Here is a 56,043-nt window from a genome sequence, read left to right as displayed (position 1 = left end):
AGGGTTCGGTGCAGACGGTACTGCCGCTGAACAATGATCGCGCCCTGAAGTTGACCACCGCGCTGTACTACACGCCCAGCGGTCGCTCGATCCAGGCCCAGGGCATAGTGCCGGACATCCATGTGGAACGGGCCCAACTGACCCGCAGCGCCGAGGAGGCGAGCTACCGCGAGGCGGATCTGCTGGGGCACCTGAACAACATCAACGGCGAAGAGCGCCCGACCCTGCGCAAGCCGACCACCGGCGAGGCTGCCGAGCGTGAAGCCGACTATCAGCTGAACCAGGCCTTGAACCTGCTCAAGGGGCTGAACATCACCCGCGCACGATGAAAGCTCCCACCCCGTCTGTGGCGATGCGAGGCCGCGCAGCAGATCGGGGTGTAGCGCCCCTGCGCTACGCCAGCTCTCGGCAGGCAGAGAGATTGTCGTCGAGCAGGCGCTCGACAACCCGATGTTTGATGGAGGTCTGGATAATCGGGCTGCTGACACTGCTGCTGGCAGCCTGTAGCGAGCCTGATTCGCCAGCTATTGACAGTAGGGAGAGCGCCGAGGCGACCACGCAACTGATTGTGGATGAGGCGGATTCGGCCTATTACGACCAGTTGCGGGCGCGCTGGCTGGAGCTGGAGCATGCAGACCGGGCCGAGGCCGCACAAACGCTGGAACCGGAGCTGGAAATACTGTCGCAGCCGCTGCCTGAACCAGCATCGATCACGCCCGTGATCGATGCTGCGGCCACTCCGGCCATTGCCATCATCATCGACGACGTCGGTCACAGCCTGGCCCAGGGCCGGCGCATCATCGCCCTGCCGACTCCGGTGGCGCTGGCGATACTACCGCATACCCAGGCCGCCCAGCGGTTGGCCGATGAGGCCGGGGTTGCCGGCAAGACGGTGATGCTGCACCAGCCGATGGAAAACGGTGCGGGGCTGTCAATCGGGCCCGGTGGTCTCTACGTCGGCATGCCGCGCGGTGAGCTGGAGCAGATTCTGCACGCCAACCTGAACAGTTTCATGCCGATCCAGGGTATCAACAACCACATGGGCAGCCGTTTGACCGCCGAACGCGATGCCATGGACTGGGTGATGCAGGTGCTCAGGGAGCGTGGACTGTTCTTTATCGACAGCCGCACCACCCGAGATACCCAGGCTGCCTTCGCCGCCGAGGCGGCGGGTGTGCGGCACCTGTCGCGGGACGTGTTTCTCGACAACGAGCGCACGCCGGAGGCGATCGGCGGCGCCTTCAACCAGGCTCTGGCGCTGGCGCGCCGGCAGGGTACGGCGCTGATCATCGGCCATCCCTATGCGCAGACGCTGGATTATCTGGAGCGGCGGCTGGCCGGTGATCTGCTGCGGGACGAGGGAGTAGAGGTGGTCAGTGTGGAGGAGTTGTTGGCCCGTAAGTATCGGCGTTGAAGGTGCCTGCCGGCCCGCTATCGTCCCGAGCGGTGCGGCGATCCGACAGAATTGATACAGGCAGGCTGGTTGGGTGGTTTGTGGGAGCGGCGTCGGATCGCCGCACCGCCCGCCACGATGGGCTTTCGCCAGTTGACTGGCGGCGCAGGCGTAGCGCCCGAACGCGGACCGAGGGCGCTACACCCCATATTGCCCGCCTACAGCCGCACCTCGATACCACGCTCGGCCATATAGGCCTTGGCTTCGGCGATGGTGAATTCGCCGAAGTGGAAGATGCTGGCCGCCAGCACCGCATCGGCGCCGCCGAGCAGTACGCCATCGGCCAGATGCTGCAGGTTGCCGACACCGCCGGAGGCGATCACCGGCACGCCCACCGCGTCACTGATGGCGCGGGTCACGCCCAGGTCGTAACCGCTCTTCACGCCATCCTGGTCCATGCTGGTCAGCAGGATCTCGCCGGCACCGAGCGCTTCCATCTTCCTGGCCCACTCCACCGCGTCCAGCCCGGTGGGCTTGCGCCCGCCATGGGTGAAGATTTCCCAGCGTGGGGCTTCGCCTGCGGCGGAAACGCGCTTGGCATCGATCGCCACCACGATGCACTGCGAGCCGAAGCGATCAGCCGCCTCGCCGACGAACTCGGGGGTGAACACCGCTGCGGAGTTGATCGATACCTTGTCCGCGCCGGCATTCAGCAGGTTGCGAATGTCCTGCACGGTACGTACGCCACCACCGACGGTCAGCGGAATGAACACCTCGCTGGCCATGCGCTCGACGGTGTGCAGGGTGGTGTCACGCCCTTCATGGGTGGCGGTGATATCGAGGAAGGTGATCTCGTCGGCACCCTGCTCGTTGTAGCGGCGGGCGATCTCCACCGGATCACCGGCGTCGCGGATGTTCTCGAACTTCACGCCCTTGACGACGCGGCCATTTTCCACGTCCAGGCAGGGGATGATGCGTTTGGCCAGCGTCATGAGGGGTCTCCGATTCCGTATCTGCATTGATGGCTAGGGTCTGTTGGCGTTTCATTGCAAGCCGCGTTGCCGCGTCAAATCTCGCAAGGCCGGGCGGCGATCCGCTAGGCGTGGGGCGCAGGCAATGGTCATTCCCTTGCCAAGTCCCACAACGACGCATGGCGAGATTTGACGCGCAACCCGAAGGGCCGGGCCTGCAATGAAACGTCAACAGACCCTAGGGTAATCCCGCAGCAGCGTCATTGCGAGCCGAAGGCGTGGCAATCCACTGGCGCAGGAGCCGAGCCGGGTTCATGGGTTGCCGCGCCACCAGGTGGCTCGCAATGACGATAGGGTTTGAATATCAGCTATCAGCCCTGCGCTCGATCGCACAACGCCTGGGCTTCGGCCACATCCAGGGTGCCTTCGTAGATGGCCCGCCCGGTGATGGCGCCGATGATGCCGGGGGCGCGGGCGTCCAGCAGGCTCTGGATATCACCCAGATTGTGGATGCCGCCGGAGGCGATGACCGGAATGCTGGTGGCATTGGCCAGCGCAGCGGTGGCTTCCACATTGCAGCCCTGCATCATGCCGTCCTTGGCGATGTCGGTATAGACGATCGCGGAGACGCCATCGGCCTCGAAGCGCTTGGCCAGGTCGATCACCTGCAGCTCGCTGACCTCGGCCCAGCCGTCGGTGGCGACGAAGCCATCCTTGGCATCCAGACCAACGATCACCTTGCCGGGGAAGGCGCGGCAGGCTTCGCCGACGAATTCCGGCTGCTTCACCGCCTTGGTGCCGATGATCACGTAGCTGACCCCGGCGCGCACGTAATGCTCGATGGTTTCCAGGGAGCGGATGCCGCCACCGATCTGGATCGGCAGGTTCGGGTAGCGTTTGGCGATGGCGGTCACCACCTCGCCATTGATCGGCTTGCCTTCGAAGGCACCGTTCAGGTCAACCAGATGCAGGCGGCGGCAGCCAGCCTCGACCCACTTCGCGGCCATGGCCACCGGATCGTCGGAAAACACCGTGGCGTCGTCCATCAGGCCCTGACGCAGGCGTACACAGGCGCCGTCCTTGAGGTCGATAGCGGGGATGATCAGCATCACTGTTTCCTTCAGAAAGGGAGCGGCAGGCGCATGACCTGCCGTTCGGATTTACCAGCGCCCGTCCCAGGCCAGGAAGTTCTGCAGCAGCTGCAGGCCATTGGTATGGCTTTTTTCCGGGTGAAACTGGGTGGCGAATATATTGTCCTGGGCCAGCGCGGCGGCAAAATCCACGCCATAGTGGCAACGTCCGGCCATCTGCGTGGTCTTGCCCGGGCGGGCGTAGTAGCTGTGCACGAAATAGAAGCGGGCATCCTGTTCGATGCGGTGCCACAGTGGGTGGTCGATGGTCTGCTTGACCTGATTCCAGCCCATGTGCGGTACTTTCAGGCGTTCATCCTGCTCGCGCAGTTCATCGCCGAAGAACTTCACCTCGCCGGGAAACAGGCCCAGACCCTCGACACCACCGTTTTCCTCGCTGCGCTCGAGCAGCATCTGCATGCCGACGCAGATGCCCAGTAGCGGCTTCTCCGTGACCAGCTGGCGTACCACCTGGTCCAGGCCGAGGCGGCGCAGCTCGCCGATGCAGTCGCGGATGGCACCCACGCCTGGCAGCACGACCCGATCGGCATCGAGAAGCTGCTGCGGCTCGCTGGTGACCACTACCTGGCGGGCACCGGCATGCTCCAGTGCCTTGGCAACCGAGTGCAGATTGCCCATGCCGTAGTCGATGACGGCGACTGAGCCCATTTACAGCGAACCCTTGGTCGAGGGGATGCGATCGCCCATGCGCGGGTCGATCTCCACGGCCATGCGCAGGGCGCGGCCGAAGGCCTTGAACACCGTCTCGATCTGGTGGTGGGTATTGATGCCACGCAGGTTGTCGATGTGCAGGGTGACCAGCGCATGGTTGACGAAGCCCTGGAAGAACTCCTGGAACAGGTCGACGTCGAAACGTCCCACCACCGCACGGGTGTAGGGCACATGCATCTGCAGGCCGGGGCGGCCGGAGAAATCCAGGGCCACGCGCGACAGCGCCTCGTCCATGGGCACGTAGGAGTGCCCGTAGCGGCGCAGCCCCTTCTTGTCGCCAACGGCCTTGGCAAAGGCCTGGCCCAGGGTGATACCGACGTCTTCCACGGTGTGGTGGTCGTCGATGTGCAGGTCGCCACGACACTCGATGTGCATGTCGATCAGGCCGTGCCGGGCAACCTGGTCCAGCATGTGCTCGAGGAAGGGAACGCCGATATCGAAGTGGGCCTGGCCGGTACCGTCCAGGTTGATCTCCACTTTGATCTGCGTTTCCGAGGTGTTGCGCTCGACACTTGCCTTGCGCTGCTCCATGGCAATTCTCCACAGTATTTCATTCAAGGGCGGGCATTATACGCGTACGCCATGGGGCTGGGCTATAGAAAGGGGTGCTTTGGCGACGGTTGAAGAGGTGGCAAGCCTGTCGCACAAGCTTTACTCTGAACGCATTCAGACGTCTGTCATGGGAGCTGTGATGAAAAAACTAGCCAAGATCCTCGGCCTGGTGGTGCTGGCCGTAGTCGTCCTGGGTATCGGGGTGCTGTTCTTCCTCACCCGCATGTTCGACCCGAACGATTACAAGGAGCAGATCCAGCAGGCCGCCCGGGACAAGGCCAATGTCGAGCTGACCCTGGGCGGCGATATCGGCTGGTCGCTGTTCCCCTGGCTGGGCATCGAGCTCAAGCAGGTGGGTCTGGCCCCGGTCGAGCATCCGGAAAAGCTGCTGGCCGAGGTTGGCAGCATGGGGCTTGGTGTGGAGGTGCTGCCGCTGCTGCGTAAACAGCTGCGCATGAGCGACGTGATCCTGGATGACATCCGCCTGAACCTGGAAGTCGACGAGAACGGCGTGGCCAACTGGTCGACCATCGGTCCGCAGGGAGAAGCGCAGACGTCCGGTGAGGCCGCCGGGCAGACCCGCGCCGAAGCCGAGGCCGAAGCACAGGAACATGGCCGGTTGGATGTGGCAGTGGAAAGCGTGCGCATCACCAATGCCCGGGTCGAATATGTCGACCGCCGTACGGCGCAGCAACTGGTGCTCGAGGACGTCAATCTCAGCACCGGCGCACTGTTGGAGAACCAGCCCTTCGATGTGTCCTTCCTCGGCCTGCTGATCACCGGCCAGCCGGCCATGCGCGTGCGTATCGATCTGAATACGGTGGCCAGCTTCGATATGGACAAAGAGCTGTACCGGTTGGACGGTTTCGATCTCAAGCTCGACGCCAGTGGCGACCCGTTCAACGGGCGCGCCGTCGGCATGCGGCTGCAGGGCGATAGCGTGATCGATCTGCAGCAGCAACTGGCTGAGCTGAAACAGTTGCGCCTGTCGCTGGCCGACCTGCGAGCCACCGGCGAGCTGAGTGCCAGCCAACTGGACAGTGATCTGCAACTGGCGGGCAATATCAACGTGGCCGAGTTCGATGCCCGGGCGCTGATGCATGCGCTGGGCCAGAACCTGCCGGCCATGGCCCAGGCCAATGCCCTGAGCAAGGTGGCACTGAGTGCCAGCCTGGACGGTGACAATAACAGCCTGATGCTGCGGAACCTGAAACTGCTGGTGGATGGCACCGAGCTGAGCGGCAGCATGGGCCTGGCGGATATCGAGCGTCAGGCGCTGCGGTTCGAGCTGCAGGGCACCAGCCTGAATATCGACAACTACCTGCCACCGCCGGAAGACAAGCCGGCAACCGCGGCGGCAGCGAAGGGCGGCAGCACCTCGCAGACTGCCCCCGAGCCCTGGAGCAACGAGCCGGTATTGCCGATGGAAACCCTGGCAGGACTGAATGTGATCGGCAGCCTGGACCTGCAGCAGGTGCAACTGACCGGCCAGACCATCAGTCCGTTCAAGCTGGCAGCCGAAGCGGTGGATGGCAATGTGCGGCTGCGGCAGTTCGAAGGCGGTGTGTTTGGTGGTCAATTTGCCGCCACGGCGGCGATCGGTGCCGCGCGGGTGCCCGCCACGCTGAGCCTGAACGGCAAGCTCAGTGGCATGGACTCGCTGGCGCTGCAGCGCGCCTATGAGATCCCCGAGCAATTCCGCGGCAGGCTGAATCTGGACATGGACCTCAAGACCCAGGGCAACAGCCTGCGCCATTGGATCAACGGCCTTAACGGTAATGTGCGTTTCGATGTCGCCGAGGGCGCGCTACTGGGAGTGAACCTGGAGCAGAAGCTGTGCCAGGCCATCGCCCTGGCCAATCGCGAAGCGCTGAGCACACCCCACGGTGCCGAGAACACGCCGTTCAACAAGCTGAGCGGCAGCTTCCAGATCGTCAATGGCAACGTCAACAATCGCGATCTGGTCGCCGCGCTGCCGGGGATTGCCGCCAAGGGCAATGGCGATATCAATCTGCCGGAACAGCGCCTGGATTACCGCGTCGGGCTGTTGCTCGAAGGCGACAAGAGCGACATGCCCGATCCGGCCTGCCAGGTGAACAAGCGCTATGTCGGCATCGAGTGGCCGATTCGCTGCGAGGGCTATCTGCATAACGCCGCCAAGAGCTGCGGTGTCGATACCCAGGGCGTCACGCGGATTGCCGGTCAACTGCTGCGCAACGAGGCGGAACGCAAGATCGAGGACAAGGTCGGCGAGAAGCTGGAAGAGAAACTCGGCGACCAGGCACCGGCGGTGCGTGATGCGATCAGGGGGCTGTTCAACCGGTGAGTACTGACTTTTCCTCCGCCGTACTGGCCTGGTACGACCAGTTCGGCCGCAAGGACCTGCCCTGGCAGCAGGACATGAATCCCTATCGGGTCTGGGTCTCGGAGATCATGCTGCAGCAGACCCAGGTGGCGACCGTGATTCCCTATTACCAGCGCTTCATGCAGGCGCTGCCGGATGTGTACGCGCTGGCCGCGGCCGAGCCGGATGAAGTGCTGCACCTGTGGACCGGACTGGGCTACTACAGCCGTGCGCGCAACCTGCACAAGACCGCGCAGATCGTGGTCGGTCAGCACGCCGGGGAATTTCCCGCCAGTATCGAGGGGCTGGAGGCATTGCCGGGCATCGGTCGCTCCACTGCCGGTGCCATCGCCAGCCTGAGCATGGGGCTGCGTGCGGCGATCCTGGATGGCAACGTCAAGCGGGTGCTGGCGCGCTATCACGCGGTCGATGGCTGGCCCGGCGAGAAGGCGGTGCATGATCGTCTGTGGCAGATCGCCGAGCGCTACACGCCGCAGCAGCGCTTCAATCATTACACCCAGGCGATGATGGACCTGGGCGCCACCCTGTGCACCCGTAGCAAGCCCTCATGCCTGCTGTGCCCGGTGCAGGCCGGTTGCGAGGGGCGCAGGCTGGGGCAGCCCACCCTGTACCCTAACTCCAAGCCGCGCAAGGCCCTGCCGGTGCGCCAGTGCGTGATGCCGCTGCTGGTCAATCCGGATGGGGACATCTGGCTGCAGCGCCGCCCCGACAGCGGCCTGTGGGGCGGTCTCTGGTGCCCACCGCAACTGGATGATCAGCATGCACTGACCGACCTGTTGCAGCGCCTGGGCTGGCAGACGCAGGAACAGCAGACGCTGGAGCCGCTGCGGCACACCTTCAGTCACTTCCATCTGGATATCCAGCCGCTGCTGGTGCGGGTGGTTCCGACCCCGGCCGTGGCCGAAGCCGGGCAGGTCTGGTATAACCTGCGCCAACCTTCCCGCCTGGGGCTGGCTGCGCCGGTCAGCAAACTGCTCAAGCGGGTTGAGCATATTTGTGTCGGATGAGAAAGCCTGCTCCCCCGTGGTGACGCGTTGTCACACAGAATACCGTCATTGCGAGCCTCGAAGAGGCGTGGCAATCCACGGGGCTGGTCATCCAGTGGATGACGGGTGCTCCGAGTAATGGATTGCCGCGTCGCTGCGCTTCTCGCAATGACCAGAGAAAAGATGTTTGATGAGAGGAGATTAGCCATGTCGCGCACGGTGTTATGTCGCAAATACAAGCAGGAACTGCCCGGCCTCGATCGGCCGCCTTATCCCGGCCCCAAGGGCGAAGCGATCTTCAATGACGTATCGAAGAAGGCCTGGGATGAGTGGCAGGCCCATCAGACCATGCTGATCAATGAGCGGCGCCTGAACATGATGGATGCCGAGGATCGCAAGTTCATCCAGCAGGAAATGGACAAGTTTCTGGCCGGTGAGGACTACGCCCAGGCCGAAGGTTATGTTCCGCCAGAGTCCTGATTTTGCTGGGGCGGATCCTAAGCAGCTGAAAAAAGTGAAAATATCTGCGGCCGATGCTTGACATGCTCGGCCTTGAATCGTTTAATAGCGCCCCGTTGCCCAGGTAGCTCAGTCGGTAGAGCAGGGGATTGAAAATCCCCGTGTCGGCGGTTCGATTCCGTCCCTGGGCACCATTATTCCAAGCCCGCTGGCTCATGCCCGCGGGCTTTTTTATTGGTTTGTCATCAGTGACCATACGGTCGATGCGATGCCACACCGGGCGCAGCCAGTGGCTTTGGTCGGGCCGAGGCAACGGATTCTTGGTCGAACCCAGCGGCTGTGCTAGCTTTGCCGCATGACAGCAATGCTGCAGATGAAATTGGCGACGGGCCCGGTTCCTGCGTCCGGCTCAACTGGCTGGTGCCGCTGCACCAAAATGGAATAACGACACGTGACACCCCCTGCTCTCGAAGTGCGTAACCTGCACAAGCGCTATGGAGACCTTGAGGTACTCAAGGGTGTTGATCTGGTGGCCCGCGACGGCGACGTGATCTCCATCCTCGGCTCCTCAGGTTCCGGCAAAAGCACCCTGCTGCGTTGTATCAACCTGCTGGAAAACCCGCACGCCGGCCAGATTCTGGTCGCCGGCGAGGAGATCAAGCTCAAGCCGGCTCGCGATGGCGCGCTGGTGGCGGCCGACAATGCCCAGATCAACCGCCTGCGCGCCCGGGTCGGCTTCGTCTTCCAGAGCTTCAATCTGTGGCCGCACATGAGCATCCTCGACAACATCATCGAGGCACCGCGTCGGGTACTGGGCCAGTCCAAGGTCGATGCCATCGCCGCCGCCGAGGTGTTTCTGGAAAAGGTCGGCATCGCCGACAAGCGCCACGCCTTCCCGGCGCAACTGTCCGGCGGCCAGCAGCAGCGCGCCGCGATTGCCCGGACCCTGGCGATGCAGCCGCAGGTGATCCTGTTCGATGAGCCGACCTCGGCTCTGGATCCGGAAATGGTCCACGAAGTTTTGATGGTGATCCGGGCGCTGGCCGACGAAGGACGTACTATGCTGTTGGTGACCCATGAAATGGGTTTCGCCCGTCAAGTGTCCAGTCAGGTCGTGTTTCTGCACAAAGGACAGGTAGAAGAAATCGGCACTCCGGAGCAGGTCTTCGATGACCCGCATTCCGAGCGTTGCAGGCAATTCATGTCCAGCCACAAGAAGGAGCAGTATCGATGAAAAACTACAAGGCAGTTCTGCTGGCGGCACTGGCCGCCGTCTTCCTCGGCGGTCAGGCAGTGGCAGCGGAAAAGCTGCGCATCGGCACCGAGGGCGCCTATCCCCCCTTCAACGAGATCGACAACACCGGCAAGGTAGTAGGCTTCGACCTGGATATCGCCCACGCCCTGTGCGAGAAAATGGGTGCTGAATGCAGTGTGGTCACCTCCGACTGGGACGGTATCATCCCGGCGCTGAACACTCGCCGCTTCGACTTCCTGGTCGCCTCCATGTCGATCACCGAGGAGCGCAAGCGCGCGGTTGATTTCACCAATCCCTACTACACCAACAAGCTGCAGTTCGTCGCGCCGAAGAAAAGCGACTTCAAGGTCGACAATGACTACCTGAAGCGCAAGACCATCGGCGCCCAGCGCGCCACCATCGCCGGTCAGTGGCTGGAAGAGAACCTGGGCGATGTGGTCAGCATCCGCCTGTATGACACCCAGGAGAACGCCTATCTGGACATGGCCTCCGGCCGCATCGATGGCGTGCTGGCCGACGTGTTCGTACAGTACGAATGGCTGCAGAGCGACGCCGGTGCCAACTTCGAGTTCAAGGGCGAGCCGGTATTCGATGACGACAAGATCGGCATCGCCGTACGCAAGGGCGACCCGCTGCGCGAACGGTTGAACGAGGCGCTGCAGTCCATCGTCGATGATGGCACCTACGAGAAGATCAACGCCAAATACTTCCCCTTCAGCATTTACTGATGGCCGACCGGGCCCTGCGGGGCCCGGTTTCGCTGCTCAACAGACCTGACGCTCATGCTCGATTTGCACGGATTTGGTCCAGCCCTGCTTGAAGGGACCTGGATGACCATACGTTTGTCCCTGGCTTCGGTGGCCCTGGGATTACTGCTGGGGCTGCTTGGCGCCAGTGCCAAGATCTCCGGCAGTACCACCCTGCGCGGCATGGGTGGCTTCTACACCTCGGTGGTGCGCGGCGTACCCGAAACCCTCTGGGTACTGATGGCCTACTATGGCACCACCTCGCTGATGAACTGGATCGGCAGTCATTTCGGCAATCCCTACCTGACCCTCAGCCCCTTCGCCGCCGGCACCATCGCCCTGGGCCTGTGCTTCGGTGCCTACGCCACCGAGGTGTTCCGTGGCGCGCTGCTGTCGTTGTCACCGGGGCAGCGTGAGGCCGGGCTGGCACTGGGCATGTCGCGCCTGCGCATCTTCTGGCGCATCACCCTGCCGCAGCTGTGGCGTGTGGCCCTGCCGGGACTGGGCAACCTGTACCTGATCATGCTCAAGGACACCGCGCTGGTATCGCTGATCTCGCTGGAAGAGATCATGCGCAAGGCGCAGGTGGCGGCCAACGCCACCAAGGAGCCCTTCACCTTCTACTTCATGGCGGCGCTCATCTACCTGGGCCTGACCGTGATCATCATGGGAGCGCTGCACTGGTTCGAGTATCGGGCCAACCGGGGCTACACGAGGACTGAACTGTGACCTGGGCCGAACGTTGGGAAATGATCGTGCGCTGGGCGCCGATGCTGTGGGACGGCACCCTGGTGACGCTGCAACTGGTGGGCATCGCCGTGGTGGTCGGGCTGTTCTTCGCCATTCCGCTGGGGTTGGGCAGGGCATCCAGGCACTGGTACATCCGCGCGCTGCCATACAGCTACATCTTCTTCTTCCGCGGTACGCCACTGTTGCTGCAGCTGTTCCTGGTGTACTACGGCCTGTCGCAATTCGAAGTAGTGCGTGACAGCGTGTTGTGGCCCTACCTGCGCGAGCCGTACTGGTGCGCGCTGATCACCATGACCCTGCATACCGCTGCCTATATCGCCGAGATCCTGCGCGGGGCGATCCAGGCGGTGCCGCCGGGCGAGGTGGAAGCGGCCCGGGCGCTGGGCATGTCCCGGCGCCAGGCGTTGCAGCACATCATCCTGCCACGGGCCATCCGTATCGGCATGCCGGCCTACGGCAATGAAGTGATCCTCATGCTCAAGGCCAGCGCCGTGGTGTACACCGTTACCCTACTGGACATCATGGGTGTGGTACGTACGCTGAACGCACGCACCTACCAGTACGAGATGTTCTTCCTCATCGCCGGCCTGATCTACCTGGTCATCACCCTGGTGTTCACCCAGCTGTTCAAGCTGGTCGAGCGCTGGCTGAAAGTGGATGCCAGCCGCAACCGCTGAAGCAGGCACCGATTACGCTGCCCGCTTCAGCCAGCTGGACGCCTGGTTGCATCAGCACCAGGCGCTCTGGCGCGCCAAACCCTTCACCACCCCGCAATTGCCCTGGGAAGCCGACTGGCCCGAGCTGGCCACCTGGCTGCGCGGGCGCACGCTGGAGCAGGCTGAGGCCGCGCATAACCAACCACAGTTACTGGACGCCCCCGAGCCCTTCGCCAGCCTGGCGCGGCGCTCCATTGAGTTGACGGAGCTGCCCCAGTGGCATGATGCTGACTCTTTCAGCGTGCCAGGGCGCCCCCTGGGGTTGTCGAGCGCCTGCTCGACGACAAGCAAGAGCCATGTAGTAGAGCTGCTCAGCCGGCACATTCCCGGGCGCAAATGGCAGCAGATCACCCGCTTTGCAGCCTGTGTCCGCCTGGGATGGCAAGAACCCACGCAACACTGGCTGGACTGGTGCGCCGGCAAGGGTCACCTGGGACGATTGCTGGCATGGCAGGGCGGTCAGCCGTTGACCTGCCTGGAGCGGGACGCGGCACTCAATCGCCAGGGGGCCGAACTGGGCCGCCAACTGGGTGTAGCCAGCCAGCACCTGGACGCTGATGTGCTGGAGGCATACGCCTGGCAGCAGCTGCAGCCCGAACACAGCATCGTCGCCCTGCACGCCTGTGGACAATTGCACATGACGCTGCTGCAGCAGGCCGTCGCCCAGGGCTGTGCCCAGTTGGCGGTTTCGCCCTGCTGCTACAACCGTATCGACAGCGCCGAGTATCGGCCGCTGTCATCCATCGCCCGGGCCGGGCAATTGCGCCTGACCCGCGATGATCTTGGCTTGCCACTGCAGGAAAGCATTACCGCTGGCCAGCGCGTGCGTCGCCTGCGCGACCAGTCCATGGCCTGGCGGCTGGCTTTCGATATCTGGCAGCGACAGGCGCGGGGCATCGACCGCTACCTGCCGACCCCGTCGCGCCCGCAAAGCGCATTGGGGCAGGGGATCGCCCATTTCTGCCGGGACCTGGCTGCACATCATCAATTGCAACTGCGGGAACCGGACAGCTGGGAACAGCTGGAAGAGCAGGGCTGGCAACGGCTGGCGCAGGTACGCAACCTGGAACTGCTGCCCGGCCTGTTCCGCCGCCCGCTGGAAGTCTGGCTGCTGCTGGATCGTGCGCTCTACCTCGAACAGATGGGATATCAGGTACGCCTGGGTCAGTTCTGTGAATATCAGCTCACGCCGCGCAATCTGCTGCTGGTGGCTGAAAGATGCAGTGCACAGACCGCCCCCACGCTGTGAACGGCTTGCACACAGAGTTATCCACAGAACTCGTTACTTCACAGTTATCCCCGACTGTTGTGCATAACTATGTTGATGAGCGCTTGGTAACCGGTCGTGAGCCTTGTGCCACGTGGCCTGCAGATATCAGTACAAAAAATGTACAGGGTGGATAATGTTGATTAAACAAGGGGTTATGTGGTCAATGTCAAGTGAAGCTCGAGAAGTAATGCACAAGTGAGGTGGCGTGGAAAAGAGGGGGAAAGCAGGACAATTTTGCCGCTACCCACCCTGCAATGCTTTACAGATTGCACCGACTCTATATAATGCAAACCCGCGCCGGTATAGCTCAGCTGGTAGAGCAACTGACTTGTAATCAGTAGGTCCCGAGTTCGACTCTTGGTGCCGGCACCATACAGATAAAGGCCCGCAGAAATGCGGGCCTTTTTCGTTTTTGGGTTTCAGCCCCAGGTTGGGTCCAGCTTTGTGAAGGGTCTGCAGGTCTTTCAGGGCGTCCTTGTGGGAAAGCGTAGGCCAGCTCCAGGCTGCGCTTGCCCTCGCGACCAGCGAAGGCAAGTGCTCAAACCGCGCTATGCGCGGCGAGGTTGCAGTATTGTCCTTTGAAATACAGCAAGGGCTGCGTAGCAGCAGCTTCTTGCAGGTTTAGCGCTTTCACTTCACCAATCACGATCAGGTGATCACCTGCGGCGTGTTCGGCGTGAATTTCGCAATCAAGCCAGTGCAGGCTGCCGGCAATGATCGGATTACCCAGCGGCGATGCCTGCCATTCGACTCCGTGCCATTTGTCCGTGCCTTGCCGAGCGAACTGGTTGGAAATCTTGACCTGCTCATCTGACAGGATATTGACTCCGAATCGACCTGCCTGGCGAATTTTGGGATAGCTGTACGAGCTGGACTTAACGCTGAATGACACCAGCGGCGGACTCATCGACACGCTATAGAACGACTGGCAAGTGAAGCCAATCGGCTCGCCATCAAGATGCGATGTAATCACCGTGATGCCGGATGCGTAGTGCCCGAGCGCTTCGCGAAAGCTCAATGGCTCGATAGCAGTACTGGAAAGTGACATGGTAGGTCCTGAATATTGGGTGCAGCTCGAAAGTGTCAAGGAGGGCCTGAAGCAGGCCGGTAATTTTGGCTGACTACTGCCCAATCCCCTCCGTACACCACTTCCGACTTTAGCTCAGCACTGGTTCGAGAGTTCTCTTCGGACGATTTCTGCGCCTGCACTCAAAGCAGCTAGCTTGCCTCTCGCTACTCGACGAGGTAAGGGGGCCATGCCACAGTTGGTACAAGGATAGAGCTTGTCGGCATCTACAAACTGAAGTGCTTTTCGTAGGGTATTGGCGACCTCTTCTGGTGTTTCAATCGCATGGTTTGCCACGTCAATGGCCCCTACCATCACTTTCTTACCCCGAATGAGTTCAATCAGATCCATTGGAACATGAGAGTTGTGACATTCCAGCGAGATTATATCGATACTGGATTTCTGCAGCTTGGGAAAAGCTTCTTCATATTGTCGCCACTCGGATCCCAGCGTCTTTTTCCAATCTGTATTGGCTTTGATGCCATAGCCATAGCAAATATGTACAGCAGTTTCACATTTAAGACCTTCAATTGCCTTTTCCAGGGTGGCAACCCCCCAGTCATTCACCTCATCAAAGAAGACATTGAATGCGGGCTCATCAAATTGGATGATATCAACCCCGGCGGCTTCCAATTCCCTGGCTTCTTGATTGAGGATTTTGGCGAATTCCCACGCCAGTTTTTCGCGGCTTTTATAGTGGCTGTCATACAGCGTGTCGATCATGGTCATGGGACCTGGCAGGGCCCATTTTATGGGCTGCCTGGTCTGCTGACGTAAAAACTTGGCATCCTCAACAAAAACCGGCTTTTGACGAGTAACAGCACCCACGACCGTCGGTACGCTCGCATCATAGCGATCACGAATTCTAACGGTCTCACGTTTCTCAAAATCAACGCCGCTGAGGTGCTCGATAAACGTGGTGACAAAATGTTGGCGTGTCTGCTCGCCATCACTGACAATATCAATACCTGCCTGCTGTTGCTCTTGCAGTGACAAACGTAAGGCATCCTGTTTGCCCTCGACTAATTCCTCATCCTGCAATTTCCAGGGTGACCACAGTGTCTCCGGTTGTGCCAGCCAGGAGGGTTTAGGTAGGCTGCCAGCAGTTGAAGTGGGTAACAATTTTTTCATGATAGATGATCTTGTGTCTTGATGAGTCAAAGGGCGTAATTGGCGGACCACTGCTCGAGAATAGCCTGGTATGGTTTGATAAAGTGCTCCTCGACAAACCTTCCCTGCTCGATAGCCAGCCGGCTACGTTCTTCTCGATCATAAACAATGCGGGTTAATGAATAATCCTGGTGCCTCAAACTGGGTTGATAGGATTTTCCTGCTGCAGAATTCGCATTGTAGATTTCAGGTCGGTAAATCTTCTGGAAGGTGTCCATCGTGCTGATGGTGCTGATAAGCTCAAGATTAGTGTAGTCACCAAGCAGGTCACCAGAAAAATAAAAAGCCAAAGGCGCAACACTATTCGGAGGCATGAAATAGCGAACCTTCAATCCCATTTTCTTGAAATATTCATCAGTTAAGGAATATTCGTCTTGCTGGTATTCAAAACCCAATACAGGATGCTGGTTTTCAGTCCGGTGGTAGGTCTTGCTGCTTGAAACACTCAGGCATATAACAGGTGGCTTGTTAAAGTGGGTTTTGTAGGTGTTTGAGTTGATGAAGCACTTGAATAGCTTTCCATGCAGGTCTCCAAAGTTATCTGGAGTGCTGAACTCAGGCTGATTCCTGTTGTGTTCCAGCAATAGTACGCTGAAGTCGTAATCTCGCACGTAAGAAGAGAAGTTGTTCCCTGTAATGCCCTCAATGCGTTCGTTAGTCTTTCGGTCAACAATGTTCGTTTTCAATACTTCAATCAGGGGGAGGGCGTTATTGCTGCTTTCAGCATCAACATTCATCTCGACGGAAATGATTTCAAGTTCGACAGTATAACGATCGCCTTTGGGGTTATCCCAATGCGCCAGGGCATTGAAACGATTGTCAATCATCTTCAAGGTGTTGCGCAAGTTCTCCTGACGGCTCTTTCCTCTGGCCAGGTTGGCAAAATTGGTTGTGGTGCGCGTATTGTCTGATGGATGATAGTTTTCATCGAAACAGATGCTATTGATGGTGAATGTAAACTCGTTGCTCATTATTACCTGGAACCCTGATTGTCTGAGATGAAATATGAGTTTATTTCTTGTTTTTTAATTTTTGTCTGGATTTCTGCTCAGTAGTATTGATAGTGTCTGTAATTAACAGGCATTTTATGCTGGGCCATTGATTGAGTGATAATGAATTGATTTCATTGCGTCTTTAGCCATATTCATGATGTGGTGTACGGCAGGTTGCAGAAGTCCCTGCTCCAGCATTTCGGACTCTTGGGTGCCGGCACTATATGAAAAAAAAGGCCCGCAGAAATGCGGGCCTTTTTTGTTTGCGATGTGCGCACGAACAAGCGGCGGGCGATACGGAGCTTGTGTCTACCTCCTCGCCCGACATATGTTTCTACAGTCTGAAGCGACTCACCATCATCTGCAGCTGATTGCCCAGGCGCGCCAGCTCTACGCTGGATGCTGCGGTTTCATTGCTGGCCGCTGCCGTCTGCTCGGACACATCCCGCACATTCAGCACGCTGCGGCTGATTTCCTCGGCCACCGCGCTCTGTTGCTCGGCGGCGGCGGCAATCTGCTGGTTCATCGACTGGATGGTCGAAACGGTGCGGGTGATGCTGGCCAGGGAGCCTCCAGCCTTGCGGGTCAGCTCCACGCTGCTGTCGGTCAGCTCGCGGCTGCTCAGCATGATGGTCGCGACCTGCTTGGTACCGCTCTGCAACCCGGCCACCAGCCCCTCGATCTCTTCGGTGGATTTCTGCGTGCGCTGTGCAAGACCGCGTACTTCGTCTGCGACCACGGCAAAGCCACGTCCCGCTTCTCCGGCGCGTGCCGCTTCGATCGCCGCATTCAGCGCCAGCAGGTTGGTCTGCTCTGCCACGGCCCGGATCACTCCCATGACGCTGCCGATCTTGTCGCTCTCGCCCTGCAGCACGGTCATCGCTTCCGTCGAGCGGATAACCTCGGATGCCAGCCGCTCTATCTGCGCAACGACCTCAGCCACGACCTTGTCGCCCGCGCGCGCTTCGTTGTCCGCTTCAGTAGCGGCGACCGCCGCTTGCTCGGCGTTACGGGCAACATCATGCACGGTGGTAGACATTTCATGCATGGCGGTGGCGACCTGGTCGGTCTCGATTTTCTGGTTGTTCACTCCGGCGCTGGTCTGCTCGGTTACCGCCGATAGTTCTTCGGCAGCACTGCTGATCTGGGTCACGCCATCGCGGATTCCGCCAATCAGCTCCCGCAGCGTCAGGCCCATCTGCAGAATGCCTTGCTGCAGCACCCCCAGTTCGTCGCGGCGAGTGACCGGTTCCCTCGGCGTCAGGTCGCCCGAGGCAATGCGCTCGACCTCGGCCAGGGTATCGCGCAGCGGACGGGTGATCTGGCGGGTGATCAGCCAGGCAGCCAGGATACCCAGCACCAGGGCGAGCAGGGTGCTGATGATAAGGCGGGTGCGCGCCTCGCCGCTTTCGATGTCCAGCCGCTCCAGCTGATACTGGTACAGGGTGTCACTGATACGGACGATGTCGCCCTGTACATCGGTCATTTCCTGGCGAGCCAGGGCAATTGCTTCTGTCGCGCTGCGAAAGCTCTGGATGGCTGTGCGGTACTGGGCAAGCGCCGTTTCGATCGCCTGCAGGTCGCTGCCATTGCCGGCCGCGAGGATACCCCGGTGCCGGGACAGGGCGGCCAGGGCTGCATCCAGCTGGACGAGCATCGCCTCGCCATTCTCTGCGGTGCTGTTGGCGTTGTAGACGCTGTACAGATACTGCACCTGCTTCAGCTCCTCGCGAATCTGCGCAATACCCTGCAGTTGGGCGAAACGTGAATCCTCGTACTCTGCAAGCCCGGCGACCCGGGCCTGGATCGCTGCGGTACGCTCTTCCAGCGTTGCCACCACAGCGTCGACCGATAGGTGGGCGGCGTTCACCTGGACATACGCGTTGCGCATCTTGCCCAGCGACCGCTGGTACTCGTCGTTGAACTGACTCTGCTCCGTGAGCATGGCCACGTTGACCGGGTTGGTGAAGGTGCCCAGCAGCTTCGCCTGCTGGGCAAGATAGATGGCGAGATTCTTTTCAAGACGCTCACTGGAAACCTCATCACCATTGGCCAGCATGAATTGCAGCCGGGCAATACGCAGCCCGGTCAGGGTGTCATTCAGGTTGGCGATCTCGGTCATGAAGCCGCTGCGTTGAATGACGCTGCCGAGACTACCCCAGCCGTTCCAGGCCAGGACCAGCGTGAGTAGCAGTACCGAGCCAAAACCCAGGCCCAGTTTCCTGTTGATAGTTATGTTTTCGAACCAGCTTTTCATTAAAAACTTCCATTCAAGATTAATTCTGGACCTTCTCGATTTGCTGAATGAATTGTTTTTATTATGGCCAGTGGCCTCATGTCGGCGGCGGCCTGCAGAACTTTAGTGGATGACGGAAAATAGACGTCATAATTTCGACGCGGCAGTGAAAATCGAGGCGCTGAGCCGAATACCGGCAATACTGAATCCATCGAGTGTCTGTCGACATGACTAATTAACGGAGAGCTCCCATGGACCCATTCATGCACGCAACCATCGAAGAAGCCCGTGCCAGCCTGGCCGAAGGCGGCATCCCCATCGGCTCGGTGCTGGTGCACAACGGCCAGATCCTCGGGCGCGGGCACAACCGTCGTGTGCAGCGGGGCAGCGCTATCTTGCATGGCGAGATGGATGCGCTGGAGAATGCCGGCCGGCAGCCTGCGGCGGTCTATGCCAACGCGGTGCTGTATACCACGCTGTCGCCCTGTGCCATGTGTACCGGGGCAATTCTGCTGTATGGCATTCCGCGGGTGGTGATTGGTGAGAACCAGACATTCATGGGTGAGGAAGAACTGCTGCGATCGCGGGGCGTGCAGGTCGAGGTATTGCAGGATGCCGAGTGCATTGCGCTGATGCGGGAATTCATAGCCAGCAACCCGGGCCTCTGGAATGAGGATATCGGGGAGCAGCCGTCGGGAGCCTGACCGCCCTCGCTGTCAGGCATCCTTTACCGCTTCGCCCTGCTGTCGGGTTTTCGCCAGCGCGGTATTGCAACGTTCCTCCGCGATGTCCAGTTCCAGCTTCATCTGTTCGATATCGAGCAGTTGTTGCTCAAGCTGTTCCCGGCGCTCGGCGATCATGCCAAGCATGATGTTCAGCTGCTTTTCATTGCCCGCCTTGGGGTCGTACAGCTCAATGAGTGTCTTGCATTCAGCCAGGGAAAAGCCGATGCGCTTGCCGCGCAGGATCAGCTTGAGCGCGACCAGATCCTTGGGGGCATAGATTCGCTCCTGACCACGGCGGGTGGGGGACAGCATGCCCTGTTCTTCATAGAAGCGGATGGTGCGGGTGGTGATATCCAACGCATTGGCCAGGTCGGAGATGCTATAGGTTTTTTTAGACATGGTTCTTCCAATAAACATATGACGCCCGGTGTGGTGGCCGGATAGGGGAGCGCCCGTGGCGAATCAGCCGGGGCGCAGTATACACCTTCACCACTATCGGCTCCGAGCCGGCGCTATTGCAGAACCGGGCAGCCGGTGGCCTGCTGAACGTCCCGAAGGTGACGCCTTGGTTCAGTGCTATCAACTGCTGCTCAGAGCCCTGGCCACGCGGGAGCCATTGCTCCGCCCGAGCAACTGACTGATGCGCTGGCCGGCAGCAATCAGCATATCCAGGTCTATGCCGGTCGTTATCCCCAGGCCGTTGAGCATGTACACCACATCCTCGCTGGCCACATTGCCGCTGGCCCCGGCGGCGTAGGGGCAGCCGCCCAATCCGGCTACCGAACTGTCGAATACCGCAACGCCCTCCAGCAGGCTGGCGTAGATATTGGCCAGGGCTTGGCCATAGGTATCGTGGTAGTGGCCGGCGAGCCGCTCGCGGGGGACATGCTGGCTGACCGTCTCGATCAGTTGCCGGGTACGTCCCGGCGTACCGGTGCCGATGGTGTCGCCCAGGGAAATCTCGTAGCAGCCCATGGCATGCAGTTCCCGCGCGACCGTGGCGACCTCGGTGGCCTTGACCTCACCCTGATAGGGACAGCCCAGCACGCAGGACACATAGCCGCGTACGCGGATGTTCCGCGTCTGCGCCGCTTCCAGTACCGGGGCGAAGCGCGCCAGGCTCTCGCTGATGGAGCAGTTGATATTCTTCTGCGAGAAGGCCTCCGAGGCGGCAGCGAATACCGCCACCTCCTCGACGCCAGCGGCCAGCGCCGCTTCCAGTCCTTGCAGATTGGGTGTCAGGGCCGCATAGGTGACGCCGGATTTGCGGCTGATCCGGGCGAAGACCTCGGCCGAGCCGGCCATCTGCGGCACCCATCTGGGCGAGACGAAGCTGCCGGCCTCGATGTAGCCGAGGCCGGCGGCGGTGAGCTCATCCACCAGGCGTACCTTGTCGTCGACACTGATCGGCTGCTGCTCGTTCTGCAGGCCGTCACGTGGGCCGACCTCTACCAGGCGTACTTGCCGGGGCAGCTCCTGCTGGGTGGCTGGCATCATGCTTCCTCCATTTCCAGCAGCACCGCACCTTCGCTGACCATCTCGCCCTCGCTGCAGAACAGGCTCTTGACCGTGCCGGGCTGAGGCGCGCGGATGCTGTGCTCCATCTTCATGGCTTCGAGCACCACCAGGGTGGTACCGGCTGCCACCTGCTGGCCGACCTCGACCAGTATCTGGACGATGCTGCCATTCATCGGGGCGGTCATGCCGCCGGCCTGTTGATGGCTGGCGTCGACCTCGGCGATCGGGTCGAACCGGGTCACCGCATGCCACTCGCCACGCCACTGCAGATACAGGGTGTCCTGCTTGCGGATGCAGCGTGGTGGGCGGCCAGTGTCGGCCGGTGGCTGATGGTCGATGCTCAGCCGCCGCTGCTGATCCTGGCAGCGCAGGTGCAGGGTGCTGTGCGCCGGCAGGCCCAGGCGCAGGCCGTTGCTGCTGGACCAGGGGGACGACGGATCATCGGCGCGCCGGCGCGCCGGACTGGTGTCGACGAACAGCTCGCCGGCCTGCTGCCAGAAAGCCTCGGGCAGTTCACTGGGCGGTGGCAGCAGCTCGGCCTCATGGCGCGGAATGAATCCGGTATCCAGTTCGGCTGCGGCAAACGCCGGGTGGCCCAGCACCCGGCGCAGGAACGCCAGGTTGGTGCGTACCCCGCCAATGGCGGTTTCATCGAGCATCGCCAGCAGGCGCAGGCGTGCTTCTTCACGGTTCTCGCCCCAGGCAATCAGCTTACCGAGCATGGGGTCGTAGAAGGGCGAGACGCTGTCGCCCTCGGCCACACCGCTGTCGGTGCGGCGACCGGGCCCGGCGGCAGCTTCGCGGTACAGCTCCAGCGTGCCGGTGGCCGGCAGAAAATCATTATCCGGGTCTTCGGCGTACAGGCGCACCTCGATGGCATGGCCATTGAGCGGCACCTGCTGCTGGGTCAAGGGCAGCGGCTCGCCGCGGGCCACGCGGATCTGCCAGGCGACCAGGTCCAGGCCGGTGATGGCCTCGGTGACCGGGTGTTCCACCTGCAGCCGGGTGTTCATTTCCATGAAGAAGAATTCGCCGCGCTCATCCAGCAGAAACTCGACGGTGCCGGCACCGACATAGCCGATGGCCTGGGCCGCCTTGACGGCTGCCTCACCCATGGCTTTGCGCAGCGCTGCGGTCAGACCGGGGGCCGGGGCCTCTTCCACCACCTTCTGGTGGCGGCGCTGGATCGAGCAGTCGCGCTCATTGAGATACAGGCAGTTGCCATGCTGGTCAGCAAACACCTGGATCTCCACATGGCGCGGCTTGAGCACATACTTTTCCACCAGCATGCGCGGGTCGCCGAAGGCCGATTGCGACTCGCGCTGGGCCGAGGCCAGCGCTTCGGCCAGTTCGGCCTCATGCTCGACCACCTTCATGCCCTTGCCGCCACCGCCGGCGGTGGCCTTGAGCAGCACCGGATAGCCGATCCGCGCCGCAGCGGTGCGGAAGGTCTCCAGGTCCTGGGCCTCGCCGTGGTAGCCCGGCACCAGCGGTACCCCAGCCTGCTCCATCAGCGCCTTGGCGGCGGACTTGCTGCCCATGGCCTCGATCGCCGATGCCGGCGGGCCGAGGAAGATCAGGCCAGCCTGTTCGATGGCACGCGCGAACTCGGCATTCTCGGCCAGAAAGCCGTAGCCGGGGTGGATGGCCTGGGCGCCGGAGAGGTGGGCAGCCTCGATCAGTAGGTCGATCCGCAGATAGCTTTCCGCCGGCTTGGCACCGCCGAGGTTGATGCGCACGTCGGCTTCCCGGGCATGGCGGGCCTGCTGGTCCGCCTCGCTATGTACGGCCACGGTGGTCAGGCCCATGGCCTTGGCGCTGCGCATGATGCGACAGGCGATCTCGCCGCGGTTGGCCACCAGCAGGGTATCCATGGGGTGGTTCATATGCTGCTCTCCTGCCAGTTGGGACGGCGCTTTTCCAGAAAGGCCCGCAGGCCCTCCTGGGCTTCGGGGGTAACCCGCAGGTTGGCGATCAATTGCTCGGTGTACTGGCGCAATTGCGCATCCAGCGGACGGCTGCCGACTTCCGCCAGCAGCTGCTTGCAGGTCTGGAGCGCCGCCGGGCTGTTCAGCATCAGCGTGGTGACCCACTCCTCGGCGGCGTTCTGCAACTCACCGGCCGGATAGCATTCGGACAGCAGACCCAGCTCCCGGGCCCGCTCGCCGCTGAAACGCTCAGCGGTCAGGGCGTAGCGCTGGGTGGCGCGGTGGCCCATGGCCCTGGCCACATAGGGGCTGATCACCGCTGGCACCAGGCCGATGCGTACCTCGGACAGGCAGAATTGCGCGTCTTCGGCGCCTATGGCCATGTCGCAGCAGGCAATCAGCCCCAGGGCGCCACCGAAGGCCGCGCCCTGGACCACGGCCAGGGTCGGTTGCGGCAACTGCTGCAGGCGCTGCATCAGCTCGGCCAGCTCACCGGCGTCCCGCAAATTGGCCTGGTAGTCGAGCGCGGCACTCTGTTGCATCCAGGCCAGATCAGCGCCGGCGGAAAAGTGCCGGCCGCGGCCGCGCAGTACCAGCAGGCGCACCTGGTCGTCGCTGCTGACCTGGGCCAGCGCCCGGTTCAATTCGGCAATCACCTCGGCATTGAAGGCATTGTTCTTGTCCGCCCGGTTGAGCCACAGCGTGGCGACCCCACGGGTGTCCCGCTCCAGTTCTATAGTGTGAAAATCAGTCATGGTGGTTCTCCCGGTCACATGCGGAACACGCCGAAGCGGGTCGGCTCGATGGGCGCATTGAGCGTGGCCGACAGGGCCAGGGCCAGCACCTCACGGGTCTGGGCCGGGTCGATGACACCGTCATCCCACAGGCGGGCACTGGAGTAATAGGGATGACCCTGGCGCTCGTACTGTTCCAGGATCGGCTGGCGGATGGCGGCTACCTCATCGGCGTCGAGCGACTGGCCATGGCGCTGCGCCTGCTCCTGCTTGACCTGCGCCAGCACCCCGGCGGCCTGTTCGCCACCCATGACGCCAATCCGGGCGTTGGGCCACATCCACAGGAAACGTGGGTCATAGGAGCGGCCGCACATGCCATAGTTGCCGGCACCGAAGCTGCCGCCGATGATCACCGTGAGCTTGGGCACCTGGGCGCAGGCCACCGCGGTGACCAGCTTGGCGCCATGCTTGGCGATGCCTTCGGACTCGTATTTCTGGCCGACCATGAAGCCGGTGATGTTCTGCAGAAACAGCAGGGGGATGCCGCGCTGGCAGGCCAGCTCGATGAAATGCGCACCCTTCTGCGCCGCCTCGGAGAACAGGATGCCGTTGTTGGCCAGGATCGCGATCGGATAACCGTGCAGATGGGCGAAGCCGCACACCAGGGTAGTGCCGTACAGCGCCTTGAACTCATCGAATTCGCTGCCGTCCACCAGCCGGGCGATCACTTCCCGTACGTCATAGGGTTGTTTCGACTGGGCCGGGATCACTCCATACAATTCGCTGGCCGGGTACAGCGGTGCCCGCGTTTCGCGGGTCTGCAGCTGGCCCAGTTTGCGCCAGTTGAGATTGGCCACGCAGCGCCGGGCCAGGGCCAGGGCATGCTCGTCATTCTCGGCATAGTGATCGGCGACCCCGGAGGTGCGGCAATGCACGTCGGCACCGCCCAGATCCTCGGCGCTGACCACCTCGCCGGTGGCGGCCTTCACCAGCGGCGGTCCGGCCAGGAAGATGGTGGCCTGATTGCGCACCATGATGGTCTCATCGGCCATGGCCGGCACATAGGCGCCACCCGCGGTGCAGGAACCCATCACCACGGCAATCTGGGGAATGCCCATGGAGCTCATGCTCGCCTGGTTGAAGAAGATCCGCCCGAAATGCTCGCGATCGGGAAACACCTCATCCTGGCGCGGCAGGTTGGCACCGCCGGAGTCCACCAGATAGATGCACGGCAGGCGGTTCTGCTGGGCGATGGTCTGCGCCCGTACGTGTTTCTTGACCGTCAGTGGGTAATAGGAGCCACCTTTCACCGTGGCGTCGTTGGCAATGATCATGCACTCGACGCTTTCCACACGGCCGATCCCGGCCACGATGCCGGCGGCAGCCACGTCCTCGCCATAGACGTCGTGGGCTGCGAGGGCGGACAGTTCGAGAAACGCCGAGCCAGGGTCGAGCAGCATGTCGATACGCTCGCGTACGGGCAGCTTGCCCCGGGATACATGGCGCTGCAGCGCCACCTCGCCACCGCCCCGGGACACCTGGTCAAGCAGGGCACGCAGGTTATTCACCAGCGCCTGCATGGCCGTGCTGTTGGCGCCGAACTCTGCCGAGCGCGGGTTGATCTGTGTGTGCAGAATGGTCATCTAACTACTCCGTAGCCTATGCCGCCGGTACCGCCGGTCGTGGCGCTCACCTGGTTTCGTTGAACAGCTCGCGGCCAATCAGCATGCGCCGGATTTCGCTGGTGCCGGCGCCGATCTCGTAGAGCTTGGCATCGCGCAGCAGGCGTCCGGTGGGGAATTCGTTGATATAGCCGTTGCCACCGAGAATCTGGATCGCCTGAAGGGCCATCTGGGTGGCTCTTTCGGCGGTGTAGAGAATCACCCCGGCAGCATCCTTGCGGGTGGTCTCGCCACGATCGCAGGCCTGGGCCACGGCATAGAGATAGGCACGGCTGGCGTTGAGCTCGGTATACATGTCGGCGACCTTGCCCTGGATGAACTGGAACTCGCCGATGCTCTGACCGAACTGCTGGCGGTCATGAATGTAGGGCACCACCACATCCAGACAGGCCTGCATGATCCCGGTGGGACCGCCGGACAGCACCACGCGCTCGTAGTCCAGGCCGCTCATCAGCACCCGGACGCCGCCGTTGTGCTGGCCGAGGACGTTCTCCTCCGGCACCTCCACATCATCGAAGAACAGCTCCCCGGTATTGGAGCCGCGCATGCCCAGCTTGTCGAACTTGCTGCCCCGGGAAAAGCCCTTCCAGTCGCGTTCGACGATGAAGGCGGTGATGCCATGCGGACCCTTTTCCGGCTCGGTCTTGGCGTAGATCACATAGGTGTCGGCATCCGGACCATTGGTGATCCAGGTCTTGCTGCCATTGAGCACATAGCGATCGCCGCGCTTCTGCGCCCGCAGCTTCATCGACACCACGTCCGAACCGGCATTGGGCTCGCTCATCGCCAGCGCGCCGATGTGCTCGCCGCTGATCAGCTTGGGCAGGTAGCGGGTCTTCTGCTCGGTATTGCCGTTGCGGTTGATCTGGTTCACGCACAGGTTGGAGTGGGCGCCATAGGACAGCGCTACCGAGGCGCTGGCTCGGCTGATCTCCTCCATGGCCACTACATGGGCCAGATAGCCGAGGCCGGCGCCGCCGAACTCCTCGGGTACCGTCACCCCCAGCAGCCCCATGTCACCGAATTTGCGCCACATATCCGCGGGAAACTGGTTGTCCTTGTCGATATCGCTGGCGCGGGGGGCGAGCTCATTGGTGACAAACGCCCGTACCTGCTCGCGCAGCATGTCGATGGTGTCGCCGAGGGCGAAATTCAGATTGGAATAATTCATGGGAAGACCTGCCTGTTTTGTATTTTTTGTGAAGCGTTATTCAGTCTAGACGGCATTCTTTTGTCGCTTGGCCCGCTGCCAGGTGCAGGCGGAATAAGTTGTCATCGGTGTACCTTTACGTTAACGTAACCCTGCGCTTGGGTGACTGTCAACTGCACGATCACCTCTGAATAGCCTCATAACAAACACAAAACTGAGGAAATTTGCGATATGAGCCTTCCAAGCTACACCCGTGGACCGCAAGACAAGCCACTGCTGCCTATGACCATAGGCATGGCCTTCGACCGCACCGTTGAGCGTTTTCCGGAACGTGAGGCGCTGGTGGTCTGCCAAGAGAACCTGCGTTACACCTGGAGCGAGCTTGCCGCGGAAGTGGACCGCTGTGCACGTGGCCTGCTGGCGCTCGGCCTGCACACGGGTGATCGCTTGGGTATCTGGTCACCGAACAATTCCCAGTGGTGCATCACTCAGCTCGCCACCGCCAGGATCGGTGTGATCCTGGTCAACATCAATCCCGCCTATCGACTCAACGAGCTGGAATACGCCTTGAAGCAGTCCGGCTGTCGCTGGCTGATCTGCGCCGATACCTTCAAGACATCCGACTACCATGCGATGCTCTATGAGCTGCTTCCCGAACTGGACGTCTCGGCCCCCGGTGAACTGCATAGCCGCAGACTGCCGGAGCTGCAGGGCATCATCACGCTGGGAGCCAGGCCGGGTGCCGGTATGCTGCAATGGCAGGCACTGCAGTCGATGGCCGACCAGATCGGCCCGGAGCAGCTGCATCAACGCGCTGCCAGCCTGCAGTTCGATGACCCGATCAATATCCAGTACACCTCCGGTACCACGGGCTTTCCCAAAGGCGCCACGCTCAGTCACTACAACATTCTCAATAACGGCTACATGGTCGGAGAAAGCCTGGGGCTGACCGAGCATGACCGCCTGGTCATTCCCGTGCCCCTGTACCATTGCTTCGGCATGGTGATGGGCAACCTGGGCTGCGTTACCCACGGCACCACCATGGTGTACCCCGGGGCCGCTTTCGAGCCGGAGGCCACGCTGCAGGCGGTAGCGGATGAGCGCGGCACCATTCTGTATGGCGTGCCGACCATGTTCATCGCCATGCTGGATCATCCCGCGCGCCGCACGCTGGATCTGAGTTCATTACGCAGCGGCATCATGGCTGGAGCCACCTGCCCGATCGAAGTCATGAAGCGAGTGATCGACGAGATGCACATGGCCGAAGTGCAGATTGCCTACGGCATGACCGAGACCAGTCCGGTGTCGGTCCAGACCGGAGCGGCGGATGATCTGGAGCGGAGGGTCACCAGCGTGGGTCGCACCCAGCCGCATCTGGAAAGCAAGATCATCAATGAGCAGGGCCAGATCGTTCCACGGGGACACATCGGCGAACTCTGTACCCGGGGCTACAGCGTGATGCTCAGCTACTGGAGCAACCCCGAAGCCACCGCGGAAGCGATCGACGACGCCGGCTGGATGCATACCGGTGACCTGGCGCAGATGGATGAGCAGGGCTACGTGAAAATCGTCGGGCGCAACAAGGACATGATCATCCGTGGTGGAGAGAACCTCTATCCCCGTGAGATAGAAGAGTTCCTGTTCACCCACCCGGCGGTGGCCGATGCGCAGGTGATTGGGGTGCCGGATACCCGCTTCGGCGAGGAGATCGTGGCCTGGGTCAAGCTGCATCCAGGCCACGACATCGAGCCGGAGGCCCTGCGCGAGTTCTGCCAGGGCCGCATCGCCCATTTCAAGATCCCTCGCCATATCAAGCTGGTCGAGGATTTCCCCATGACGGTGACCGGCAAGGTGCAGAAGTTCCGCATGCGCGAGATCAGCATGGCGGAACTGGGCCTGGATGCGCAGCAGGATTGAGGATGACGGTGTGGTTGAGGTCAGTAACTCTCAGCGGGTACGGGTGACGCGGTGCCGCGCAACCGCCTGACCATGATCGCTCCCCAGGTCAGTCCCAACACCGCCGACAGCACCGAGCCGGTCAGCACACCCAGCTTGGCTGCGCCGAGCAGGTTGGGGTCGCTGAAGGCGAGCATGGCGATGAACATGGACATGGTAAAACCGACTCCGGCGAACAGGCCGACCAGCCAGATGCCGGCCCAGCTGACACCTGCCGGCAGGGCGCACCAGCCCAGGCGGACCACTAGCCAGCTCATGCCGATGATACCCAGCGGTTTACCGGCCACCAGCGCGAACATGATGCCGGTTGTGACCCACAGTGCACCGTCAGCCGATAGTTGCATGCCCTCCACGCTGATGCCGGCATTGGCCAGGGCGAACAGTGGCATGATGCCGAACGCGACCCAGGGGTGCAGGACCGATTGCATCCGGACCACCGGCGGCAGCAGTTCGCGCTGGGCCAGGCGCAGCTGGCGCAGATGCTCGCTCATGTGCTCGATGTCGTTGCTGGCCGACGAGGCACGCCCGGTTAGTTCGCCGGCGAGGCGCGTCAACATGTCCAACGGCCGTTCGCGCATACGGATCGGAATCACTGGTGTCATCAGGCCCAGCACCACACCCGCCAGGGTAGGATGGGCTCCGGTCATCAACAGGCCGACCCACAATATCGCGCCGGGCAGGATGTAGGCATAGGCGGTGCCGATGCCCATCTTTTGCAGGCCCAGCACCAGTAACAGGCCGGCGCCAGCCACCAGAAAGCCGCTATAGTCCAGACCGCCGGAATAGAACAGGGCGATGATCAATACCGCGACTATGTCATCGATGATTGCCAGAGCCAGCAAAAACACCCGCACATTGACCGGAATGGAGCGCCCCAACAGTGCCAGCAGACCCAGGGCGAAGGCGATGTCGGTAGCTGTCGGTACTGCCCAGCCATCCTGGCGCGGGGCCGTATCGTTGAACAATAGGTAGAAGATCGCTGGCAGGATGACGCCGCCGAGCGCGGCAGCGATCGGCAGCCCGGCCTGGCGCAGGCTGCTCAGCGAGCCTTCATGGATCTCGCGCCGCACTTCCATGCCGACCACCAGGAAGAACACTGTCATCAGTGCATCGTTGATCCAGAAGTGCAGTGGTTGGGAGAACGTCAGCTCACCCAGACCTATCGATAGCGGTGTATGCCATAGCGCGTGGTAGGACGGTGCCAGGGGGGAGTTGGCCCAGATCAGAGCCGTTGCGGCGGCGAGCAGCAGTATCACGCCGCTGGCAGCCTGGATATGGGTGAAGCGTTCGAAGGTGGCCAGGGCGCGTTCGGCCAGAAGTTGCACACGAGGCAGTGCCTGCCCGGAAGTATGGCGAGTCATGTTCATTTTTCCGGCACAGGCGGCCCGACCTGTGCAATGAACCTGCCCGCCCGCGATATTGCGGCGACACACCTTGGCCGTCGAGTATAGGCGGTGTCGGCACTGGGTCCAACCCTAAATTGGACTAAAGTCCAGTGCCGCCAGGCGATGAGAGTCAGCCTGCCGCCGAGCGCACGGTCCGTCTGACACCATCCGCCAACTGCTGCAGGCGTGGCAGATAATCCTGCTCCAGCACTTCGATCGGTACGCGTGCGGCATTGGTGCTGATATTGATGGCGCCCAGCAGATCGCCATTTCCCGCGAACACCGGCGTTGCTACCGAGCGCAGCCCCAGATCCAGTTCCTGATCGACGATGGAGTAACCCTGCTGCCTGACCCTGACGATCTCTTCGCGCAGTGCCCTGCTGTCAGTCAGCGAATGGGGCGTATGGGCCTGCGGGTTGATCTGCGCCAGCCGCTTGTCCAGCTCGGCATCGCTCAGTTGCGCCAGCAGTACGCGGCCCATGGAGGTATAGGCCGCCGGCAACCGGGTGCCGACCGACAGGTTAATGGCCATCAACCGGTGGGGCGCAGCTGAGCGCACCACGTACACCACTTCGGTACCGTCCAGCACGCTGAGCGAGGAGGACTCGCCGATCTCGGCGGTGATGTCCTGCAGGTAATGCTGGATCACCGTGCGGTACTGGTTGGACGTCTGGAACGCATGGCCCAGCTCCAGCACCCGCGGCGTCAGTTCGAAATACCGGCCACTGCGGCGTACATAACCCAGCGCATCCAGGGTCAGCAGAAAGCGCCGGGCCTTGGCCCGGTCCATGTCCGTGCGGCTGGCCATCTCGGTCAGGGTCATGCGTGGGTTCTCGGCATCGAAGGCCGTCAGAATCTGTAGCCCGGATGCCAGGGCGGCAACATAGTCCCTATCCCCGGGTTGAAGTTTGTTGTCCAGAACGGTCTCTCCTGCGTGAAGGTTGGGCGGATTCTAGCACTGTTCGCATGGCGAACTTTGCTGCGTTATTTCAATTGCGACCAAGAACGGTATTGACGGGGCAAAAAGATTTGCGCCATTATGTTCGCATATAAAACATAAGTTCGTATAGCGAACAATTCAAACAACATCAATGGAGACATCTGATGGCTGAATTTCTCTCTCTGCGGGACGCGGTGAACAAACACATCCACGACGGCGATACCGTTGCGATGGAAGGCTTCACCCACCTGATCCCGTTCGCCGCCGGTCACGAAATCATCCGCCAGGAAAAGCGTGATCTGACGCTGATCCGCATGACCCCCGACCTGGTATACGACCAGTTGATCGGTGCCGGCTGCGTGAAGAAGCTGATCTTCTCCTGGGGTGGCAACCCCGGCGTGGGTTCGCTGCACCGCATGCGCGACGCGGTACAGAAAGGCTGGCCGCGCAGTATCGAACTGATCGAGCACAGCCATGCGGCCCTGGCCAACGCCTACGAAGCCGGCGCGGCGGGCCTGCCGTTGGCGGTGCTGCGCGGCTACATCGGCAGTGACCTGCCCAAGGTCAATGAGCAGATCAAGTTCATCGAGTGCCCCTTTACCGGTGAGCGGCTGGCGGCAGTGCCCTCGGTACGCCCGGACGTGACGGTGATTCACGCCCAGCGTGCCGATCGCAAGGGCAACGTATTGGTGGAAGGCATCGTCGGGGTGCAGAAGGAGGCGGTGTTGGCGGCCAAGCGCAGCATTGTCACCGTCGAAGAGATCGTTGATGACCTGGGTGCCTCGGTCAACGCCTGCGTGCTGCCGTCCTGGGCCATCACCGCCATCGCGGTGGCCGAGAAGGGTGCGGCACCTTCCTACGCGCTGGGCTATTACGAGCGCGACAACGCCTTCTACAAGGAGTGGGATGCCATCGCCCGGGACCGTGATCTGTTCCAGGCGTGGCTGAAAGACAACGTATTCAAGAACGGAGCGGCCTGAGATGACCACTGAATTCACCTCTTCGGAAATGATGAGCGTCACCGCGGCACGGGCGCTGAACAACGACATGACCTGCTTCGTCGGTATCGGTCTGCCCAGTGAAGCCGCCAACCTGGCGCGCCTGACCCATGCCCCGGATATCACCCTGATCTACGAATCCGGCACCTTGCAGACCAAGCCCGATGTGCTGCCGCTGTCCATTGGTGACGGTGAGCTGTGCGCCTCGGCCCTGACCACGGTGTCGGTACCGGAAATGTTCCGCTACTGGCTGCAGGGTGGGCACGTCAGCGTGGGTTTTCTCGGCACCGCGCAGATCGACCGCTACGCCAACCTGAATACCACCCTGATCGGCGACTATCGCGATCCGCAGGTACGCCTGCCCGGCGGCGGCGGCGCCCCGGAAATCGCCACCAACGCCAAGGAAGTGTTCATCACCGTCAAGCACTCCAAGCGTACCTTCGTCAAAGATGTGGATTTCATCACCACCGTCGGCTTCGGGCGGGACGGCAAGGCCCGTGACAACGTACCCAATATTGGTCGTGGCCCGACCGTGGTGATTACCGATCTGTGCATTCTCAAGCCGGATGAGCAGACCAGGGAGCTGGTAGTGACCTCCCTGCACCCGGGCGTGACCCGTGAGCAGGTGATCGAGGCCACCGGCTGGGAAATCCGCTTTGCCGACAGCCTGGACACCACGCCAGTGCCGACCGAGCAGGAACTGACCGTGCTGCGCGAACTCAAGGCGCGCACCGCCGCCCATCACGCCGGCCAATGAATCACATGCGAGGACTGTCATGAGCAACGTATATATCTGCCATCCACGGCGTTCGGCCATCGGTCGCTTCGGCGGCACCCTGTCTGGCGTGCGCCCGGATGATCTGGCTGCCCAGGTATTCAAGGCGGTGCTGGAGCAGGCACCCGAGCTGGACCCGACCGCGATTGATGAAGTGATCATGGGCTGCGCCAACCAGGCCGGTGAGGACAACCGCAACGTGGCGCGCATGTCGGCGCTGCTGGCCGGGCTGCCGGCATCGGTACCCGGCACCACCATCAACCGCCTGTGCGGCTCGGGCATGGACGCAGTAGGCACCGCGTTCCGCGCCATCCGCGCCGGGGAAATGGATCTGGTACTGGCCGGTGGCGTCGAGTCGATGTCCCGCGCACCCTATGTCATGGGCAAGGCCGACAGCGCCTTCGCCCGCGGCCAGAAGATCGAGGACACCACCATCGGCTGGCGCTTCGTCAATCCGCTGATGAAGAAGCAATACGGCATCGACTCCATGCCGGAGACGGCGGAAAATGTCGCCGAACAATTCGCTATCTCCCGCGAGGATCAGGACCTGTTCGCCCTGCGCTCCCAGGAAAAGACCGCCCGCGCCCAGGCTGCTGGCGTGTTCGCCGAGGAGATCGTCGCTGTGCAGATCCCCCGGCGCAAGCAGGAGCCATTGATCTTCGATACTGACGAGCATCCGCGGATATCCACCCTGGACAAGCTGGCCGGGCTGCCGGCGCCGTTCCGTGACAATGGTACGGTCACTGCCGGTAACGCTTCCGGAGTCAATGACGGTGCAGCCGCCCTGCTGGTCGCCAGTGAAGCCGCAGTGCAGAAACAGGGGCTCAAGCCCGTGGCCAAGATCCTCGGCATGGCCACCGCTGGTGTCGAGCCGCGCATCATGGGTATCGGCCCGGTACCGGCGGTACGCAAGCTGCTCGACCGGCACGGTCTGAGCATCGCCGATATCGACGTGATCGAGCTGAACGAAGCCTTCGCCGCCCAGGGCCTGGCGGTGATGCGCGAACTGGGCATCGCCGACGACGACGCACGGGTCAACCCCAACGGCGGCGCCATCGCCCTCGGTCATCCGCTGGGCATGTCCGGCGCACGGCTGTTGATGACCGCCGCTTTCCAGCTGCAGCGCAGCGGTGGCCGTTATGCTGTCTGTACCATGTGTGTGGGTGTGGGGCAGGGGATTGCGATGTTGATCGAGCGGGTGTAACCCCGTTACCCGACGACAACCCCAGCACTCAGGGGTTGTCGAGCCCCTGCTCGACGACAGGTGACTTGTCGCAGCAAGCTTGGGAGGTCCCTCCCTTGTTGGGTTTTGGGTATATAAGCCTGTGCCCGCTGTCTAAGCATTTTATTGCCTCTTCGGCTTGAGCCACGGAGGTAGCGACAAACCGCTGGCCCACTCCTTGCTAGGGCTCTTTTGCCAACCCGGCAATCAAAGAGGAGCACAGCATGATTTCGAGTCGTGATGACGTCACCCGCCTGATTCTCATCAACAAGGTACGCAAAGGCCTGAAATGGCGGCAGGTGGCTGAAGCGGTGGGCCTGTCCAAGGAGTTCGTCACGGCTGGATGTCTTGGTCAGATGACCTTTGACAAGACCCAGGCCGAGGTCATTGGTGAGCTTTTCGAGTTGCCGGATGAAGCGATCGCCTGGCTGCAGATAGTGCCCTATAAAGGGTCACTGCCGAGCGCAGTGCCCACTGATCCGCTCATCTATCGCTGGTATGAAATCGTCAGTGTCTACGGCACCACCATCAAGGAACTGATCCACGAAGAGTTCGGCGATGGGATCATGAGCGCGATCGATTTTTCCATGGATATACAACGTGAGGCTGATCCCAAAGGTGATCGGGTCAATGTGGTGCTGTCGGGCAAATTTCTGCCGTATCGAAGTTACTAACTGCCTATGTAAGAACGCCCGATGCGCTGCACCGGGCGTTCATGTGGAAGCGGCTTGATTCAGCCTTGCTGCTTGCTCAGTAACTCAGCGAATTGCTGCGGACACTCCACCGCCGGCACATGTCCGACATTCTCCCATACCAGCGGTGCGGCCACACCCAGCGCCTGGGACAGGGCGTGCAATGCCTCTGGCGGGGTGGCTACGTCATCGGTGCCGGCGACGACCTGCACCTTGGGCAGGCTCTTGCCCTTGAATGCGTCGCTGAAGTCGCAGCGTCCGAGCATCCCGCACAGCAGCGCATAGCTGCGCTGGTCGGTGCGGCCCAGTTGTACCCGCCAACCGTCGACCAGTGCTGGCTGCTGCTGGCAGGCCTGAGGGCCGAACCAGCGCGGGACGATATCCACTGCCATGTCTTCCAGGCCCTTGTCCATGACCATGGCGGAGCGCTGCTGCCAGCCGTCGGCGGTGCCGATCACCGGGCCGGTATTGGTCAGGGTGGCCGACCGCAGTCTGTCGCTGTGTTGGCTGAGCAGTTGCTGGCCGATCACTCCGCCAATGGAGGTGCCGGCGAAATGGAACTGTTCGGCGTCAGCCAGGCGCGCCAGCATCAGGGCTTCCTGGGCCAGGTCTTCGGCTTCGATGGCGCTGGAGTCTTCTGGCCAAGCGCTGCTGGCACCATGGCCGGGCAGGTCCCAGGTCAATACCCGGAACTGCGTCAGCAGTGCCGGCAGCATGTCATCCCAGATGCCCTGGGTCATGCCCAGGGGGTGCGCCAGTACCAGCAGTGGGTTGTTGGCTTCTCCCAACAGGCGATAGCTGATGGTACGGCCGTTGTGTGTGCAGAACGCCATGAGAACTCCCGTCCGGTTAAGGATGCATCAATGTTCGCAATGCGAACTTATGTTTTCAATGCGAACATCTTGCGGCGATTGGATTTGTTTCGTCAAGTGCAAAACGCCTGATACTCCGAGTCCGTGGATTGCCGCGCCCTGCGGGCTCTCAATGACGGTAGTGAGCTGACGGCACTTCACGCTATTGCCGGCGTTGAATGATGGCTCCGTGAATGATCAGGGATAGCGACCGGTGAGCCGGTTGTCTACCAGCTCTGCCAGGATGGTATTGGTCAGGCGCATGATGGCGTTGGGATTCTCGCCTTTGCGGCGGGAGATGATTACCGGGGTAGTGATATGGTCATCGGCCAGGGGCATGTACTCCACATCTTCCCGCTGCAACCGGCGCACTTGCTCCGGCACCAGGGTAAAGCCCATTTCCGAGGCCACCAGCGACAGGGCGGTCTGCAGATCGTTGACCTGCTGGATCACATTCACCTTGAGTCCGCGCCGGCGAAACAGGCCCTGGGTCAGATCGGCGAAGTTGGGACCGGGGCCGGATGGGAAGGCGATCATGTTCATCTCGGACAGTTCCTTCATGCTCGGTGGCCGGGCGGTCAGCGGGTGTGAAGCGGGCAGGGCGGCGATCAGCGGTTCATCGAACAGCTTTTCCTGCTCGACGTCCGGGTCTTCGATACTGATGCGGCCAAAGCCGATATCGATCTTGCCCCCCTTCAGTGCCTCGACCTGTTCGCGGGTCTTCAGTTCATGCAGCACTATCTCCAGGTTCCGGTTCTGTCGCAGGCGGCGCACCATCAGCGGCAACTGACCATAGAACACCGAAGGCACGAAACCGATGGAGAAGATGGTCTTGCGGTGCGAGGCGATACGCCGGGTGTCGGCGATGGTCGCCTCGACTTTGTCGAGAATCTGCTGGGCATGGGCCAGGAAGTAAGTGCCGCCGGACGTCAGTTCCAGTCCCCTGGCTTTGCGGATGAACAGCTCCACGCCGATCTCTTCTTCCAGCTGTTTTATCGCCCGGGTCAGGGGCGGTTGAGCGATGAACAGCTTTTCGGCCGCACGGGTGAAGTTGCGCTGTTCCGCGACGGCGACGAAATAACGCAGATGTCTTAGCTCCATCCATACCTCCAGGGTATCGCTCGTTACTTAATCAATATTGGTTCATGCGGATGAAACTTCGTACTGTTCGAATCACAGTCTTTTTGCCTCGGATTCGGAGAACACATGTCCGCCACTATTCAGTCCATTGAAGCCGTCCTGGTCGACATCCCGACCATCCGGCCGCACAAGCTTTCGATGACCACCATGGGCGTACAGACCATGGTAATCGTGCGTATCAAGGACTCGGACGGCCTGGAAGGGCTGGGTGAAGCCACTACCATCGGCGGCCTGGCCTACGGCCCGGAAAGCCCCGAGAGCGTCAAACTTACCATCGACGCCTATTTCAAACCACAGCTGATTGGTCAGGCGGCTGACAATATCAATACCCTGAGGGTAATGCTCGACCGCTCCAGTCGGGGCAACAATCTGGCCAAGTCGGCGATTGAAACCGCGCTGCTGGACCTGCTTGGCAAGCGTCTGAACCGGCCTCTGTCCGACCTGCTCGGTGGCGCTGTGCACCAGCACATTCCGGTGCTCTGGACCCTGGCCAGCGGTGATACCGCCAGGGATATCGATGAGGCGAGAACCCTGATGGCTGCCAAGCGCCACTGCGACTTCAAGCTGAAAATCGGCTCGCGCCCGGTGATGGATGACGTGCGACATGTGGCGGCGATCAAGGAAGCGGTCGGTGAACACGCCAGTGTGCGGGTGGACGTGAACCAGGCCTGGGATGAGGCGACCGCCGCCAAGGGCATGGCCGAATTGCAGGCCGCTGGCATCGATCTGGTCGAGCAGCCGACCCCGCTCAAGGATTTTGCGGCGCTGGCCCGGCTGTCGGCCAAGTTCCATATCCCGATTCTGGCCGACGAGGCCGTGGCCGATGCCACCGACATGTTCAACCTGGCGGCGGCGGGCTTTTCCGGCGCGGTGGCGATGAAGATCGCCAAGGCCGGTGGTCCATTGCGGGTGTTGGAGCAGGCGGCGGTGGCCAAGGCCGCCGGTATCGGTCTGTACGGCGGCACCATGCTGGAAGGCACCATCGGCACCGCGGCGTCGCTGCACGCCTGGTCAACGCTGGAAACCTTGCACTGGGGCAGCGAGATGTTTGGCCCGCTGCTGATGAAGGACGACATCGTGGTCCAGCCGCTCGACTTCCATGACAACGGTGTGGATCTGCCCCGTGGTCCGGGGCTGGGCGTCGAGATCGACGAAGACAAGCTGGCTGAATACCGCCGCAGATAACCGAGGAGATGAGCATGCTGTTCAAGGTCGAGATGAAGGTCAACATTCCCCACGATATGCCGGTGGAAGTGGCCAATGAGATCAAGGTCCGGGAAAAGGCCTATGCCCAGGATCTGCAGCGCCAGGGCAAGTGGCGGCACCTGTGGCGAGTGGCTGGCAGCTACGCCAACGTCAGCATCTTCGATGTGGCAGATAACGCTGAACTGCAGGATCTGATCAGCAATCTGCCGCTGTTTCCCTATATGGACATCAGCGTGGCGCCCCTGTGTCGCCACCCATCGTCGATCCATGAGGATGATCGCTGATACCCAGCTGTAAACCAGGCGCCGTCAGGCAAACAGGCGCCCTTGAATAACATTGCCAACTTACAGACGTGATCCGGCAATAAGAATAACTAGTGAGGAGTACCATCATGACTATCAAGACTACCCATACTGCCGAAGTGAAGGAGCTGCTGGAAAAGGTCGCTGGATTCCATATGGAAGGCGGCAACGAGCGAGTGAAGAAGATCGTTCATCGCTTCATGAGCGACGTGTTCCAGCTGATCGAAGATTTCGATGTCACCCCCGAGGAGTTCTGGACCGCGGTCTATTACGTCGGCGATCTGGGCAAGAATGGTGAAGCGTCACTGCTGGCACCGGGCCTGGGCATGGACAAGTACCTGGATATCCGCATGGATGCACAGGATGAGGCCGCTGGTCTGGCTGGCGGTACCCCGCGCACCATCGAAGGCCCGCTGTATGTCGCTGGCGCTCCGCTGTGTGAAAGCTTTGCACGTCTGGATGATGGCACTGACCAGAGTGACGAAGTCATGCTGCTCAAGGGCCAGGTCACCGATGAGGACGGCACACCGCTGGCCAACGCCATCGTCGACGTCTGGCATGCCGATGCCAAGGGCGGCTACTCCTATTTCGACCAGTCGCAGAGCGAATACAACCTGCGCCGCCGGATCAAGACCGATGAGAACGGTCGCTATGTCGCCCGCTCGATCATCCCCTCCGGTTACGGTTGCCCGCCCGAGGGTTCCACCCAGGCGCTGCTGAACCAGCTGGGCCGCCATGGTCGCCGTCCTGCGCACATCCACTTCTTCATTTCCGCGCCTGGCCACAAGCACCTGACCACCCAGATCAACCTGGCTGGTGACGAATACACCTACGACGATTTTGCTTTCGCTACCCGTGACGAACTGGTGGTCGAGGCCCGTCCGGTCGAGCGCTCCGCCGAAGGCGAACAGTATGGCGTTACCGGCCCGGTCATCGAGGTGGAGTTCGACTTCCAACTGGTGTCCACCGACAAGGCCGAGCTGCAGGCGCGCCACGAGCGTAAGCGTGCACTGGAAGACGCTGCCGTAGCCTGAAGCCCTTTTAGCCCGTTGTAGTGAGCCAGCCAGCCCGATGCGGGCTGGTCAGGGGGCTTCGTGCGCCCGGTAACGCATCACAACAACAAGATGGAGTGACGAACATGACTCGCCAACTCGACCAACTTGAGAAGAAGATTCGCGGTGCGGTGGAAGCCGACCCGGTTACCGGGCAGTACCGTTGTGACCGCAGCATTTTCACTGATGAGCAACTGTTTGACCTGGAGATGAAGTACATCTTCGAGGGCAACTGGGTATTCCTCGCCCATGAAAGCCAGGTGGAAAACCCCGGTGACTATTTCACCCTGACCCTGGGTCGCCAGCCGGTGGTCATCACCCGTACCAAGGAAGGCGAGCTGCAGGCACTGCTCAATACCTGCTCGCACCGGGGCGCCACCCTGTGCCGCAAGAAGCGCGGTAACAAGGCGTCGTTCACCTGCCCGTTCCATGGCTGGACATTCAAGAACGACGGCAAGCTGCTCAAGGCCCGCGACCAGAAGAAGGGCGGCTACCCGGACAGCTTCAATACCGACGGCTCGCATGACCTCAAGCGCCTGCCGCGCTTCGAGAACTACCGTGGCTTCCTGTTCGGCAGTCTGAACGCCGATGTGATGCCGCTGCAGGAGTACCTGGGCGAGACTACCAGGATCATCGACAACATCGTCGACCAGGCCGAAGACGGGCTGGAAGTACTGCGTGGCACCTCGACCTATACCTACGAAGGCAACTGGAAGCTGACCGCCGAGAACGGCGCCGACGGCTACCACGTGGGCACCGTGCACTGGAACTACCTGTCGACCATGGGCCAGCGCAACTATGACAAGGGCGGCACCGAGGCGGTGGACGCCAAGAGCTGGTCCAGCGAGGGCGGTTTCTATTCCTTCGAGAATGGTCACATGATGCTGTGGACGCGCCTGACCAACCCGCAGGTGCGCCCGGTATTCCAGCACAAGGAGCGTTTGCAGGAGCGTTTCGGCGAAGCCCGTGCCGACGCGATCGTCAACACTACCAAGAACCTGTGCCTGTACCCCAACGTCTACCTGATGGATCAGTTCTCCACCCAGATCCGCGTGCTGCGTCCGATTGCGCTGAACAAGACCGAGATCACCATCTACTGCTGGGCACCGAAGAACGAGCCGGCCGACGAGCGCGCCAAGCGTATCCGCCAGTACGAGGACTTCTTCAACGTCAGCGGCATGGGTACGCCGGACGACCTGGAAGAGTTCCGTGCCTGCCAGCAGGGCTACAGCGCCGAAGGCCTGAAGTGGAACGATATGAGCCGCGGTGCCGCGCACTGGATCGAAGGGGCCGACGAAGGTGCCGCCAGCATCGATCTCAAGCCCACCCTCAGCGGCGCCAAGCCCGAGGATGAAGGCCTGTATGTGACGCACCATCAACACTGGGTCGAGGAAATGCTCCGCGCGGTGGAAACCGAACGGGCTCGCTTCGTCGCCCTGACCGCACAGGAGACCTCGGCATGAGCATGAATTTCGAACAGATCCAGGCCTTCCTCCATCGCGAAGCACGGTTGCTGGATGACCGCCAGTGGGACGAGTGGCTGACCTGCTATCACGAGGATGCGGTGTACTGGATGCCGTGCTGGGACGATGAGGACACCCTCACCGAGGATCCGCAGACCGAGCTGTCGCTGATCTACTACCCCAACCGCCAGGGCCTGGAAGATCGCGTCTACCGGATCAAGACCGAACGCTCCGGCGCCAGCTCCATGCCGGAGCCGCGTACCACCCATCTGCGCAGCTGCCTGGAAATTCTCGAGCGCAGCGAAGGGCAGGTGAAGCTGCGCTTCAACTGGCAGACCAACAGTCACCGCTACCACAGCACGCAGATGTTCTTCGGCACCGCCTTCTGCACCCTGGATGTTACCGGCGAGCAGCCGCTGATCACCGAGAAGAAGGTCATTCTGAACAACGATTACATCAACCAGGTGATCGACATCTATCACCTGTGATTGATCGGACGCACCGATCGGGAGCAACCGACATGAGTTACAACATCGCACTCAACTTCGAAGACGGCGTCACCCGCTTCATCAATTGCAACGAAGGTGAAACCGTACTGGATGCGGCCTACCGCAACCAGATCAATCTGCCGATGGACTGCTCCGATGGTGTCTGCGGCACCTGCAAGGGCAGCTGCCAGCAGGGCCAGTATGACCTCGGCGAGGAATACATCGAGGAAGCGCTCACTGACGACGAAGCCGAACAGGGCATGGTGCTGACCTGCCAGATGGTGCCCTCCAGCGATTGCGTGGTGAACATTCCGGCGGCATCCACGCTGTGCAAGACCGGCAGCATGGAAGCCTCCGGCAGCGTGACCGAGGTCAACCTGATCTCCTCCAGCGCCATCGAGCTGAAGATCACTGCCGACGCCGATATCGCCTTCCTGCCTGGGCAGTATGTGAACATCAAGGTGCCGGGCAGCAACGAAACCCGTGCCTATTCCTTCAGCTCCCGGCCCGGCAGTCGTGAACTGAGCTTCCTGATTCGCAACGTCTCCGGCGGCCTGATGAGTTCCTGGCTGGTTGGCCAGGCCAAGACCGGCGACAAGGTTACCCTGACCGGCCCCATGGGTATCTTCTATCTGCGTCCGGTTGGCCGTCCGCTGCTGATGCTGGCCGGTGGTACCGGTCTGGCGCCATTCCTGTCGATGCTGGAACATCTGCAGGCCAGCGGCTGCAGCCAGCCGGTGCACCTGATCTACGGCGTGACCAACAATGAAGACCTGGTCGCGGTCGAAGCGCTGCAAGCCTACGCCGCGGCGATCGACAACTTCAGCTTCAAGACTGTGGTCGCCAACCCGGACAGCGGACATCCCTGCACCGGCTATGTCACCAACCACATGCAGGACGCGCCGCTCAATGACGGCGATGTGGATGTCTACCTGTGCGGGCCGCCGCCGATGGTCGATGCGGTGCTGGGCTATTTCCGCGAGCAGGATATCGAACCAGCATCCTTCCACTACGAGCGTTTCACGCCCAGCGTGGCCGCGCTGGAGGTCGCATGAGCGCGCGCTTCACTGACAGGGTGCTGGTGATCACCGGCGCTGCCCAGGGCATCGGCAAGCGGGTCGCCGAACTGGCCGGCGCCGAGGGTGGCCGGCTGGTGCTGGTGGATATCGCCAACTATGTGCAGGATGTGGCGGCCGAACTGCGTGACCGGGGCATCGCCGCGCTGGCGGTGCAGGCCGACCTGGAAACCTGGGAGGGTGCCGAGAGCGTCATGACCCGCGCTCATCAGGAATATGGTCGTATCGATGTGTTGATCAATAATGTCGGTGGCACCATCTGGGCCCAGCCCTACGAGCACTACCAGCCCGAGCAGATCCAGAAGGAAATCCAGCGCTCATTGTTCCCGACGCTGTGGTGCTGTCGCGCGGTGCTGCCTTATATGCTGGAGCAGGGGGGCGGGGCCATCGTCAACGTCTCCTCGGTGGCCACCCGCGGTCTGATGCGCGTGCCCTATGGTGCCGCCAAGGCCGGGGTCAACGGGCTGACGGTGAACCTGGCGTTCGAATACGCCGAGCACGGCATCCGCGTCAACGCCACCGCCCCCGGTGGCACCGAAGCCCCGCCACGGCTGACGCCGCGCAATACCGAAGCGCAGGGAGAGCGGGAGCAGCGGTGGTATCAGACGCTGATCAAGCAGACCAACGACAGCAGCTTCATGCACCGCTATGGCACCCTGGACGAGCAGGCCGAGCCGATCCTGTTCCTGGCCTCGGATGCGGCCAGCTATATCACCGGGACCATATTGCCGGTGGCGGGTGGCGATCAGGGCTGACTGGCCCGGGGTGTAGCGCGCCCGCGCGCCGTCATTGCGAGCCCTGCAAGGGCGCGGCAATCCATTTCGCCGGCGGCTCCGGTGCCGTCGGTGGATTGCCACGTCGGCAAACAACCGCCTCCTCGCAATGACGGGAGTGTGGTTATGCCGGCAACTTCAGACTACCCACGCCTCCAACTGCTCGCGCAAGGCTGGAGGTATGTGAACCGGCCGGCTGGTGGCCGGATCGATCACCACCATCACGCTGCTGGCTGCGGCCTGAACCTCATCCTTGTGCAGGGCGCAGCCGGTGAACAGGAATGAACTGTTGCCGATACGGCTGATGCCGGCGGCCAGCTCCACCGGCGTCCAGCCCGCATGGAAGTGTGCAAAGCTGATATCCACGGCGGCCACCAGCACGCCAAGCCCAGCGAATTCCAACTGGCGTATGGCCCCGGAACGGGCCTGTTCCATATACCGGGCCAAGGCGGCTTCGCTGCGCTGGCTGTCGGCGTCGAGATCGGCGTAGCGCGGGGTCAATTGCTGGCGCACCGGAAAGTTGTGCGCATGGGCCAACTGCTCGCGGTAATCGGCCGGCGGTAGAACGGCGGGGTTGCCGCTGGCCACCTCGCTCAGACCACGGTGGACCGCTCCTGGCAGCAGCACCCGATGACCATGCTCGAAGGCCGCCATCACGCACTCCTGGGTGCCGACCAGCACGCCGTTCTGATATAGCTCGCTGTGCAACTGGAAGCTGTCGTCATCGCATGCGGTCACGCTGATCTGCGCGTCGATATCACTGCCATACCAACTGACCTGGCGGTAATGGGTAAGGGTGCGCAGCGGGCGCAGACGCACCTCATCGGAGAACCAGGCATCCTTGCCGAAGCGCTGGATATGCGCGCGTATGCGGGCTTCCTGATGCAGTTGATACAGGCGTGAATTGTTGACGTGGCGCCAGGTGTCCAGATCGGTGTAGCGTGGGGATAGGGTGTAACGCAAGGTCGCGTCGTTGTTCGTGGTATTGGTCATGGGCTCGGCAAATCCGGGAATGTGACTGTTTTGCCCCTGAGCATCCGGTTTTCAGCGCGCAGAAGCAAATGTCATCAATCGGATAAATGCAGTTCCATTGTCAATCCGGCCCTGGGCCGGTGGCGCAAAAGGCTGAACTGTCCGGCTGGCTTCAGGGTCGAAGGCTTACATACCCGCAATCGAGAGGTTCGTCATGCTCAAATTCCTAGCCAGTACCGTAGGCATCATCTTCATGGTCGGCCTGGTGGTTATCATCGGTCTGCTGATGCTGATTTTCTGATCCGGCTCAACCAGCTATCCCAGCGCAGATTCAACCACAGCGACAGTCCGATCACTGCGCCTCCGAGCAGCAGGCGGAACAGGTCGGCCTGCTGATTCCAGATCAGCAGGTTGACCACCAGCCCGGCGGGGATCAGCGCATTGTTCATGATGCCCAGGGTACCGGCGTCCACCTGGGTGGCACCGCGGTTCCAGAAGAAGAAACCCAGCCCGGAGGCAATCAACCCCAGCCAGGCCAGCACGCCCCAGTGCAGAGGCGTTTGCGGCAGGCGACTGTGATCACCCAGGAGCAACCAGGCTGGTACTGCCAGCAGCAGTGCGCCAATGAAGAAGAAACCGAAACCGGCCCACTGCTGACGCACATCGGCTTGGCAGTGGCGTACCAGGTGGGCATAACCCACCTGACCGACGGCGAAGGCCAGGTTGGCCAGTTGCAGCAGCAGGAACCCTTTCACATAGGCATCGCTGATGCCGTCATAGCGGATGATGCCCGCGCCGAGCACCGCGATCAGCGTGGCGACCACCGGCCCCGCGCTGAAGCGGCGGCGCAGGGCATTGTCCACCAGCGCCACGTACAGCGGCGTGAAGATGGTGAACAGCAGTACCTCGGGTACCGTCAGCAGCTCGAAGGACAGATACAGGCAGATATAGGTCAGCCCGAACTGCAGGGCGCCGACGGCCAGCAGGCCGGGTGCCATGCCACGCGGTAATTGGCGCGGGCGCAGCAGCGGCAGAAAGAGCAGGCAGGCCAGCACAATACGGGTCAGCACGGCGAAATAGCTGTCGACTTGGCCGGCCAGATATTCCCCGATGAGACTGAAGGAAATGGCCCACAGCAGGGTGACGGCGATCAGATAAAACATGGGAGTCCTTGATGAGGCCGCAGCGACAGATAGGGGAGCGGCGAGCGATGATAATCGGCTTCAACAGATAGATGCAATTTGCTGACGGCTATGGCAGATTTGATCGCCGCCCGCTGCGGCAATCGACAGCCCCATTCAAGAAGGAAGCAGGCATGAACAAAGCAGGGATAGCAGCCACCGCTCTGGTGGTATTGGTTGGCGCCGGTACGGCCGGGGCATGGTACACCGGTACCCGGTTGGAAGGGGTTCTGCAGGACTCCATCGCGCAGGGCAATCAGCAACTGGCCACGCAGTTCCCTGGTGCAGACGCTGCACTGGAACTGGTGGAGTTCCAGCGCGGCCTGTTCACCAGCCAGGCCCGTTACCGCCTGTTGCTGAAGGCCCCCCAGGAGGACCAGCCGGCCATCGACCTGTTCATCAGCGATCACATCGAACATGGGCCCATGCCACTGTCGCGCCTCACCTCATTCAAGTGGCTACCGGTGATGGCGGTCAGTCGCGCGCAACTGGAGCCCAGCGCGCAGTTGGCAGAGTTGTTCGCCGCCAGTGCCGGGCAGGCGCCGGTCACCCTGATCAGCAGTATCGGCTATGGTCAGGGCATCAAGGGGGAGCTACAGGTGGCTCCGCTGAGCTGGACCGGAGGTGAGGTCGAAGGCAGGTTTTCCGGTCTTTCCGCGATATTTCGCACCGATACCGCCGGTGAGCACTTTGCTGTCAGCGGACGCGTCGACTCGCTGGAACTGGACTCGCCCGAACGGATCGGCCTGGTCGGGATCGAGTTCGCGCTGGATCGCCGCCGGGATAGCTCTGGCCTGTACCTTGGCACCGGTCGGGTGGCGCTGGATCAGCTGGCGGTGCTGCTGGAGGACCAGCCGGCACTGGTGATGAGCGACGTGCTGCAGACCGACCATACCCGCCTGGCCGCCGATGGCATCAAGGCCGAACTGAACTACCAGGTGGGCTCGGTCAGTTATGACGGCAAACCACTGGGCTCGATGAACATGGGCTGGAGCCTGAGCCGGCTCGACCCGCAGGCCACCGCCCTGCTGGCTGGCCTGTACAACAGCCTGGCGCTGGGGAACGAGCCGGAGGATCCGCAGGCCACGAGCGCGCAGTTCCAGGGCGCGCTGCTGCAGTTACTGCAGGGGCAGCCCCGGCTGGCGCTGAACAACTTCTCGATCAGGACCGCCAATGGCGAAAGCCGTTTCAGTCTCGACATGGGGCTGGAGAGCCCCGGTTCGCTGGAGCAGCCCGCTGAGCTGCTGGCGCGGCAACTGATCGGCAGCCTGGAAGCCAATCTGGTGCTATCCAAGCCGATGCTGATGGACGTGATCCGGTACAAGACATTGTTCCAGCCGCAGAGCGATGCGGCGGCAGTGGAACAGGAGGCGGCAATGATGGTGGAAATGGCCGGCGGCATGGCCGAGATGATGCAACTGGCCAGGGTGGAAGGGGATAATATCCTCTCCAGGCTGCACTACGCCGATGGCATGATCGAGTTCAATGGCCAGCGCATTCCGGTGGAGGACTTCGTCGGCCTGCTGGCCGGACTGCAAGGCCTGGAGTAGAGCACCGCGGGGCGGTCATACGCCTTGGCACTGTCATGCCGGGCAAGTACCATGGCACTTCACCACCCGCGACAGGCAGTCGCGGGTCGATAGCCAGAGAAGGGGATAGATGACTGCCATCGATGAAGTACACCTGATGCTGGGCCTGCTGGTGCTCGGCTTTCTGATACTGGGTACGGGGTTCAGTTTTCGCGACAAGGGCTGGGGAGTGGCACTGATGCTGAGCGGCGCCGCGATACTGTTGATCACTATCGCGACGCGCATCATCGAAGCGGTCTCACTGTAACCGATCCGCCGGCGATGACCGGTCAGAAGTGCACTTTCACCAGCAGGTTGGTGACACTCTGATTGGTATCGAAGGCGGCGGTATTCTCGATGCCGTACTTGTCCTTCCAGTAGCTGTACTCGATGCCGGTATACACTTGCCTGGCTCTCCAGCCCAGCGCCTTGCCCAGGTCGTACTTGACCTGCGGATTGAAATGCAGGTTGGCATGCTTGCCCGGGCCGTCGTTATCCACGATCCAGTCGATATAGCCGTCGATCAGCACATCCGAACGGCCCAGTGGCAGGGTAATGGCCCATACCGGGGTGATCTGCCAAGCGCCACGCACCCCATCCGGGGTATCGGAGCGGCGGTAATAGGTATTCAGTTGCAGGTAGTCGAACCCCGGCACCGCCAGGTCCACGCCCGGGCCGAGCAGGTAGTTCTTGATGTCGCCACGGCCGAACTCATAGGTGCCGGCCAGCAGTACGTCGCGGATCGGGCCGAAGTGCAGCTGCCGGCCGCTCAGTTTGCCGAACGACAGCCGTGGTGCTATCTCGCCATACCAGGTGCTGTTGTTGCCGTTGGCATCGGTGGCGCCGTTGTAATGGATGCTGTCGACGAACAGGAACAGGTCGCCGACGCTCCAGCCGCTGACATGCTCGAAGGTCACCGCCTGCTGGGTCTTGGGGTCGACCTCGAAGTCGGTGCCATACAGGTAGGTCAGGCTGTTGTCCTGCCATTGCAGGGGGGAGGCGGCGGCCAGGCCGCTGGCAATGGCAAGGCTGGCGGCGGCGCCTGTGATCAATGTGCGCATGGAGTGAGTCCGGCTGCTGGGGTGGAGAGAGGGCGCAATAGTAAAGTGTTTTCCGAAAAAGAAAACCGTCTTCGCCTTGAGCCAGTCGTCGTACAGGTGCGGCTGGATATCCAGCCGCTGGCGCGAGTGCTTTGATGGAACAGGCTGCCGTCGAATACGGCATCGGTGGTATTGTTTCGCTGAGCGGCGGCAGGATACAGCAAACTCCTGCCGCTGGCATCGCGCTGGCCCTGTCGGCTATCGCTGTTTCACTTGGGAATGATCGGATGTTGTTACGTGGACTGACCTGGCTGATCCTGTTTCAGTTGATCGGCACGGCGCTGAATGTATTGTTTCTACCCTTTTTGCCCAGCCCCATCATCGGCATGTTGTTGCTGGTGGTATTCCTGCGCCTGCGTGGCCGGGTCAGCGCCTCGTTGGAGACGGCGTCGAGCGGGCTGCTGCGCTTTCTGCCGCTGTTGCTGACGCCCCCGGCGGCCGGGGTGATGATGTACGGCAACGAGGTGGCCGCGGATGCCGCGGCGATCCTGGTCAGCCTGACCCTGTCATTCATCCTGGTGGTGCCGCTGGCCGGACACCTGATGCAGTACCTGGTGGCCCGCCAGGCGCGCAGGGAGGATGCATGAACGCGTCGCTGCTGCTGGCCTGGAACGCGGTACTGACCCACCCGCTGTTTCTGCTGGGCCTGACCCTGGGTGTCTATCAACTGGGACTGGGGCTGTACGAGCGCACCCGTATGGCCCTGCTGCACCCGCTGATCGTCTCGATCGTGCTGCTGATCAGCGCGCTGTGGCTGCTGGGCATGGAGTATGAAGCCTACCGGGATGCGGTTCTGCCGCTGACCCTGCTGCTGGCGCCGGCCACGGTGGCGCTGGCGATACCGCTGTACCACAACCTGCGGCGTATCCGGCAGTTCTTCTGGCCGGTGATGATCACCCTGCTGGTGGCCGGGGTGTTCGTCACCGGGGTCACCGTGCTGCTGGCCTGGCTGCTGGGCGCCGACTTCGCCATGCTGATGACCCTGGCGCCGAAGTCCCTGACCACACCGATCGCCATGATGGTGGCCGAGCAGATGGGTGGGGTGGCGGCCATGGCCGCGGCCTTCGTCATGTACACTGCGGTGCTCGGTGCGCTGATGGGGCCCTGGCTGTTGAATGTCACCGGGGTGACCCTGCCGGCGGCGCGTGGCATGTCGCTGGGCCTGGCGGCACACGCGGTGGGCACTTCGCGGGCGCTGGAGGAAAGTGACGAAGCCGGTGCCTTCGCCGCGCTGGCCATGAGCCTGATGGGCATCGGCACGGCGCTGTTGCTGCCACTTTGCGTGACGCTCTGGCTGCTGCTGTAGACCCTGCGGTTCCCGGTACAGATACCGGGAACACCCCCACCGATCCCCGGTCACAAGTGAACGCGCCGTTCGGCCTGAGGCCTGGCTGCGTCCGGCAGCCGCATTGCATCTCTGCTATACCTGTGGAACGATCCAGCCCTGCCGGCTTCACTTTCACCAGTCAAGGAGCTGCACAGATGGAACTCGATCCGCTGTTGCTATCCCGTCTGCAATTCGCTTTTGTAGTGTGCTTCCATGCCATCTTCCCGGTATTCACCATAGGTCTGGCGACCTTCATCGCCTTCTTGGAAATGCTCGCTTTCAAGACCGGCAACCCGGCCTGGACGCGCCTGTCGCGCTTCTGGATCCAGGTGTTCGGCGTGGCGTTCGCCATGGGCGTGGTGTCCGGTATCGTGATGTCCTTCCAGTTCGGTACCAACTGGAGCAATTTTTCCTATGCCGCGGCCAACTTCATCGGGCCGATGCTCAGCTATGAGGTGGTGACGGCATTCTTCCTCGAGGCGGCCTTCCTCGGGGTGCTGCTGTTCGGCCGTGACAAGGTGCCGCAGGGCATGCACCTGTTCGCTGCCTGCATGGTGGCGCTGGGTACCTTCATTTCCGCGTTCTGGATCCTGGCGGCCAACAGCTGGATGCATACCCCCATGGGTACCGAGCTGGCGGATGGGGTGTTCGGTGTCACCAGTTGGGGCCAGGCGATCTTCAATCCGTCCTTCCCGTACCGTTTCGCGCACATGCTGCTGGCCTCGTTCCTGACCGGCTCCTTCGTGGTTGCCGGGGTCAGCGCCTGGTATCTGCTGGTCGGGCGCGAGGTGGAGGCCAACCGCCAGGCGCTGTCCATGTGCCTGTGGCTGATCCTGTTCGCCGCGCCGGCCCAGGCGGTGGTCGGTGACTACCACGGCCTCAACACCCTGGAGCACCAGCCAACCAAGGTCGCGGCTATCGAGGGCAACTGGGACACCATGCGCGGCATGCCGCTGTTGCTGTTCGCCATTCCCGACCAGCAGGCCGAGACCAACCGTTTCGAGATCGGCATTCCCAAACTCGGCAGCCTGATCCTGACCCACGACCTGAACGGCGAGGTGCCCGGCCTCAAGGAGGTGGAGGCTGAGGAGCGGCCACCGGTATGGATAGTGTTCTGGTCGTTCCGCATCATGGTCGGTATCGGCCTGCTGATGATCGGCTGTGCCCTGGCAGGCCTGTTCCTGCGCGCGGGCGGGCGCTACTGGCGCCAGCCGCTGTTTCTCAACGCCATGCGGCTGATGACCTTTGCGCCCTTCGCCGCCGTGCTGTGCGGCTGGATCGTCACCGAGGTCGGGCGTTTCCCCTGGTTGGTGTATGGTCAGATGAGTCATATCGAGGGGCTGACTCCCTCGTTGACCGGCCCCATGGTGCTGTTCACCCTGCTGGGCTACATCACAGTGTACGCGGTGATCTTCAGCGCCGGGCTGTACTACCTGATGCTGGTGCTGCGTGCCGGTATCGAAAGCATCGACCATGAGCAAACCCACGACGTCGAGCGGCCCAAGCGTCCGCTGTCGGCCAGCCACGTCAGTATCGAAGAGGGAGGGCACTGATATGCACGGCATCGACCTGAGTATCATCTGGGCGGGCATCATCGCCTTCGGCATCATGATGTACGTGCTGATGGATGGCTTCGATCTGGGTGTGGGCATCCTGTTTCCGTTCGCGCCGGACGAGGACGCGCGGGACGTGATGATGAACTCGGTAGCCCCAGTCTGGGATGGCAACGAGACCTGGCTGATCCTCGGCGGTGCCGGCCTGCTGGCGGCCTTCCCGCTGGTCTATTCGGTATTGATGCCGGCGTTATACATCGGCGTGTTCCTGCTGCTGGCGGGGCTGATCTTCCGCGGTGTGGCCTTCGAGTTTCGCTTCAAGGCCAACACCTCGCGCTATCTGTGGAACTGGTCCTTTGCCGGCGGTTCGATGGTGGCGGCCTTCGCCCAGGGCGCGGTGGTGGGTGCCTATATCGAAGGTTTCAATACGGTTGGCCGGGTCTATGTCGGCGGTCCTTTCGACTGGATAACACCCTTCTCGATGCTCACCGGTGTCGGTTTGCTGGCCGGCTATGCACTGTTGGGCAGTACCTGGCTGATTCTCAAGACCGAAGGCCATATCCAGGATTGGGCCTATCGGCTGGCACCCTGGTTGCTGGCGGTGGTGCTGGTGGTATTCGGTATCGTCAGCGTCTGGACGCCCTGGGTCGATCCATCGGCCTTCGAGCGCTGGTTCTCGGTGATCCGACTGATCTGGATCCTGCCAGTGCTTGCGCTGTTCTGCGCATGGCAGGTGTTGCGCGGCTTGCGTCGGCGAATGGCGGCGCGCCCCTTCATCGCCACCATGGGCATGTTCGCCTTTACCTACCTGGGACTGCTGGTGACCAAGTGGCCATACGTGGTGCCGCCCAACCACACCCTGTGGGATGCCGCCTCAGCTCCTGGCTCGCAACTGTTCCTGCTGATCGGCATGCTGTTCGTCATTCCGGTGATCCTGGCCTACACCGCCTGGACCTACTGGGTATTCCGCGGCAAGGTCAGGGTGGGGGAAGGCTATCACTGAGCGCGAGCGTAACCAGCGCAGTCGCGCCTGGCTGGCGCAGCAGCAGCGCCAGGTGCAGCCCTGGTTGTACGCGGCGGTAGCGGCCGGGGTGGTGGAAGGGCTGGCCCTGCTGGTGCAGATGGGGCTGCTGGCCTGGTTGATTCACAGCGCCCTGGTGCTGGCGCGCCCGATGGCTGAGCTGCTGCCGCTGCTGCTGGCCCTGCTGGCGGCCGCCGGGGTGCGGGCCGTGGCCCAGTACGCCCGCGACAGCCTGGCCCAGCTCGCCGGCAGCCGGGTGCGCCAGCGGGTGCGCCGGCAGTTGCTGGGTTACTGGGAGCAGCAGGGACCGGTACGGCTGGCCGGCCACTCCAGCGCCAGCCTGGCGAACCTGTGGGTGGAGCAGGTCGAAGCGCTGGATGGCTACTTTGCCCGTTACCTGCCGCAGCAATGGCTGGCGCTGCTGGTGCCGGTGCTGTTTCTGTTGGCGGTGTTCTGGCTGGACTGGCTGGCGGCGCTGTTCCTGTTGATCTCAGCTCCGCTGATCCCGCTGTTCATGGCCCTGGTCGGTATGCGCGCCGAAAGCATCAGCCAGCAGCACGTACTGGAGGCAGGGCGGCTGGCCGGGCATTTCCTCGATCGGGTGCGTCACCTGACCACCTTGCAACTGTTCGGCCAGGTGCCGGCTGCGGTCAGCTCGGTGGCGCAGGCGGCCGAACGCTACCGCCTGGTCAGCATGCGCACCCTGCGCATCGCCTTCCTGTCGTCGGCGGTACTGGAGTTCTTCGCCTCGGTGGCGATTGCGGTGGTCGCCATGTATATCGGCTTCGGTCTGCTGGGCTATATCAGCTACGGCCCCTCCGCCGAGCTGACGCTGTTCAGCGGGCTGTTCATCCTGCTGCTGGCACCGGAGTTCTTCCAGCCGCTGCGTAGCCTGGCCCAGCATTACCACGACCGGGCGGCGGCGCTGGGGGCGGCGGCGGTGCTGTCGCAATGTGACGAGCTGGTGCCAGCGGCCGGCCCGGTGGCTAATCCGCCTACTGGCGCGGCCGAAACGGTGAGCCTGCACGGCGTCAGCCTTGGCTATCCCGGTCGTGGCCGGGTATTGCACGAGGTGCAGTTGCAGGTGCGCCGGGGTGAGGTGCTGGCGCTGACCGGAGCGTCCGGGTCGGGCAAGTCGTCGCTGCTGCATTGCCTGGCCGGTTTTATCGACGTCGATGCCGGCCGGGTCAGCCTGTTCGGCCAGCCGCCCGGCGCGCTGCCGGTGGCCTGGCTAGGCCAGCGGCCATTTCTGATCCAGGGCAGCTGGGCCGACAACCTGCGACTTACCGCGCCCCAGGCGGATGCCACTGCGATGCGGGCGGTGCTGCAGCAGGTGGGCCTGGATGAGCTGCTGGCACAGCAGCCGCAGGGGCTGGACACACCGCTGGGTGAGGATGGCCGCGGGTTGTCCGGTGGTCAGGCGCAGCGCCTGGCGCTGGCGCGGGTGTGGCTGTCGGAGGCACCCCTGGTGCTGCTGGACGAGCCGACTGCCAGCCTCGACCCCGACAGCGAGGCCGAGGTGGTGGCCGCGCTTGCCCGGCTGGCGGCCAGCGGTCGTACGCTGATCATGGCCACCCACCAGCCGGCGCTGATGGCGCTGGCCGGGCGCCGGGTGGCACTGCACAACGGCAGTCTGGTCGATGCGTGAGCTGCTGCCCTGGCTGAAGCTGCTCGATGAGCAGCGCGGGCGCCTGTTGCTCGGCGCCCTGCTAATGACCTTCACGCTACTCAGTGCGGTGGGTCTGCTCGGCCTGTCCGGCTGGTTCATCACCGCCACTGGCCTGACCGCGCTGTTGTGGGCGGCCGGCCAGCGGGTGATGTTCGATGTCTACGTGCCGGGCGGCGGTATCCGCTTCTTCGCCCTGAGCCGCACCCTCTCGCGTTATGCCGAGCGGGTGGTCAACCATGACACCGTGCTGCGGCTGCTGGCGACCCTGCGCAGCCGCCACTTCGCCGGGCTGGCCGGGCTGGACGCGGCTACCCTGGGCCGGCTGCGCGCCGCCCAGTGGCTCAACCGGCTCACCGCCGATATCGACACCCTCGACAGCCTCTACCTGCGCCTGTTGGCACCGCCGGTCGTGGCACTGGTCGGGGTGCTGGTGGTCTGTGTGCTGGTCGGCATCTTCCATCTGCCGTTGGCCGCGGCGCTGGCTGCCGCCCTGCTGGTGCTGCTCGCCGGGCTGACCTGGGGCATGGGGCGCTGGTGCCAACGGCTCAGTGCCGGTCAGGTCGGCCAGCTGGATGAACTGCGCCTGCGCAGTATCGAGCAATTGCAGGGGCTGGCGGAGCTGCGCGCCGCCGGCACCCTGGGCGGGCACCAGCAGCGGCTGCTGGCAAGCAGCGAGCAGATGCTCGATGAGCAACTGACCCTGCAGCGGCGGGTGGCCCTGGCCCAGTCGCTGACCGGCCTGTTGCTGATGGCGAGTGTGCTGGCGGCGCTGTGGATGGCGCTGCAGTGGCAGCAGGCGGGTCTGCTGAGCGGGCCGGTGGCGGTGATGCTGGCACTGGCATTGCTGGCACTGGCTGAGGGGCTGACGGTGCTGCCGGCGGCCTTCGCCCGCTTCGGCGCCACCCTGGCGGCAGCGCGGCGCTTGAACGAGCAGGTTACCCTGGGCAGCCGCCTGGCCGAGCCTGCCCTGCCCCGTGACGTACCGGAGCGGCTGGATATCCATTGGCAGCAGGTATCGGTGCGGCATGCCGGCATCGCCGGGCTGGATCTGCAATTGGAGGCCGGTACCCGGCTGGCGCTGATCGGCCGTTCCGGCTGCGGCAAGTCGACCCTGGCGGCGCTGCTGGCGCGCCAGCTCGACCCGGATGCCGGCGCGGTGCGGGTGGCCGGCGTGGCGCTGACGGAACTGGCGCTGCACGACTGGCATGAACGCATCGCCTACCTGACCCAGCAGACCGCGCTGCTGCATGACAGCATCGCCGCCAACCTGCTGCTGGGCAAGGCCGATGCCAGCGATGCCGAGCTGTGGCAGGTGCTGGAAGCGGTCGACCTGGCCGACCTGGTCGAATCGCTGCCACAGGGGCTGGATCACTGGGTCGGTGAGTCGGGACGGCAACTGTCGGGCGGCGAAGGCCGGCGGCTGGCGTTGGCCCGGGTACTGCTGAAGGGGGCACCGCTGGTGATTCTCGACGAGCCCTTCAGCGGGCTGGACCAGGCGACCCGGGAACGGGTCAGGCAGGGAATCGAGCCATTCCTGGCCGACCGCACGGTACTGCTGCTGGGCCACGACCCGGCAGTCCTGCCCGAGGCCGGTCGGGTGGTGCACTGGGCGCAGCTGCAATAACGGATGATGGGTTGTCGCGCGCCCGCGCGACGACAGGCTTGCTGCTGCGATACCGCCGGCGTAGCGCAGGCGCGCTACACCCCGCACTTCGCCCATGGGTTGTCGCGTGCCCGCGCGACGACAGGCTTGCTGCTGCGATACTGCCGGCGTAGCGCGGGGGCGCTACACCCCGCACTCTGCCCATGGGTTGTCGCGCGCCTGCGCGACGACGGGTTTGTTGCTGCGGATATCGTCGGCGTAGCGCAGGCGCGCTACACCCCGTGACTACCAGGTATCGATAAAGTGCCGCATCCCCCGCTGCAGCGACTCCGGCGGCGCCGAGCTGAGCCCGCGCAGCAGCCAGTCGCGAGTTTCCAGTGGGTCGATCACCGCGTCTATCTCCAGGAAGCTGGCCATGCTCAGGCCCTTGCCCCGCGCATACAGCTCACCGACCAGCCGGTCGAACAGCGCCTTCTGCTCGGCGGGGTCTTCCAGGGCTGCCAGTTCCTTGGCAAAGCCCAGCCGCACCGCGCCTTCCAGCCCCATGGCGCCGAACTCGCTGCTCGGCCAGCCGATGGTGAACATCGGTGCATGGAAGCTGCCGGCGGCCATGGCCTGGGCGCCGAGCCCGTAGCCCTTGCGCAGCACCACGGTGAAGAACGGAATGCTCAGGCTGGCGGCGGTGACGAACATGCGCGAGACATGCCGCACCGTGGCCTGCTGCTCGGACTCCGGGCCGACCATGAAGCCGGGGGTATCGCACAGTGACACCATCGGCAGGCCATGGGCCTGGCACAGCTGCATGAAACGCGCGGCCTTGTCGCCGGCGACGGCGTCGATGGCGCCGCCCAAGTGCATGGGGTTGTTGGCGATCAGGCCGAACGGCTTGCCACCGATGCGGATCAGTGCGGTGATCAGGCCGGGGGCGAACTGGCGGCGCAGCTCCAGTACCGAATCGGTGTCGGCCAGCGTGGCGATGACCTCGCGGATGTCGTACACCCGCAGGCGATTTTCCGGGATCAGATGGCGCAGCAGGCGCTGGTCGGCGCAGTCACCGCCGGGCAGGTCACCCTGGAAGTAGGCCAGGTACTGCCTGGCCACACGGGTAGCCTCGGCTTCGTCCTCCACCAGCACATCGATCACCCCATTGGGCCCCTGGATGCTGGTCGGGCCGACCTCTTCCGGGGTATAGCTGCCGAGCCCG

General features: G+C 62.4%; 53 protein-coding genes, 2 tRNA genes and 1 pseudogene (2 of these 56 running past the window's edge). 33 read left to right on the top strand and 23 right to left on the bottom strand.

Features of this window, described 5'->3' with window-relative positions:
• Both CQ007_RS11490 and CQ007_RS11485 read left to right on the top strand, forming a co-directional pair.
• Window positions 1-329 carry the end of a S41 family peptidase gene (locus tag CQ007_RS11490; protein WP_105645963.1) on the top strand. Its footprint begins 943 nt before the window's first position, so the window shows 329 of its 1,272 coding nt (coding positions 944-1,272); the start codon falls outside the window, past its left edge; it ends in the stop codon at window positions 327-329.
• A gap of 128 nt (window positions 330-457) precedes the next feature.
• Window positions 458-1,414 (top strand): divergent polysaccharide deacetylase family protein, encoded by a 957-nt coding sequence (locus tag CQ007_RS11485; protein ID WP_105645962.1) that lies wholly within the window; start codon window positions 458-460, stop codon window positions 1,412-1,414.
• Between the two features lie 197 nt (window positions 1,415-1,611).
• On the opposite strand, the gene hisF is transcribed toward CQ007_RS11485, so the two are convergent.
• The 4 genes from hisF to hisB all read right to left on the bottom strand — a co-directional run bounded on the left by hisF (window position 1,612) and on the right by hisB (window position 4,757).
• Entirely contained in the window at window positions 1,612-2,385 is a 774-nt protein-coding gene (gene hisF, locus CQ007_RS11480; protein WP_105645961.1) for an imidazole glycerol phosphate synthase subunit HisF, read from the bottom strand.
• Between the two features lie 350 nt (window positions 2,386-2,735).
• The gene (gene hisA, locus CQ007_RS11475) at window positions 2,736-3,473 is read right to left on the bottom strand and encodes a 1-(5-phosphoribosyl)-5-[(5-phosphoribosylamino)methylideneamino]imidazole-4-carboxamide isomerase (protein WP_105645960.1); all 738 of its coding nucleotides are present in this window, start codon (window positions 3,471-3,473) and stop codon (window positions 2,736-2,738) included.
• Window positions 3,474-3,524: 51 nt separating this feature from the next.
• Window positions 3,525-4,163, bottom strand: coding sequence for an imidazole glycerol phosphate synthase subunit HisH (gene hisH, locus CQ007_RS11470; RefSeq protein ID WP_105645959.1), 639 nt, complete (start codon window positions 4,161-4,163; stop codon window positions 3,525-3,527).
• A complete protein-coding gene (gene hisB, locus CQ007_RS11465; protein ID WP_105645958.1) occupies window positions 4,164-4,757 on the bottom strand; it encodes an imidazoleglycerol-phosphate dehydratase HisB in 594 nt (197 codons plus the stop codon).
• A 160-nt stretch (window positions 4,758-4,917) separates the two neighbouring features.
• On the opposite strand from hisB, the gene CQ007_RS11460 reads away from it, so the two are divergent.
• The 10 genes from CQ007_RS11460 to CQ007_RS11415 all read left to right on the top strand — a co-directional run bounded on the left by CQ007_RS11460 (window position 4,918) and on the right by CQ007_RS11415 (window position 13,697).
• Window positions 4,918-7,104, top strand: coding sequence for an AsmA family protein (locus tag CQ007_RS11460; protein WP_158256759.1), 2,187 nt, complete (start codon window positions 4,918-4,920; stop codon window positions 7,102-7,104).
• Window positions 7,101-8,150: an A/G-specific adenine glycosylase gene (gene mutY / locus CQ007_RS11455; RefSeq protein WP_105645956.1), complete on the top strand. Its 1,050-nt coding sequence runs from the start codon at window positions 7,101-7,103 to the stop codon at window positions 8,148-8,150. Before CQ007_RS11460 ends, mutY begins: the two co-directional genes overlap by 4 nt.
• A 186-nt stretch (window positions 8,151-8,336) precedes the next feature.
• Window positions 8,337-8,609 carry an oxidative damage protection protein gene (locus CQ007_RS11450; protein WP_105645955.1) on the top strand — a complete coding sequence of 91 codons (273 nt, stop codon included), beginning with the start codon at window positions 8,337-8,339 and terminating at the stop codon, window positions 8,607-8,609.
• A gap of 97 nt (window positions 8,610-8,706) precedes the next feature.
• Window positions 8,707-8,782, top strand: a tRNA-Phe gene (locus CQ007_RS11445).
• Window positions 8,783-9,039: 257 nt separating this feature from the next.
• Window positions 9,040-9,822, top strand: coding sequence for an ABC transporter ATP-binding protein (locus CQ007_RS11440; protein ID WP_105645954.1), 783 nt, complete (start codon window positions 9,040-9,042; stop codon window positions 9,820-9,822).
• On the top strand, window positions 9,819-10,571 hold the full coding sequence (locus tag CQ007_RS11435) for an ABC transporter substrate-binding protein (RefSeq protein WP_105645953.1): 753 nt from the start codon (window positions 9,819-9,821) through the stop codon (window positions 10,569-10,571). The genes CQ007_RS11440 and CQ007_RS11435 overlap by 4 nt, the downstream gene beginning before the upstream one ends.
• Before the next feature lie 54 nt (window positions 10,572-10,625).
• Entirely contained in the window at window positions 10,626-11,318 is a 693-nt protein-coding gene (locus CQ007_RS11430) for an ABC transporter permease (RefSeq protein WP_105645952.1), read from the top strand.
• A gap of 20 nt (window positions 11,319-11,338) precedes the next feature.
• Entirely contained in the window at window positions 11,339-12,016 is a 678-nt protein-coding gene (locus CQ007_RS11425; protein ID WP_105646047.1) for an ABC transporter permease, read from the top strand.
• Window positions 11,997-13,304, top strand: coding sequence for a methyltransferase (locus CQ007_RS11420; protein ID WP_105645951.1), 1,308 nt, complete (start codon window positions 11,997-11,999; stop codon window positions 13,302-13,304). Before CQ007_RS11425 ends, CQ007_RS11420 begins: the two co-directional genes overlap by 20 nt.
• A 317-nt stretch (window positions 13,305-13,621) precedes the next feature.
• Window positions 13,622-13,697: transfer RNA gene (locus tag CQ007_RS11415), tRNA-Thr, on the top strand.
• A gap of 166 nt (window positions 13,698-13,863) precedes the next feature.
• On the opposite strand, the gene CQ007_RS11410 is transcribed toward CQ007_RS11415, so the two are convergent.
• The 5 genes and pseudogenes from CQ007_RS11410 to CQ007_RS19410 form a co-directional block, all read right to left on the bottom strand.
• Window positions 13,864-14,373 carry a flavin reductase family protein gene (locus CQ007_RS11410; protein ID WP_105645950.1) on the bottom strand — a complete coding sequence of 170 codons (510 nt, stop codon included), beginning with the start codon at window positions 14,371-14,373 and terminating at the stop codon, window positions 13,864-13,866.
• Between the two features lie 114 nt (window positions 14,374-14,487).
• A complete protein-coding gene (locus CQ007_RS11405; protein WP_105645949.1) occupies window positions 14,488-15,522 on the bottom strand; it encodes a methionine synthase in 1,035 nt (344 codons plus the stop codon).
• Window positions 15,523-15,548: 26 nt separating this feature from the next.
• Window positions 15,549-16,532 (bottom strand): DUF1852 domain-containing protein, encoded by a 984-nt coding sequence (locus tag CQ007_RS11400; protein WP_105645948.1) that lies wholly within the window; start codon window positions 16,530-16,532, stop codon window positions 15,549-15,551.
• 355 nt (window positions 16,533-16,887) lie between these two features.
• Entirely contained in the window at window positions 16,888-17,751 is an 864-nt protein-coding gene (locus tag CQ007_RS19415) for a methyl-accepting chemotaxis protein (protein WP_371919827.1), read from the bottom strand.
• Window positions 17,746-18,675: pseudogene (locus tag CQ007_RS19410) on the bottom strand (methyl-accepting chemotaxis protein); the annotation flags it as partial. The pseudogene CQ007_RS19410 and the gene CQ007_RS19415, both read right to left, overlap by 6 nt.
• 365 nt (window positions 18,676-19,040) lie before the next feature.
• Here CQ007_RS19410 and CQ007_RS11390 point away from each other — a divergent pair.
• On the top strand, window positions 19,041-19,493 hold the full coding sequence (locus CQ007_RS11390) for a nucleoside deaminase (protein ID WP_105645946.1): 453 nt from the start codon (window positions 19,041-19,043) through the stop codon (window positions 19,491-19,493).
• 12 nt (window positions 19,494-19,505) lie between these two features.
• Here CQ007_RS11390 and CQ007_RS11385 read toward each other — a convergent pair whose 3' ends face one another.
• From CQ007_RS11385 to CQ007_RS11360, 6 genes are all read right to left on the bottom strand, one after another.
• The gene (locus CQ007_RS11385) at window positions 19,506-19,913 is read right to left on the bottom strand and encodes a MerR family DNA-binding transcriptional regulator (RefSeq protein ID WP_105645945.1); all 408 of its coding nucleotides are present in this window, start codon (window positions 19,911-19,913) and stop codon (window positions 19,506-19,508) included.
• Between the two features lie 180 nt (window positions 19,914-20,093).
• Complete coding sequence (locus CQ007_RS11380; RefSeq protein WP_105646046.1) at window positions 20,094-21,008, bottom strand: hydroxymethylglutaryl-CoA lyase; 915 nt, start codon at window positions 21,006-21,008, stop codon at window positions 20,094-20,096.
• Window positions 21,008-22,918: an acetyl/propionyl/methylcrotonyl-CoA carboxylase subunit alpha gene (locus tag CQ007_RS11375; RefSeq protein ID WP_105645944.1), complete on the bottom strand. Its 1,911-nt coding sequence runs from the start codon at window positions 22,916-22,918 to the stop codon at window positions 21,008-21,010. Before CQ007_RS11375 ends, CQ007_RS11380 begins: the two co-directional genes overlap by 1 nt.
• Window positions 22,915-23,715 (bottom strand): gamma-carboxygeranoyl-CoA hydratase, encoded by an 801-nt coding sequence (locus CQ007_RS11370; protein WP_105645943.1) that lies wholly within the window; start codon window positions 23,713-23,715, stop codon window positions 22,915-22,917. Before CQ007_RS11370 ends, CQ007_RS11375 begins: the two co-directional genes overlap by 4 nt.
• 14 nt (window positions 23,716-23,729) lie before the next feature.
• Window positions 23,730-25,337, bottom strand: coding sequence for a carboxyl transferase domain-containing protein (locus tag CQ007_RS11365; protein WP_105645942.1), 1,608 nt, complete (start codon window positions 25,335-25,337; stop codon window positions 23,730-23,732).
• A 46-nt stretch (window positions 25,338-25,383) separates the two neighbouring features.
• On the bottom strand, window positions 25,384-26,547 hold the full coding sequence (locus CQ007_RS11360) for an isovaleryl-CoA dehydrogenase (RefSeq protein ID WP_105645941.1): 1,164 nt from the start codon (window positions 26,545-26,547) through the stop codon (window positions 25,384-25,386).
• Between the two features lie 210 nt (window positions 26,548-26,757).
• Here CQ007_RS11360 and CQ007_RS11355 point away from each other — a divergent pair, with 210 nt between their 5' ends.
• The gene (locus CQ007_RS11355) at window positions 26,758-28,443 is read left to right on the top strand and encodes an AMP-binding protein (protein WP_105645940.1); all 1,686 of its coding nucleotides are present in this window, start codon (window positions 26,758-26,760) and stop codon (window positions 28,441-28,443) included.
• 20 nt (window positions 28,444-28,463) lie between these two features.
• Here CQ007_RS11355 and nhaA read toward each other — a convergent pair whose 3' ends face one another.
• Entirely contained in the window at window positions 28,464-29,843 is a 1,380-nt protein-coding gene (gene nhaA / locus CQ007_RS11350) for a Na+/H+ antiporter NhaA (RefSeq protein ID WP_105645939.1), read from the bottom strand.
• Between the two features lie 154 nt (window positions 29,844-29,997).
• Window positions 29,998-30,720 carry an IclR family transcriptional regulator C-terminal domain-containing protein gene (locus CQ007_RS11345; RefSeq protein WP_371919826.1) on the bottom strand — a complete coding sequence of 241 codons (723 nt, stop codon included), beginning with the start codon at window positions 30,718-30,720 and terminating at the stop codon, window positions 29,998-30,000.
• 251 nt (window positions 30,721-30,971) lie between these two features.
• Here CQ007_RS11345 and CQ007_RS11340 point away from each other — a divergent pair, with 251 nt between their 5' ends.
• The 4 genes from CQ007_RS11340 to cynS all read left to right on the top strand — a co-directional run bounded on the left by CQ007_RS11340 (window position 30,972) and on the right by cynS (window position 34,476).
• A complete protein-coding gene (locus CQ007_RS11340; RefSeq protein ID WP_105645937.1) occupies window positions 30,972-31,787 on the top strand; it encodes a CoA transferase subunit A in 816 nt (271 codons plus the stop codon).
• Window position 31,788: 1 nt separating this feature from the next.
• A complete protein-coding gene (locus tag CQ007_RS11335) occupies window positions 31,789-32,562 on the top strand; it encodes a CoA-transferase subunit beta (protein WP_105645936.1) in 774 nt (257 codons plus the stop codon).
• Window positions 32,563-32,581: 19 nt separating this feature from the next.
• A complete protein-coding gene (pcaF, locus tag CQ007_RS11330) occupies window positions 32,582-33,784 on the top strand; it encodes a 3-oxoadipyl-CoA thiolase (protein WP_105645935.1) in 1,203 nt (400 codons plus the stop codon).
• 242 nt (window positions 33,785-34,026) lie between these two features.
• Window positions 34,027-34,476, top strand: a complete 450-nt coding sequence (cynS, locus tag CQ007_RS11325; protein WP_105645934.1) for a cyanase — start codon at window positions 34,027-34,029, stop codon at window positions 34,474-34,476.
• Between the two features lie 59 nt (window positions 34,477-34,535).
• Here cynS and CQ007_RS11320 read toward each other — a convergent pair whose 3' ends face one another.
• The gene (locus CQ007_RS11320) at window positions 34,536-35,327 is read right to left on the bottom strand and encodes an alpha/beta fold hydrolase (protein ID WP_105645933.1); all 792 of its coding nucleotides are present in this window, start codon (window positions 35,325-35,327) and stop codon (window positions 34,536-34,538) included.
• 216 nt (window positions 35,328-35,543) lie between these two features.
• A complete protein-coding gene (locus CQ007_RS11315; protein WP_105645932.1) occupies window positions 35,544-36,446 on the bottom strand; it encodes a LysR family transcriptional regulator in 903 nt (300 codons plus the stop codon).
• Window positions 36,447-36,551: 105 nt separating this feature from the next.
• On the opposite strand from CQ007_RS11315, the gene CQ007_RS11310 reads away from it, so the two are divergent.
• From CQ007_RS11310 to benD, 7 genes are all read left to right on the top strand, one after another.
• Window positions 36,552-37,670, top strand: coding sequence for a muconate/chloromuconate family cycloisomerase (locus CQ007_RS11310; RefSeq protein ID WP_105645931.1), 1,119 nt, complete (start codon window positions 36,552-36,554; stop codon window positions 37,668-37,670).
• A 14-nt stretch (window positions 37,671-37,684) separates the two neighbouring features.
• Window positions 37,685-37,975 (top strand): muconolactone Delta-isomerase, encoded by a 291-nt coding sequence (gene catC, locus CQ007_RS11305; protein WP_105645930.1) that lies wholly within the window; start codon window positions 37,685-37,687, stop codon window positions 37,973-37,975.
• A gap of 107 nt (window positions 37,976-38,082) precedes the next feature.
• Window positions 38,083-39,027 carry a catechol 1,2-dioxygenase gene (gene catA, locus CQ007_RS11300; RefSeq protein WP_105645929.1) on the top strand — a complete coding sequence of 315 codons (945 nt, stop codon included), beginning with the start codon at window positions 38,083-38,085 and terminating at the stop codon, window positions 39,025-39,027.
• Between the two features lie 104 nt (window positions 39,028-39,131).
• Window positions 39,132-40,508 carry a Rieske 2Fe-2S domain-containing protein gene (locus CQ007_RS11295; RefSeq protein WP_105645928.1) on the top strand — a complete coding sequence of 459 codons (1,377 nt, stop codon included), beginning with the start codon at window positions 39,132-39,134 and terminating at the stop codon, window positions 40,506-40,508.
• A complete protein-coding gene (gene benB, locus CQ007_RS11290) occupies window positions 40,505-40,996 on the top strand; it encodes a benzoate 1,2-dioxygenase small subunit (protein ID WP_105645927.1) in 492 nt (163 codons plus the stop codon). The genes CQ007_RS11295 and benB overlap by 4 nt, the downstream gene beginning before the upstream one ends.
• 32 nt (window positions 40,997-41,028) lie before the next feature.
• Window positions 41,029-42,051 (top strand): benzoate 1,2-dioxygenase electron transfer component BenC, encoded by a 1,023-nt coding sequence (benC, locus tag CQ007_RS11285; protein ID WP_105645926.1) that lies wholly within the window; start codon window positions 41,029-41,031, stop codon window positions 42,049-42,051.
• Window positions 42,048-42,827, top strand: a complete 780-nt coding sequence (benD, locus tag CQ007_RS11280) for a benzoate diol dehydrogenase BenD (protein ID WP_105645925.1) — start codon at window positions 42,048-42,050, stop codon at window positions 42,825-42,827. The genes benC and benD overlap by 4 nt, the downstream gene beginning before the upstream one ends.
• A 156-nt stretch (window positions 42,828-42,983) precedes the next feature.
• On the opposite strand, the gene CQ007_RS11275 is transcribed toward benD, so the two are convergent.
• Together CQ007_RS11275 and CQ007_RS11265 are read right to left on the bottom strand one after the other, a co-directional pair.
• Window positions 42,984-43,838: a thioesterase family protein gene (locus CQ007_RS11275; protein ID WP_105645924.1), complete on the bottom strand. Its 855-nt coding sequence runs from the start codon at window positions 43,836-43,838 to the stop codon at window positions 42,984-42,986.
• 251 nt (window positions 43,839-44,089) lie between these two features.
• Window positions 44,090-44,980: a carboxylate/amino acid/amine transporter gene (locus CQ007_RS11265; protein ID WP_105645922.1), complete on the bottom strand. Its 891-nt coding sequence runs from the start codon at window positions 44,978-44,980 to the stop codon at window positions 44,090-44,092.
• A gap of 152 nt (window positions 44,981-45,132) precedes the next feature.
• Here CQ007_RS11265 and CQ007_RS11260 point away from each other — a divergent pair, with 152 nt between their 5' ends.
• Window positions 45,133-46,548 (top strand): YdgA family protein, encoded by a 1,416-nt coding sequence (locus CQ007_RS11260; RefSeq protein ID WP_158256758.1) that lies wholly within the window; start codon window positions 45,133-45,135, stop codon window positions 46,546-46,548.
• A 109-nt stretch (window positions 46,549-46,657) separates the two neighbouring features.
• On the top strand, window positions 46,658-46,834 hold the full coding sequence (locus CQ007_RS18935) for a hypothetical protein (RefSeq protein WP_158256757.1): 177 nt from the start codon (window positions 46,658-46,660) through the stop codon (window positions 46,832-46,834).
• A 22-nt stretch (window positions 46,835-46,856) separates the two neighbouring features.
• Here the strand turns inward: CQ007_RS18935 and CQ007_RS11255 are convergent, their stop codons facing one another.
• The gene (locus CQ007_RS11255) at window positions 46,857-47,627 is read right to left on the bottom strand and encodes an outer membrane protein OmpK (protein WP_105645920.1); all 771 of its coding nucleotides are present in this window, start codon (window positions 47,625-47,627) and stop codon (window positions 46,857-46,859) included.
• A 266-nt stretch (window positions 47,628-47,893) separates the two neighbouring features.
• Between CQ007_RS11255 and CQ007_RS11250 the strand changes: the two genes are divergently transcribed.
• From CQ007_RS11250 to cydC, 6 genes are all read left to right on the top strand, one after another.
• Window positions 47,894-48,253 (top strand): CidA/LrgA family protein, encoded by a 360-nt coding sequence (locus CQ007_RS11250; protein ID WP_105646045.1) that lies wholly within the window; start codon window positions 47,894-47,896, stop codon window positions 48,251-48,253.
• Window positions 48,250-48,972 carry an LrgB family protein gene (locus CQ007_RS11245; protein ID WP_105645919.1) on the top strand — a complete coding sequence of 241 codons (723 nt, stop codon included), beginning with the start codon at window positions 48,250-48,252 and terminating at the stop codon, window positions 48,970-48,972. The genes CQ007_RS11250 and CQ007_RS11245 overlap by 4 nt, the downstream gene beginning before the upstream one ends.
• A gap of 176 nt (window positions 48,973-49,148) precedes the next feature.
• Complete coding sequence (locus tag CQ007_RS11240) at window positions 49,149-50,546, top strand: cytochrome ubiquinol oxidase subunit I (RefSeq protein WP_105645918.1); 1,398 nt, start codon at window positions 49,149-49,151, stop codon at window positions 50,544-50,546.
• 1 nt (window position 50,547) lies between these two features.
• Window positions 50,548-51,549, top strand: coding sequence for a cytochrome d ubiquinol oxidase subunit II (gene cydB / locus CQ007_RS11235; protein WP_105645917.1), 1,002 nt, complete (start codon window positions 50,548-50,550; stop codon window positions 51,547-51,549).
• Between the two features lie 52 nt (window positions 51,550-51,601).
• Window positions 51,602-53,215 carry a thiol reductant ABC exporter subunit CydD gene (cydD, locus tag CQ007_RS11230; RefSeq protein ID WP_218278871.1) on the top strand — a complete coding sequence of 538 codons (1,614 nt, stop codon included), beginning with the start codon at window positions 51,602-51,604 and terminating at the stop codon, window positions 53,213-53,215.
• Entirely contained in the window at window positions 53,208-54,860 is a 1,653-nt protein-coding gene (cydC, locus tag CQ007_RS11225; RefSeq protein WP_105645915.1) for a thiol reductant ABC exporter subunit CydC, read from the top strand. Before cydD ends, cydC begins: the two co-directional genes overlap by 8 nt.
• A 264-nt stretch (window positions 54,861-55,124) precedes the next feature.
• Here cydC and CQ007_RS11220 read toward each other — a convergent pair whose 3' ends face one another.
• Window positions 55,125-56,043, bottom strand: the end of a protein-coding gene (locus CQ007_RS11220; RefSeq protein WP_105645914.1) for a carboxyl transferase domain-containing protein. Its footprint extends 2,366 nt past the window's final position; only the last 919 of its 3,285 coding nucleotides appear in the window; its start codon lies beyond the right edge, outside the window; its stop codon occupies window positions 55,125-55,127.

Source organism: Pseudomonas sp. MYb185, from assembly GCF_002979975.1.
GTDB lineage: Bacteria > Pseudomonadota > Gammaproteobacteria > Pseudomonadales > Pseudomonadaceae > Halopseudomonas.
The sequence above is the reverse complement of the archived record's forward strand: the minus strand, read 5'-3'. Positions and strand labels throughout refer to the sequence as shown.

What these genes read in the sequence shown, in the direction of transcription:
- nhaA (WP_105645939.1), bottom strand. Translation starts at nt 29,843, where the DNA reads ATGACTCGCCATACTTCCGGGCAGGCACTGCCTCGTGTGCAACTTCTG.
- hisB (WP_105645958.1), bottom strand. Translation starts at nt 4,757, where the DNA reads ATGGAGCAGCGCAAGGCAAGTGTCGAGCGCAACACCTCGGAAACGCAG.
- CQ007_RS11485 (WP_105645962.1), top strand. Translation starts at nt 458, where the DNA reads ATGGAGGTCTGGATAATCGGGCTGCTGACACTGCTGCTGGCAGCCTGT.
- CQ007_RS11335 (WP_105645936.1), top strand. Translation starts at nt 31,789, where the DNA reads ATGACCACTGAATTCACCTCTTCGGAAATGATGAGCGTCACCGCGGCA.
- hisF (WP_105645961.1), bottom strand. Translation starts at nt 2,385, where the DNA reads ATGACGCTGGCCAAACGCATCATCCCCTGCCTGGACGTGGAAAATGGC.
- CQ007_RS11390 (WP_105645946.1), top strand. Translation starts at nt 19,041, where the DNA reads ATGGACCCATTCATGCACGCAACCATCGAAGAAGCCCGTGCCAGCCTG.
- pcaF (WP_105645935.1), top strand. Translation starts at nt 32,582, where the DNA reads ATGAGCAACGTATATATCTGCCATCCACGGCGTTCGGCCATCGGTCGC.
- CQ007_RS11355 (WP_105645940.1), top strand. Translation starts at nt 26,758, where the DNA reads ATGAGCCTTCCAAGCTACACCCGTGGACCGCAAGACAAGCCACTGCTG.
- CQ007_RS11370 (WP_105645943.1), bottom strand. Translation starts at nt 23,715, where the DNA reads ATGACTGATTTTCACACTATAGAACTGGAGCGGGACACCCGTGGGGTC.
- CQ007_RS11245 (WP_105645919.1), top strand. Translation starts at nt 48,250, where the DNA reads ATGAACGCGTCGCTGCTGCTGGCCTGGAACGCGGTACTGACCCACCCG.
- cydB (WP_105645917.1), top strand. Translation starts at nt 50,548, where the DNA reads ATGCACGGCATCGACCTGAGTATCATCTGGGCGGGCATCATCGCCTTC.
- CQ007_RS19415 (WP_371919827.1), bottom strand. Translation starts at nt 17,751, where the DNA reads ATGGGCCTGACGCTGCGGGAGCTGATTGGCGGAATCCGCGATGGCGTG.
- CQ007_RS11240 (WP_105645918.1), top strand. Translation starts at nt 49,149, where the DNA reads ATGGAACTCGATCCGCTGTTGCTATCCCGTCTGCAATTCGCTTTTGTA.
- catA (WP_105645929.1), top strand. Translation starts at nt 38,083, where the DNA reads ATGACTATCAAGACTACCCATACTGCCGAAGTGAAGGAGCTGCTGGAA.
- CQ007_RS11265 (WP_105645922.1), bottom strand. Translation starts at nt 44,980, where the DNA reads ATGTTTTATCTGATCGCCGTCACCCTGCTGTGGGCCATTTCCTTCAGT.
- CQ007_RS11450 (WP_105645955.1), top strand. Translation starts at nt 8,337, where the DNA reads ATGTCGCGCACGGTGTTATGTCGCAAATACAAGCAGGAACTGCCCGGC.
- CQ007_RS11405 (WP_105645949.1), bottom strand. Translation starts at nt 15,522, where the DNA reads ATGAAAAAATTGTTACCCACTTCAACTGCTGGCAGCCTACCTAAACCC.
- benB (WP_105645927.1), top strand. Translation starts at nt 40,505, where the DNA reads ATGAGCATGAATTTCGAACAGATCCAGGCCTTCCTCCATCGCGAAGCA.
- CQ007_RS11310 (WP_105645931.1), top strand. Translation starts at nt 36,552, where the DNA reads ATGTCCGCCACTATTCAGTCCATTGAAGCCGTCCTGGTCGACATCCCG.
- cynS (WP_105645934.1), top strand. Translation starts at nt 34,027, where the DNA reads ATGATTTCGAGTCGTGATGACGTCACCCGCCTGATTCTCATCAACAAG.
- CQ007_RS11380 (WP_105646046.1), bottom strand. Translation starts at nt 21,008, where the DNA reads ATGCCAGCCACCCAGCAGGAGCTGCCCCGGCAAGTACGCCTGGTAGAG.
- CQ007_RS11460 (WP_158256759.1), top strand. Translation starts at nt 4,918, where the DNA reads ATGAAAAAACTAGCCAAGATCCTCGGCCTGGTGGTGCTGGCCGTAGTC.
- CQ007_RS11425 (WP_105646047.1), top strand. Translation starts at nt 11,339, where the DNA reads ATGATCGTGCGCTGGGCGCCGATGCTGTGGGACGGCACCCTGGTGACG.
- CQ007_RS11295 (WP_105645928.1), top strand. Translation starts at nt 39,132, where the DNA reads ATGACTCGCCAACTCGACCAACTTGAGAAGAAGATTCGCGGTGCGGTG.
- CQ007_RS11420 (WP_105645951.1), top strand. Translation starts at nt 11,997, where the DNA reads ATGCCAGCCGCAACCGCTGAAGCAGGCACCGATTACGCTGCCCGCTTC.
- hisA (WP_105645960.1), bottom strand. Translation starts at nt 3,473, where the DNA reads ATGCTGATCATCCCCGCTATCGACCTCAAGGACGGCGCCTGTGTACGC.
- CQ007_RS11340 (WP_105645937.1), top strand. Translation starts at nt 30,972, where the DNA reads ATGGCTGAATTTCTCTCTCTGCGGGACGCGGTGAACAAACACATCCAC.
- CQ007_RS11410 (WP_105645950.1), bottom strand. Translation starts at nt 14,373, where the DNA reads ATGTCACTTTCCAGTACTGCTATCGAGCCATTGAGCTTTCGCGAAGCG.
- CQ007_RS11315 (WP_105645932.1), bottom strand. Translation starts at nt 36,446, where the DNA reads ATGGAGCTAAGACATCTGCGTTATTTCGTCGCCGTCGCGGAACAGCGC.
- cydC (WP_105645915.1), top strand. Translation starts at nt 53,208, where the DNA reads ATGCGTGAGCTGCTGCCCTGGCTGAAGCTGCTCGATGAGCAGCGCGGG.
- hisH (WP_105645959.1), bottom strand. Translation starts at nt 4,163, where the DNA reads ATGGGCTCAGTCGCCGTCATCGACTACGGCATGGGCAATCTGCACTCG.
- CQ007_RS11430 (WP_105645952.1), top strand. Translation starts at nt 10,626, where the DNA reads ATGCTCGATTTGCACGGATTTGGTCCAGCCCTGCTTGAAGGGACCTGG.
- CQ007_RS11260 (WP_158256758.1), top strand. Translation starts at nt 45,133, where the DNA reads ATGAACAAAGCAGGGATAGCAGCCACCGCTCTGGTGGTATTGGTTGGC.
- CQ007_RS11255 (WP_105645920.1), bottom strand. Translation starts at nt 47,627, where the DNA reads ATGCGCACATTGATCACAGGCGCCGCCGCCAGCCTTGCCATTGCCAGC.
- CQ007_RS11250 (WP_105646045.1), top strand. Translation starts at nt 47,894, where the DNA reads ATGTTGTTACGTGGACTGACCTGGCTGATCCTGTTTCAGTTGATCGGC.
- benC (WP_105645926.1), top strand. Translation starts at nt 41,029, where the DNA reads ATGAGTTACAACATCGCACTCAACTTCGAAGACGGCGTCACCCGCTTC.
- catC (WP_105645930.1), top strand. Translation starts at nt 37,685, where the DNA reads ATGCTGTTCAAGGTCGAGATGAAGGTCAACATTCCCCACGATATGCCG.
- CQ007_RS11275 (WP_105645924.1), bottom strand. Translation starts at nt 43,838, where the DNA reads ATGACCAATACCACGAACAACGACGCGACCTTGCGTTACACCCTATCC.
- CQ007_RS11360 (WP_105645941.1), bottom strand. Translation starts at nt 26,547, where the DNA reads ATGAATTATTCCAATCTGAATTTCGCCCTCGGCGACACCATCGACATG.
- CQ007_RS11320 (WP_105645933.1), bottom strand. Translation starts at nt 35,327, where the DNA reads ATGGCGTTCTGCACACACAACGGCCGTACCATCAGCTATCGCCTGTTG.
- CQ007_RS11365 (WP_105645942.1), bottom strand. Translation starts at nt 25,337, where the DNA reads ATGACCATTCTGCACACACAGATCAACCCGCGCTCGGCAGAGTTCGGC.
- CQ007_RS18935 (WP_158256757.1), top strand. Translation starts at nt 46,658, where the DNA reads ATGACTGCCATCGATGAAGTACACCTGATGCTGGGCCTGCTGGTGCTC.
- CQ007_RS11375 (WP_105645944.1), bottom strand. Translation starts at nt 22,918, where the DNA reads ATGAACCACCCCATGGATACCCTGCTGGTGGCCAACCGCGGCGAGATC.
- CQ007_RS11385 (WP_105645945.1), bottom strand. Translation starts at nt 19,913, where the DNA reads ATGTCTAAAAAAACCTATAGCATCTCCGACCTGGCCAATGCGTTGGAT.
- CQ007_RS11435 (WP_105645953.1), top strand. Translation starts at nt 9,819, where the DNA reads ATGAAAAACTACAAGGCAGTTCTGCTGGCGGCACTGGCCGCCGTCTTC.
- benD (WP_105645925.1), top strand. Translation starts at nt 42,048, where the DNA reads ATGAGCGCGCGCTTCACTGACAGGGTGCTGGTGATCACCGGCGCTGCC.
- CQ007_RS11400 (WP_105645948.1), bottom strand. Translation starts at nt 16,532, where the DNA reads ATGAGCAACGAGTTTACATTCACCATCAATAGCATCTGTTTCGATGAA.